Raw genomic sequence first — 57,671 nt, forward strand, 5'->3', positions numbered from 1 at the left:
ATTCTAAACCATGGTACTAGATGAACAAGGTGAGCCCATCATCGGTGCGAACATTGTAGAAAAGGGTACTACCAATGGTACGATTACCGATATTGACGGTAATTACACTCTAACGCTTAACGACTTGAAAAAAGCCGTTCTTCAATTTTCTTTTATTGGTTATAACACTTTGGAAGAAGGTGTTAAAGGACGTAACAAAGTGGACGTTAAATTAGCTCCATCCGTAGTAAATTTGGGTGAGGTTGTTGCGATCGGTTATGGTACGCAGACTCGTAAGGAGATTACCGGATCTGTAGCCAATGTCTCCGAGGAAAACTTCAACAAGGGTGTTAATCGTGATGCTTCAGATTTGCTACAAGGTAAAGTGGCTGGTTTGCAGATTACTTCTGGCTCTGGTGATGTGACTCGTAGCTCTCAGATTCGTTTGCGTGGTACTTCTACCTTGCAAAACGATCAAGGTCCTATGATCGTTATCGATGGTGTTCCCGGTGGTGATATGTCTACGGTTTCTCCTTCAGATATCGAGTCTATTTCCGTATTGAAGGATGCCTCCTCCGCCGCTATCTATGGTTCTCGTGCCGCAGGTGGTGTTATCTTGATTACGACCAAGAGAGGTTCGGGAGCTAAGACTCAGATTAATTATGATGGTTATGTGACAATGGATAAGGTTGCTAACAAACCGGATATGCTGAATGCTTCCGAATGGCGTGATGTGAACAAACAATTGGGTAGTGACATCTCGCAATATGACAAATATAACGCTGATACTGATTGGTTCGGTGCTTTATTACGTACGGGTATTTCTCAGAATCATGCCTTGTCATTGTCTGGAGGTTCTTCCAAAAGTAACTATCGTGCGTCTTATACTTACTTAGACCGTAAGGGTATCGCTCGCGATAACTGGATGAAGCGTCACAGTTTCCGCTTCCAATTCCAGCAACGAGCTATCAATGATCGTTTGCGTATTGGTTTGACGGGAGCTGCTACCTTGACAGATATGCAAGCTACGTTTGCCGACTATTTCATCGCTGCTTACAATAATGTTCCGGTCGTTCCGATTTACAATGAGGATGGCTCTTATTTTACGGGTAACGACAACGCTTATAACCAAGGTAACATGGTGAAAGCCCAAGATGAAAACTACAAATTATTCAAAAATAATTATTTCTATGGACAAGGCGATGTGCAGTTTGAAGTAATTGAGGGCCTGAACGTAAAGGCGAACTTATATAAGAGTCGTTATACTAGCGATTATAGCCAATGGGAAAGCCCCGACAATGCGTTAGGTGGTGGTGCTGGAAACTCTTTGGGTGATAGCTCGAATGGCTATGCCAAGAGACGCAACTTCGTATGGGATCGTGAGTTGATGGAATGGACGGCCGACTATAACAAGTCTTTCGGTGCGGAGGAAAAACATAAACTGAACGCTTTGCTGGGTTATTCTTGGGAAACCAACGGTTATCAGTCGCAAGAATCTTTGGCAACACAGTTCTCTGTAGCATCTATGGGTGCCAACTCTATCCAAGCTGGTAACGATTTGAAGATCGGTAATGTGACTTCCAGCAAGAATGACTATAAATTGATCTCTTTCTTTGCTCGTGCGCACTATAGCTACGATGAGCGATATATGATCACCGCTACGATGCGTCGTGATGGTTCTTCTAAGTTCGGTGCTAATCATAAATGGGGATGGTTCCCGTCTGTATCTGCTGCTTGGGGTATTTCTCAAGAGGCCTTTATGCAGGATATCAGTTGGTTGAACGACTTGAAGTTGCGTGCTGGTTATGGTGTGACGGGTAATCAAGATGGTTTGAAGCCTTATAAGAGCTTGGAGTTGTATCAGCCGTATGGTACTTATTATAACGGTGGTGGTACATCTACCTCTTTCCGTATCACGCAGAACCCGAACCCGGATTTGAAGTGGGAATCAACTGCTATGTTTAATATCGGTGTAGACTTCCAGTTATTTAACGGTCGCTTGGGCGGTACGGTAGAATATTATAGTAAGAAGACTTCCGATATGCTTTATGACTATGCTGTACCGACTCCAACGTATGTGTATAAAAAGATCGCTGCCAACGTTGGTGATATGAGCAATAAGGGTATCGAGGTCATGTTGAACTTAGACGTGATCCGAAACAAGAGCTTTAACTGGAATACTTCTATTAATTTGTCTCACAATAAGAATGAGATCACGAAGTTGTCTAACGACCTGTTTTCAACAAGCCGTGTTTATGTAGGTGATCCGTGGATCCGCGGCGCTTCCGGCGTGACTTCTCATGTGGTAGAGGAAGGCTATCCGGTCGGTCAGTTCTTTATGTTGAAATGTAACGGCATTGATGAAAACGGTAAGTTTATTATGGAAGATGTCAATAAGGATGGACAAATCTCGGACGATGACCGTACATACGTAGGTGATTCCCAGCCGGATTTGACATTTGGATGGAACAATACCTTCACTTGGAAGAATTGGGATGCCAGCTTCTTCTTACGTGGGCAGATCGGTGGCAAGTTGTTGAACAACCCGCGTGCCGCTTATGGTAATAATACCTATGTAGCCGGAGCTAACGCTATGAAAGGTGATGACTTGATGTTACTGAGAGAGAATTCACGTGTAAGCTCATATTATTTGGAGAATGCCTCTTTCGCCCGTTTGGATAATATGTCTATTGGTTATACATTCAATACGAAGAAGATTGATTGGCTAGATAAAGCCCGTATTTATGTAGCTGCTCAGAACTTGTTCGTAATCACAAGCTATTCCGGTTTGGATCCGGAAGTGGAGCTCTTCCGTGGCGAGGCTAGCGATACGGATGCCGGTCTGTCACCGGGTATCGAACCGCGTAACTATATGCCGAAGGCTCGTTCATTTACATTTGGTGTTAACTTATCATTCTAATTTTAAATGCATTCGTTATGAAAAAAAGAAATATAATATCGTTCTTGACTGGCACGGCTCTCCTTTTTTCTATGCCAGCGTGTACGAACTTGGATGAAACGGTATACGATAATGTCCCTGCGGATTCATTCGGTTATACTGATTCGGAGATCAGTGTGTTGGTAGGGACCGTGTATAAGACATTGAAGAATTATCCTGCGGATGGAAATTTTATTGCGCTGGATGTGATGTCGGGATCTGATGCTGTTACTCCTACCCGTAAGGGTGGCGACTGGTATGATGGTGGTCAGTATCGTGAGATCTACATGCACACATGGACTTCGCAGACTTCTGTGATCAAGGGAGCGTGGTCTACGGCTTCTGAGGCTATCGGTACTTGTAATGCCAACTTGAAGGTAGTGGAATCTTCTGATTTCTTATCGGACGAACAGATGTCTCTATATACATCTGAAATCCGAGGTATCCGTGCTTTTTGGATTTACAAGATGATGGACGATTGGGGCAATATTCCATTGGTTACTGATTATGCGGACAAGGAACTTCCGGTTTGCCAACCTCGCCAGGCCGTGTTTGATTGGTTGATTAAAGAAGTGACAGAGATTGCGGAAACTTGTCCGGGTCGTGAAAATGGTTATGCTAAGTTTACGAAAGGTGCAGCTTATACGTTGTTGTCTAAATTATATTTGAATGCGGAAGCTTGGGGTGTAAGTTGTAACAATGCTTACCAGATGGCCGCAGAGTGTTGCGACAAAGTGATGGCGATGGGTTATATATTAGAGCCGGACTTTAAGGCAAACTTCTCCTTGACGAACGAGAGTTCTCGTGAGGCGATCTTGGCCGCTCCGTTCTCAGAGACGGATACGGATAAGGATAATCGTTGGCAATTGATGAACCGTACGTTGCACTACAAAGATCAGTTGGCTCTTTCTAACGGTGTTTCTGCTTGGAATGGTGTTTGTGCGCAGCCGGAATATGTTAAATTGTTCTCTGATGACGATCCTCGTAAGGAAGCTACATTCTTGATCGGCCAGATGTATAATGCCTCGACCGGTGAGCCTATTGAGACAGACCATGGTTTCTTGTTAAACCATACGATCGATGTTACTATGTTGGCTGGTACGGAATATGATGGAACAACTTGGGGAGCGGTAAATCAGCATGATGGCGCACGTTGCCAGAAATGGCCGTACTCAACGACTTTGACAGACGCTATGGGTAATGATTTCCATGTGTTCCGTTATGCGGATGTTCTTTTAATGAAAGCAGAGGCATTGCTTCGTAGTGGTGGTAGTGCGTCTGAGGCCACAAGCTTGGTTAATCAAGTCCGTGAACGTGCGTTTGGTGATTCCAATCACAATTACGCTACTGTTACGCTGGATGATATCCTTCTTGAGCGTCGCCTCGAATTGTCTTGGGAGATGCACAACCGCCAGGATGATATCCGTTTCGGGGCCTATGACAAAGGTATGTGGGCTGCTTCAAATTGTGTGAGAAAGACAGATGATTATTTGAAATTGTTCCCTATATCTCAAGATGCTTATCAATCTAACGATAAATTGACTCAGAATCCGGGTTATCCTGCATTCAAATAAAGACTTTCAGAGCTAGATGAGGTACGGTAGTACTTTGTCTAGCTCACTAAAGTAAGGAAGAATCGTTTATTTCGAGCCAATGTATGTCTTGTCATCAAATTTGAAAGAAAATTTTAGCAATCCATTGCCTTATAGTGATTTCTTGAAAAACGCCCTTTTGATCCTTTTTTGATGTTTCCTTGACACACCTTATTTCCGTGCAGAAACATATCTCCTCTTTATTCTTATTTCCCATCTCAAAATCATGCCCATAGTATAACCGTGACAATCTAACTGGTATAATATAACTTGCTTTTTGGGCTTTAGCCACAGTGTGTCTTTTCTTGAAATAGCTGGTTCTTCTTTAATTTAGTTGAAGAGCTAGTTGAGTAGTAAAATGCGTTCGCGAAATATATCTGGTATACAGTTGATTAAGTCACTCGTAAAAGGCTTTCCAAGTGATTAGTTATTCACTTCCCAAGCCGTAAGCTAACGACTAGGTATAGCCGTTAGTTATTCACTCGACAAGCCGTTAGTTATTCACTTCAACAGCCAAAAATAGTGTGCTTCTCAACGACCAAAGCATCTCCTTTTGAGAGAATGGAACTGTAAGCAAAATATTGAAATGAATGACTTGATCGAGTTTTATCGAACCAAAACAACAGACAGATGCATTCGTTTGTGAACTAAACTTGAATAAATGCATTTGCAAACATTGTGGTTGCTCTTTTTTCTAAATATTAGTGCTTATTGCAAGGAATAGACTAACTTTGCCTACAACAAGTATAAAAGTTATCCAGTATATGAGTCAAGTAAAAGGAATCCCTTACGGATTATCAGATTTCAATCGAATAAGGAATGGTAATTTCTATTTCGTGGATAAAACGATGTACCTTCCGCTTATCGAGAAGATGCCTAGCTATCTTTTCTTGATCCGTCCGAGACGGTTTGGCAAGAGCGTATTCCTAAGCATGATGCGTACGTATTAACGTATTATGATATATTGCGTCAGGATGATTTTGATGCATATTTTGGAGATCTCTGGATTGGTACGCATCCAACCGGTGAAAGGAGTAAGTATCAGGTACTTTATTTCGATTTCTCTAAAGCGGGCTGTTCGATGCCGGGAGCGGACCTGATGACAAGTTTCAATGATTATTGCGGCTTAATCATTAATCAGTTCGCGCATGTGTACGCAGCTTATTATGACGCTGATTTTAAGGAGACCGTCGAGCATATAGAAAGCGCGAAGTCTAAGCTGGCTTACATAGAGGTAAAAGCGAAGGAAAAGGGATATCCCCTGTATCTCATTATAGATGAGTACGACAACTTTACCAATGTGATATTGAGTGAGCATGGGCAGCGAATGTTTCATGACTTGACTCACGCCAGTGGTTTCTACCGGGAGTATTTCAAACAATTCAAGGGAATGTTTGACCGTATATTCATGATGGGGGTAAGCCCTGTGACGCTGGATGATTTGTCGAGTGGATATAATATAGACTGGAATATCTCGGTAGATCCTCGTTTTAATGCCATGATGGGTTTTGATGAAACGGATGTTCGTGAGATGTTCCGTTATTATCAGCAAAACGATATGCTCAAAGGGGATGCTGAGGCTATGATTACGGAAATGAAGCCTTGGTATGATAATTACTGTTTCGCAAGAGAGAGCTTGGGTGACGATCGGATTTTTAACTGTGATATGACTTTGTATTATTTACGTTGGCAAGTTGATTTTCATTGTTCCCCGGGAGAAATGGCCGATAAGAATATCCGAACGGACTATAGTAAGCTGAAGATGCTGGCACGTATTGATCGTGACTCTGTACAGGAGGAAAATCGTATGGGTACCATCGAGGAAATCGCGGCAAAAGGAGAGATCTTGGTGGACTTACATACATCCTTTCCTGCCGAATGGGTAACGGATATAGATAATTTCCGTAGTCTACTTTATTATTACGGTTTGCTTACGATGTGTGGTACTCGAGGCGATCGTTTAAGAATGTGTATTCCTAATAATTGCGTACGTGAGTAATATTTTGGTTTTCTTCGTGAGGTAGGGAGAAGTATAACATAACTCCGCTTTTTTGTATACCTTCGCGCCATGAACAAACAAGCACTGCTTTTTTATCCGTTGTTGGGGGTGGTTCTTTTGGTGCTCTTTGTGGGAGGGCTGGCGTATGGGGCCGTACCGATTCCTTTGGATCACGTGATGGATATTTTGCTGGGGAAGGGATCTGATAAGATCGCATGGCAGAATATCGTGTTGCAATCTCGTTTGCCTCAGGCTATAACCGCATTATTGGCGGGGGCTTCCTTGGCTACCAGCGGGTTGCTATTACAGACATTGTTCCGGAATCCGTTGGCGGGACCTTCCATATTGGGCATTAGTGATGGCGCTAATCTTGGAGTAGCCGCTATCATGCTCTATTTCGGTGGTACGTTGGAGCAGTTCACGGATTGGCCGATCAGCGGATATATGGCGGTAATCCTCGCGGCCTTTGTGGGGGCTTGCGTGATACTGGGACTGATTATCTATTTTTCGGCAAAAGTGAAGAATAATGTCATGCTTCTGATTATCGGAATCATGATTGGCTATCTAGCTTCTTCGGTTATTTCTATCTTGAATTATTATTCATCTACAGACCGGGTACATGCGTTCGTGATGTGGGGGCTTGGTAATTTTTCCGGTGTATCCTTGGAACAATTACCATTCTTTGGAACTTGTGCGTTAATCGGGCTGTTATTAGCGATCTTGCTGATCAAGCCTTTGAATGCCTTATTATTGGGAGAAATGTATGCCGCTAATTTAGGTATCCGGATCAAACGAACACGGATCGCGATTCTTTTGTGTACGGGAGTATTAACGGCTACAACTACTGCTTTTTGCGGCCCCATTTCCTTTGTCGGATTAGCAGTTCCACATATCGCCCGGTTGATGTTAGGCTCTTCCAATCATAAGATGTTGGTGCCAGTTACAATGCTGACAGGTTCCTGCGTTGCTCTTCTATGTAATATGCTGATGGTGGTACCGGGCAGTAATACGATCCTGCCATTGAATGCCGTTACCCCTATGCTTGGGGCGCCTGTTATTATTTACGTAATCGTGAACCGGAAGAATATTCAATATTTTAATTAGTGGTTATGGAAAGGATTCCAGTTATAAGGACAAGAAATCTGAGTATTGGATATGTTTTGAAAGGTGGACACCTAAAGTTGGTGCATGATGCCCTCGACTTGAATTTATATCCGGGCGAGGTGACTTGCCTTCTCGGGTTGAATGGTGCGGGAAAGTCTACCTTATTGCGTACGCTGTGCGGCTTCCAGCCCTCTCTGGGGGGCGAGATCGAATTGAAAGGAAAGCCGTTGGCCTCTTACTCGCAAGGTGATTTTTCCCGGATGGTAGGTGTTGTTCTCACGGAGAAGACAAATGCCGGTGGAATAACGGTTTACGAGTTGGTCTCTTTAGGAAGACATCCCTATACCGGCTTTTTCGGACAATTAAGGCAGGAAGATCGTAGGATTATCGAGGAATCGCTTGCTGCCGCCGGTATCGCTCATAAGGCTTATAATTATGTGTCGGAACTTAGTGATGGCGAGCGTCAGAAAGCCATGATCGCCAAAGCGCTGGCACAGCAATGCCCCATCATATTGTTGGATGAGCCGACGGCCTTTTTAGATGTGACAAGTCGGATAGAGACTATGGTCTTGTTACATACTTTAGCGGTAGAGCAACAAAAAGCGATTCTGCTATCGACGCATGATCTTGATTTGGCGATCCAGCTGGGAGACTGTCTATGGTTACAGGAGAAAAGTCGCCCAATGGCATGTGGAACGCCGGAGGACTTGATTATGGGAGGAGCTTTCGAGACTTTCTTTAGCAAGGAAGGAATCGTGTTTGATCCGAATACCGGGAAATTGAATACGGCAGCTCCAACAAAGCTTATTGGGGTTGAGGGGGATTTTATGACTTCTTATTGGGTTGGGAATGCCTTGATCCGGAATGGCTTTAAGCCCTCGTCGGTTAGCGAGGATTATATAAGTGTTTATTGTAATGCTCCGGATAGCCTGCGTATTCAGTTCCCTGCGGAAGAGGGCACGAGAATCGTAGGAAGTGTGGCGGAGATGATCTCAATCATAATTCATAAATCATAAGTTATATATGTCAAATGAGATTACATGGCGGCTGGAAAATGAGAATATAGGCCGTTTGTTGGTACATTACGCGATTCCCGCCGTTATCGGGACCATGGTTAATGCTCTTTATAATATCGTAGATCGTATATTTATCGGACAAGGAGTGGGTGCGCTAGCTATCTCCGGATTGACTTTGACTTTCCCGATACTACTCTTTATGCAGGCATTTGGAATGTTGATCGGTGCGGGAGCCGCTACAAGGGTCTCCATTCATCTAGGCCGTAAGGCGAATGATCTGGCAGATAACGTATTAGGAAACGCTTTCACTTTGACATTCATTATCGGAGCCTTGACGATTATCCCCAGTATGATTTTCTTGGATGATTTGTTAACGTGGTTCGGAGGAAGCGAGCAGACGATACCTTATGCGAAAGACTATTTATATATCGCTATCCCGGGTAATTTGCTGGCTACATTAAGCTTTAGCTTTAATGCCGTGATGCGTGCTTCCGGATATCCGAAAAAGGCGATGTTCACGATGATGATCGGTGCCGTATTGAACGTGATCCTAGACCCGATCTTTATCTTCTGGCTGGATATGGGGATACAGGGTGCCGCTATCGCTACGGTGATCTCCATGGCCGCCGGTGCCGCTTTCGTGATGAGTCATTTTATCAGCAAGGATAGTATTGTACGTTTCCATACGAAATATTTCCGGTTGAAAGGTTCCATTATTTGGAATATATTTACGATCGGCATGTCTCCATTTTCCATGCAGCTGGCGGGCAGTGTGGTTGTGGTGATCATGAACCATGCGTTGAAAGAGAATGGAGGCGATTTGGCGATTGGTGCCAGCGGTATTATTTCCAGTATCGCCATGCTGCTGGTTATGTTGATTATCGGTATCGCCCAAGGGATGCAACCGATTGTCGGGTTTAATCATGGCGCTGGGCATCATGACCGGGTATTGGCTACCTTGCGGTTGTCTATTATAGTATCGACCTTGATTACAGGGGTAGGATGTATCGTCAGTTTATTATTCCCGAGACTGATCGTTAGCGTATTCTCGACGGATGCCGAATTGGTGTCGATTACGGACAATGGATTACGTCTGACGATGCTGGTCTTTTTCGTTGTCGGTTCCCAGATTACGATCAGCCAGTTTTTTCAAAGTATCGGTGTCGCATGGAAAGCGATGTTTCTGAGTCTAAGTCGGCAGGTTTTATTCTTGATACCGGCTATTCTGCTATTTCCTCCGATCTGGGGATTGGATGGCGTTTGGCTAGCGCAACCTTTTTCCGATTTCATCGCGGCGGTAACCGCATGGGGCTTTTTATGGTATCATGTTAAAAACGTGAAAAATAAGGGTTAAAGATGAACTTATGTCGATGTTAATTGTATTTTTATTGTACATATAAAAGTACTTTTATAGACAAACCTTTAAAAATGAGTTAATATGAAGAAGATTGTATTATTGCTCGCCGTTTTATTATTTGGTGCAGGGTCGATGATGGCACAGCAGGACAAGTCAGCAGAGAAAGCTGCGAAGCAGGCCGAGAAAGAAGCAAAGAAAGCAGAGAAGGCAGCGAAGAAAGCTGCGGAGGAAGCCGAGGCTAACGCATTGTTTGAACAAGCGGTGCAAGCTTTGAAGAATAAGGATTTCGTATTGGAAGCGGATCGTATAGAGTTTAAGCGCGGTAGTTTTGTTTATGTTACTCCGAACACGAACTTCGTTTCGGTGAAGGGTGAGAAGGCTACCATTCAGTTAGCGTTTAATACTCCGGCGGCCGGTCCTAACGGAATAGGAGGTATAACGGTTGATGGAACAACTTCCGGTGTACAGATGAAGACTGACAAAAAAGGAAACGTTATGTACGAGATGAATGTGCAGGGTGTAGCGGTATCCGCTAGGGTTACGTTCCGTATGGCAAAAGGTACGAATAAATGTACTGCCACGGTATCGCCTAACTTTAATAGCAACCGTATATCCTTTACGGGAAATCTCTATCCTTCAAGCGAGTCGAATGTGTTCAAGGGACGTTCTATTTAATGTAGATACAAAGAATCGTGAAGGCGGACTTTCTTTCGGGAAGCCCGCCTTTCTGTTTATAAGAAGGATGAGATTGGACTATTTCCAAGCATCATTTTGTACCAGATAAGCTTGGCCGTTCTCATCGTTTCCTGCGGTCTGGATCTCTGTCTCGGGAAGCGGGAACATCGTCTTAGAAGCGGTTGGAGCGGATACACCATAGAATTTAGTTAGGTATTGCTTCTCATAATTTATATATGCCGTCAATTCCTTGTTCATATAATCACCTCCCCAACGAACCAGATCGAAAAATCGTTGTCCTTCCATCGCAAGTTCCAGCTTACGTTCCATATGAATCGCCTTGATACAAGTTTCCTTGTTGCTGAATGCGGCGTGACTGGATGGATAAGGTTTCACTAAATAATTGGCGGCAGGCGTTCCGTCTTCCAGATAAATGATATTGTCCGGTTTGGCTGCACGTTCACGGATATCGTTTACTTGCTGCATGGCGGCACTTAATTCTCCGTCGTTCGCTAGGCATTCCGCGTATAACAATTTACAATCACGTAAGCATAGATATTGTAAATTCATGGCAGAACCGGGAGCCCAGCCGGATGAATAGGTGGAGCCAGCTAATCCGGCATCCTGTTCCGCTTTGCTATAGACATGCTTTTTCGGTAGGAATACACCACCGCTACTTACATTTCGTATCCAATCATTAGCAGGCAATCCCCAATCTTTATAGGGAATCTCCATACGTCCTACGGCGAAATCTAAACGAGGGTCCACGGCGATTGTTTTATCATTCTTAGAGATGTAATCATAATCGGTAACACGTTCTGTTACGGATTTTTTATTTCTGTACTCTCCATCAAGATAAGGAAGTCCGTTTTCGTCTACTTGGAATGAGTTTACCAGTTCGTAAGAGGGTTGATAAAATCCGCAACATCCACCGGGGCCTGTGTTATGAGGATAATTCAGTAAAAATCCGTAATTCCCGTTATTATTGGCTCCGACAGAGAATTGTACCTCAAAAATAGACTCTTTCCCATTTTCGGTAGTTGCGTTAAAATTTGCGTCCAGATCATCTTGTAAGGCTAATCTCTCTCCTTTAGGGCTTAATCCGTTTGCGATAATATCGGCCAAGATCGGTTTGGCGGCTGTCATATCACCTTGTTGCATTAGTATTTTAGCCTTTAACGCTTTTGCCGCTGTTTTCGTAGGGCGTGCCACTTCGGTCTGTTTTTCGGGTAATCCTTCGATGGCCGCTTCTACATCTGCTAAAATATTAGGATAAATGTCCGTACCGTTATGAACTTTCGGGTCATTTTCTTCAGCGGCGATCGTCTCGTCGATATAGGGCATGCCGGTCGGTCCGAAAATCTTTACCCCTTCGAACATGAATAGGGCACGTAAGAATTTTAGCTCCGCGGTCCGGTAGGCCTTGGTTGTCTCATCCATGTCTGCCGCTTCTTTCATCACATTGAGTGCTAAGTTGCAACGTTGTGCTCCATAATATGCGTCTTTCCACTTATTCTGTAAATAGTCGTTTGTGGCCGTGACGGCATACGTCTCTACGGAATTCAATACAGATTGGTCATTGGATTCGGAGCCTTTATTAGCGTCACCTCCGTATACACCACCGAATACCCAATTGAACATATTGTCATATCCGGTCGGCCGGGTCAAACCGGCATAAGCGTTGACCACCAATAACTCAACCCCTTCAGCATTTGTTAATGCTTCTTGGTCAATACTGCCTTGAGGAGCTTTATATAGAAAATCCTCACCGCAAGAACTCAAGGTAAATAAAGCAACTGCGCTTACTATTAATATTTTATGTCTCATAATAGTCGTTTTTATAGTAAAATGGATTTAGAAAGTAAAATTCACGCCCAATAAGAATCGCATAGTTGTAGGCCAGCCTCCCATATCGACTCCTCTTTTTAAGTCTACACGTCCGGCTCCGTCGGTGTCAGAATCGCTTTGCCGTAAATAGGCGTTGGTAAACTCTGGGTCCAAGCCTGTATATCCGGTGACCGTAAGGATATTCTCGGCTTGTAAATACAGGCGGAGATTCTGGATACCAGCCTTCTTGAGTAATTCCTTAGGCAAGGAATATCCCAATACGAGATTTTTCAGGCGTAAGAAGGAGGCGTCTTCTACGTAATAAGAGCTAGAATAAGCTCCGGAATAGTTATCTTCCGTATTCAGCATAGGAAGGATAGCATTACTGTTATCGCCATTCAATGTCCATGATTGATCTCTGAGGCGTGAGGATTTATTACCGTTGAAAGTCCAGAAATCGGTAAAATATTTTGTGTTATTATATAAGTCATTGCCGATAGAGAAGTTCCAGAACATAGTAAAGTCCCAGTTTTTCCATGTTAACGTGGCGTTGAGGCCTCCGGTTAAGTCCGGATGAGGAGAGCCGATAAAGGTCCGGTCGCTATCATCCAATTTGCCGTCTCCGTTCAAGTCCTCGAAACGGAAGCGGCCGACATAAGCGGCAGCGTCTGCCTCTGTGATATCACTTTGTCCGAATGGCTTGGTTGCCATAACATCGGCTACGGACTCATAAAAACCATTTTGCTTCAACCCCCAGAATTCAGACACGGCATGTCCTTTTGTCGTACGGGTTACGTATCCTTCGATGCGCGTACCGCTAGCCCATAGAGAATAATCGTCAGCTTCCGCGAGTTTCAAGACCTCATTTTTATAATGGGATAAATTCAAGGATAGATCCCATGCCCAGTCTCCTTTTCGGTCACGGTAATTAAACATGAAGTCGAAACCGGTGTTCTTTATATCTCCGAAGTTGATATAAGGGCTTCCGGATTCTCCGGCCATCGAGGTGTAGGCCGCTTGTATCAACATATTGGATGTCTTCTTCGTATACCATTCGAATGAACCGCTGAATTTACCATTCAGGAAGGTTGCGTCCAGACCCAAGTTGACCATCTTGGTCATTTCCCATTTCGTATCAGTGTTACCGTAGGTACTGAGGCGGAATCCGGTTGTCTCGCTATTGTTCGCTCCGGTCATGTCGTAATTTGTATAGGAGGTGCTGGTCGTGAACAAATTGGCGAAATTAGTTGCGACAGGAATCTCTGAGTTACCTGTGACGCCGTAACCGGCTCGTATCTTTAAGTCGTCCAGCCAATCTCGGCTTGGTTCCATAAATGCCTCCTCTGACATACGCCAACCGGCGGAGATAGATGGAAAGACTCCGTAACGATTATTTTCCGAGAAACGGGAAACACCGTCCCGGCGGATAATACCGGTTAATAGATACTTATCCTTATATCCATAGTCTGCACGGGCAAACATACCAAATAGCGCGAATTCTCCATTGTAAGTGGAAGAGTTGGTACGTTGGCTATTGTTCTCGCCCATATCCAAGGTGTATGTATTGGTATTGTCTTCGAATAAATAGTTATATCTACGTGCGTTGAGGGATCTGCCTAAACCGTCCCGAATAGCCTCTGTTCCCAATAAGATGTTCAAGGAATGGATCTCATTGAATGTCCGGCTGAAAGATAACGTGTTGGTCCAAACCCAACGATAATTAAAGTAATTACTTTCGTAAAAGTTATTTTGACCGCCGGACTCGGAGAACTCCGGGTTGTTTTTAGTCATCGAGTAAGAATAGTCATTACGATAATCGATACCGAAGTTTGTTTTGAAAGTCAGTCCAGTCCATAGGTCTGCTTCTCCATATACGTTGCCAAATATACGTTGGGTAGTGGCATAATTATCCTTATTCCTTTCACGAATAGCTACAGGATTCTGGAAATTGCCGGTCCCGGCGAATAAGGAGCCTGCATAATTGCCCGCATAGTCATAAACCGGTACATAAGGAGAGGCCCGATAAGTCCATGAGTAGATGTTGGACTCTGTACCTGAGAAGCTAAGTCCGTTGTTTTTGCTAAAACTATAAGTTAGGTTCTCTCCGAATCGCAACCATGGGCGGACGTTATACGACGAATTAGCACGTGCTTGATAGCGTGTGAAATAAGATTCGATAGCGGTACCTTGCTGGTCGAAATAGTTCATGCTCATGGTGTATTGCCCTTTATCGGTACCTCCAGACAAGGACAGCTGATGATTCTGCATCCAACCGAGTTGACTGATCTCATCCCACCAGTTCGTATCGCCTACGGGCGCATAGACTACGTTGTTCGCTTGATCGTAATCGCTAGGATCGATGGAGGTGCTACCACCGGCGCCGGTTACGGTCATGTAATTGGGTAGATGATTAACCCAAGAGTCGGAAGTACTTCCGAATTGCTGGTGGTAAGGTAATTCTCCATTGGCGCTGGCTCCCGTTAGGTCCAGATTGTTTTTCGAGGCTTGCCATTCAACATCAATACGGTCATAAGCGTTTAAGACGTCATAGCGTTTACCTGTTTTAGAGAAACCGTAATATCCGTCATAGGTTAATCTCGGTTGTCCCGTTTTTGTCCCTTTCTTGGTCGTGATCAAAATGACGCCATTCGCTGCTTGCGCTCCGTAGATCGCAGCGGAAGAGGCGTCTTTCAATACTTGCATACTCTCGATGTCATTGGGATTGATAGAGCTTAGGTCTTGGTCACGAGTGGATACGCCATCGATAACATACAAAGGTCCGTTGTCATTGATGGAATTAATACCTCGGATGCGTACCATCGTGGCTGAACCGGGAGCACCGGAGGTACCGATGTTTACGCCCGCCGCTTTACCTTGCAACTGTTGTGTGGCGGAAGAACCGGAAGACGCCAATAGCTCTTCAGTATCGATAACCGCTACGGAACCTGTGATGTCCTTTTTCTGTTGGGTACCGTAACCGACAACGACTACCTCGTCTAGATTTTGGGTGTCTTCCTTTAAGGTAATGTTCATGACGTTCCCGCTTGCAGGTGTTTGTTGAGTTACGTACCCGATGTAAGAGATGACCAGAATGGCATTCGGCTCTACTTCTAATACGTATTTACCATCCAGATCGGTGATCGTTCCGTTCGTGGTACCCTTTACGACTACGTTAACACCTAATAGGGGCTCTCCTTTAGCGTCGGTGATCGTACCCGTTATTTTCCGGGATTGTTGCGTAACGGAGGTTTCCGCTTTTAATACGGAACTTTGCGGTATGATAGCACCGCCTGCCAATAAAAAGCATAAGGCCAATCCTAGCCTGCTTTTAAAGATCGCATGTCTGTGTTTCATAATAAATAGGTTAATAAAGTCTAGTAAACTGAGGCAATATTAAGGTTTGTTTAGACGAAGACCAATAAAAATCAATGAATGCCTTTATCTATTCGGTGAAAAAGCCTTTTTAATCGGCGAACAACTTTTGGTGGAATTCTTTTGTTTTTTATCCGTCTGGGCAAAGAAAAAGGACACCGGCAGGTGTCCTTTTCTTTAATGTTTACCTATTCTGCCGGTCTGTATGATGAACCGGTTTGTTAGGGCTTTCACAAGTCCTAACGGTGCAAATGTAAATTAAGGAGAGAAGTATAAAAAATAGAATCAGTGAACTGGCGGAATTATTCGATGAACAGGGTTTTTTGTTCGGTAAACTTTCCGTAAGTTCGCGAAATAAAAATTTAACATCTTATAATCATGCAACTATCCATAGATCAAAAAGACATCGATAAATTCCTGATGATAGGCGATAAAGTATTGATTAAGCCTAAGAATCCACAGAGCCAGACGAAGACCGGATTGTATCTGCCTCCCTCGGTTCAACAAGGGGAGAAGATACAAGCGGGTTATATCATAAAGACGGGGCCCGGATATCCGTTGCCTTCTCAATCTGAGGAGCATGAGGTCTGGGAGAAAAAGAAAGGGGAGGAGGTGCAATACTTGCCGCTTCAAGCCCGTGAAGGTGATTTGGCTGTCTATTTGCAGAATGCCGCTTACGAGATCAATTTTAATGACGAGAAGTTCTTGATTGTCCCTCATTCCGCTATTTTGATGTTAGTGCGTGATGAAGGTTTGTTTGAATAAAGCCTTTTGTTAAGGAAAATAGGGCTATATTCACTTTTTTATCTTATTTTTGCCAGCAAAACAAGACAAACTATCAACAGTAGCGATTATAATGAATAAGATTGTAAGTAAAGAACATTTCTCAGCCAACGTGGTGAAGCTGGAAGTCGAGGCTCCTTTGATCGCCCGCTCCCGCAAGGCCGGTCACTTCGTGATCGTGAAGGTTGGCGAAAAAGGCGAACGTATACCTCTTACCATTGCCGGGGCGGATACCGAGAAAGGTACCATCACCTTGGTGATCCAAGCGGTAGGCGGCTCATCCCGTAAAATCTGTGAATTGAATGAGGGTGACTATATCACGGATGTGGTGGGTCCGTTAGGGCAGGCTACCCATATCGAGAAGGTTGGAACGGTTGTTTGTGCCGGTGGTGGCGTAGGTGTCGCTCCGTTGTTGCCGATCGTGGAGGCTTTCCATAAGGCAGGAAATCGTGTGATCGTCGTATTGGCGGCCCGTACCAAGGACTTGGTGATCCTTGAGGAGCAGATGCGCCAAAACTCGGATGAGGTAATTATCATGACCGATGACGGATCGTATGGTATGAAAGGCTTGGTGACGAATGGCGTGGAGAGCGTGATCAACCGGGAGAGGGTGGATTTATGCGTTACGATCGGTCCGGCTATTATGATGAAATTCGTTTCCGCTCTTACAAAGAAATACGAGATTCCTACCGTAGCTTCCTTGAATACGATCATGGTGGACGGAACGGGTATGTGTGGTGCTTGCCGTATTACGGTAGGCGGGAAGACCAAGTTCGTTTGTGTGGACGGACCGGAGTTCGATGCTCATCAAGTGGATTTTGATGAGATGATCATGCGCCTCGGCGCTTATAAGGATATAGAGAAGAAATAACGAAACCACGTAATTGAATCATGACAACAGAAGAATTAATCGCTGCTCGTCGTGCCGAACCTTGGCGGGAGGCGCTTCGCAAAAGCAAGAAAAATAAAGAACGTGCGGATATCCCCCGTGTGAAGATGAACGAGTTGGACCCGGAATACCGGAGTCGTACCCGTTTGGAGGAAGTTAACTTAGGCTTGACAAAAGAACAGGCTATGCAAGAGGCCGAGCGCTGTCTGGATTGTCCGAATCCTACTTGTATGCAGGGATGTCCGGTAAATATCAATATACCTACTTTTATCAAGAATATCGAGCGTGGGGAATTCTTGGAGGCCGCTAAGACCTTGAAAGAGACAAGTGCCCTGCCCGCTGTTTGCGGTCGTGTCTGTCCGCAGGAGAAACAATGTGAGAGCAAGTGTATCCATTTGAAAATGGGTAAGGAAGCGGTTGCCATTGGCTACTTGGAACGTTTCGCCGCTGATTACGAACGTGAGAGCGGTAATATCTCGGTTCCGGAGATTGCGGAGAAGAACGGTATCAAGATTGCCGTGGTAGGTTCCGGTCCTGCCGGATTGTCTTTTGCCGGAGATATGGCGAAGCGTGGATATGATGTGACTGTGTTCGAGGCATTGCATGAGATCGGTGGTGTATTGAAATATGGTATCCCGGAGTTCCGCCTACCGAATAAGATCGTGGACGTGGAGATTGATGGCCTTCGTAAGATGGGCGTACAGTTTGAGAAAGATTGTATCGTGGGTAAGACGATCAGTTATGATGATTTGCATGCGGATGGCTTTAAGGGCGTGTTCGTGGCAAGTGGCGCCGGTCTGCCTAACTTTATGAACATTCCGGGTGAGAACTTTGTGGGCGTGATGTCGTCCAACGAGTATTTGACCCGTGTAAACTTAATGGATGCGGCGAATCCGGAAAGTGATACGCCGGTGCTACAAGGGAAGAAGGTGGCCGTGATCGGAGGTGGCAATACAGCTATGGACTCTGTCCGTACTGCTCGCCGTCTGGGCGCTGAGCGTGCTATGATTGTCTACCGTCGTAGCGAGGAGGAGATGCCCGCTCGTTTGGAAGAGGTGAAACATGCGAAGGAAGAAGGTGTAGAGTTCTTGACGCTTCATAATCCGATTGAATATATAGGAGATGAAAGAGGTCGTGTTAAGCAGATGCGCTTGCAGAAGATGGAGCTAGGTGAGGCGGATGCCTCTGGTCGCCGTCGTCCGGTACCTATCGAGGGAGCTATCGAAACAATCGATGTGGATGAGGTGATCGTTAGCGTCGGTGTATCTCCGAATCCATTAATACCCCGTGCCTTTGGAGGCTTGGAGGTGAGCAAGAAGGGTACGATCGTAGTGGAGGAAGACAGTATGCGCTCCGCTTTAGGCGATGTGTATGCCGGTGGTGACATCGTTCGTGGTGGAGCTACCGTGATTCTGGCGATGGGAGACGGTCGTAAGGCTGCCGCCGCTATGGATGCGGACTTAAGAGGATAAGTATAATATCTATTAGTTCTATAAGGAAAGACGGGTTGTTTGGACGATCCGTCTTTTTTCTTTTATCGTGATACGGAGATTTATGTTTATTATCTATAAGACTAATTCTTGAAATAATCTCTCAAATGTCTGTTCTAGATCGTTGGAAAAACCGGGATGTGGACGCGAGGTTTGGATAGAGGCACTTCTTATGGCGGTAAGCCAACGAAAGCGCTCCGGAATATCTAGGCTGGCTATAGGACCTCCATCCTTTGCGCCGGAACATATCTTATCGAAAACGTGGAGATTCGTACACAAAGATTCCTTATCTATATCTGATGTGAACAGACGAAGTTTCTCCTCGTTTACATGATAGCGAGCCTTGATGAATTTAGGCCGTTTACAGAACATGATAAGGCCTACATTGATAAACTCCTCCCGTTCGATTTTCGGTACGATACGGATTACGGCATATTCATATAAGTGTTTGTCTTGCATGTCGAGCTTCATTTATAAACGTGTCAGAATGGGCGATTCGGTCAATTAAGAACCGGATATATACATCACGTATCTCTTGAGGCGTACCGGGACTATCGTTCCAATGCAACCAATCGTCGGGTACTAGACCTACGATCTCACGAATTTTCTCTTCCGTTAAGATACGTTTGAAATCTTTGTTTACTTCCTCCAGCAGCGTCGCTTGTGGCAATAATACATGATCCTTGATATGGATGAAAGGGCCGATCGCATGTTTTTGCCAATTTACCCATGAGAAATGGAAAAATAAGGAAGCTCCATGATCGATGAGCCAAAGTTCCTTATTCCATATCAACATATTCGTATTCCGGACCGTGCGGTCTATATTTGTCAAAAGAGCATCGAGCCATACGACTTGTGAGGCGAGTTTGGGATCTACACGATTGACTACCGGATCGAAAGTCAAGGCTCCCGATAAAAAATGTAATCCCAGATTGAGCCCTTGACTTGCTTGTAGTAAGTCTTGTATCTCCTCGTCACCTTCCGACCGCCCGAAAGCCTCGTCAAGATTCAGGAAGACCAATTCCGGTACATGGAAACCCAAGCAACGAGCGATCTCACCTCCGATCAACTCGGCTATCAAGGCTTTTGTCCCATGTCCGGCTCCCCGGAACTTAACGACATATTTAAACTCATCGTCTGCCTCCGCTAAAGCAGGCAATGATCCGCCTTCCCGCAGAGGCATGATATATCGGGTAACATTCGCAGTACGTAATTCCATAACCCTCACTTTAATTGAAGATAAAGATACGATTATATTTTAGAAATAAAAAGCCCCGCTATTCTTTCGAACAGCGAGGCCTTTTGGAAGCGAGCGGAAGACGGGACTCGAACCCGCGACCCTAACCTTGGCAAGGTTATGCTCTACCAACTGAGCTACTTCCGCAATTGAATTAGATCGTACTCGAAGCGGGACTTGAACCCGCACAGCCGCAATGGCCAAAGGATTTTAAGTCCTTCGTGTCTACCGATTCCACCATTCGAGCATCCACCTCTTCTCTAAGAGTTGAGCGGAAGACGGGACTCGAACCCGCGACCCTAACCTTGGCAAGGTTATGCTCTACCAACTGAGCTACTTCCGCATTGTTTGTTTCTCTTTTGCGAGTGCAAAGGTAGTACAAATATTTATACTACCAAACATTTCCGGTGAAAAATTTAATTATGGATGTAAATTTTATTACCGTTTGTATCGACGACATATTGTTTGAGGGCTTGTTTCTCCTCAGCGCAAGGTCCTTCCACCGGATTGCCGATACCGTTTAAAAGTTCAAATTTACTACCGCATTTCGGACAAATGGCGTATACGGCAGATTCGTCCACATCTACGATGACATTAGCGGATGCCTCATGAGGACAAGCGGCATCGAACGCAAAGAATGCACCGGTTCCGTTACTGGACAATCCATGATAAACCAATACGCCTCCAAACCCTGTTTGCTCGCCAGCTTGGTCTACATCTTTAGAGGTGTAGATCTTATAAGCCTGTATTGCATTCAACGCTTTATCTTGATAAGTCAGATCTAGTTCCAGATAGACCGCACGATAGGGAATGCGAGTCTCTATCGTATCTGCGCAAGATAATAGCGTAAACAAGATCAAAAGTGGAAATATCCGTCTTATCTTATCCATGGATCAATTTCTTTTCAGCCTCGTTCATCCGTTCGAAAGAGAAAGAACCTATCACGCTACGCATCATGGTGGCGATTGGTTCGTTACATAGATTACCGATACTGCCTTCGTGTGTATGGTTAACGCTCTTCGAAGGAACGAATTTACCGGCCTCGATATCCAAACCTACTTGCTTATAAGCGTCACGGAAAGGCATTCCGGCCAAGACACGGCGGTTCACTTCTTCCACGCTAAACAATAGAGAATATTTATCATCGTCCAATATATGCTCGTTCACTTTCACCTCACGCATCATATGAGTTACCATGCGTAAGCAATCCTTCAGCTCGTCGAAAGCCGGTAGGAAGACTTCCTTGATGATCTGGAGATCCCGGAAGTAACCGGAAGGAAGATTATTGCTGATCAAGATGATTTGCTGAGGCAAGCCTTGAAGCTTATTGCATTTGGCACGTGTCAACTCAAATACATCCGGATTCTTCTTATGCGGCATGATACTGGAGCCGGTCGTGAACTGATCCGGCAGTTTGATGAAGCCAAAGTTCTGGCTATTGAACATACAAGCGTCGAACGCTAACTTGGAGAGCGTAGCGGCGATACCCGCCATAGCGAAAGCCACGGTGCGTTCCATCTTGCCACGTCCCATCTGGGCGTATACCACATTGTAGTCCAGCGAGTCGAAACCTAATAAATCCGTAGTCATCTGGCGGTTTAGCGGGAAGGATGAACCATATCCGGCGGCGGAACCCAGCGGGTTACGGTTGCAAATACGGTATGCGGCTTGCATAAGTTGCAAATCATCTACCAAGCTCTCCGCGTAAGCGCCGAACCAAAGTCCGAACGAAGAGGGCATAGCTACCTGTAGATGCGTATATCCGGGAAGCAGTACATCCTTGTACCGGTTACTCTGGGAGATCAAAACGTCGAACAAGCCGGAAACCAACTCAACCAATTCTTGTATTTGCGAACGGGTGAAAAGTTTCAGATCCAATAGAACCTGATCATTGCGGGAACGCCCGCTATGGATCTTCTTGCCCATATCGCCCAAACGGCGTGTAAGCATGAGTTCCACCTGCGAGTGCACATCCTCGATGCCTTCCTCGATGATGAATTCTCCACGATCCGCTACGGCGTATATATTCCGTAATTCTGCTAATAAGACGTTTAGTTCCTCTTTGGTCAATAAACCGATACTTTCCAGCATCGTGATATGCGCCATAGAGCCTAATACGTCATATTTAGCGAGGTAAAGATCCATCTCACGGTCCTTACCTACCGTGAAGATATCTACTTCATGATCTACCTGTACATTTTTTTCCCAAAGTTTCTGAGCCATAATGAAAAAGGAATTAATAAGGCAAGGAGGCGATAACGGTCGAGATTTTATCCACAGCCTCTTGCAAAGGTTTCGATACCATTGGTTTCAAGAACGGATTCAGATCGGCACGAACCGTGATTTTTAACCGTGTGTCGTCCTCGGCCACCTGTTTCAATTGTATCCACAAGAAAAGGGGAACAGGAGAGTTGGTCGTCGTGAACTTGATTAATTTATTCGGCTCTCTTTCTACGATCTGGAAGGTAATCTTACCAACGGGATCGACAGCGAAACTACAGGTATCGCTGTCGAACTCAAAATTTTTTATTTTATCTTGCGGGATGCGATCCTTGATACGTTCCAAGTTGGAAAGATCGGACAACATCGTGAAGATACGTTCATCATTGTGTGGGATCTGTTTGACCTCACTCACAAATTCTTCAGTCATTGAGTGTCTTTTTGTTTATTACTTATTTCGGGTCCCAGTTAGCCGGATCTTTACGCCATTCCTGAAGAACCGCGATCTCAGACTCATCGATGTAATGCGTACGGACAGCTTCTTCCAAGACTGCGTCGTAGTTACTCAATGTAGTCAATGTTACTTTAGCGTCTTTGAAAGCGGCTTCCGCTACAGGGAATCCATAGGTAAAGATAGCTACCATACCCGCGACATCGCAACCAAAGTTACGTACGGCCTGTACGGCTTTCAAGCTACTACCTCCGGTAGATACCAAATCCTCGATGATCACTACTTTAGAACCCGGTTTCAATTCTCCTTCGATAAGGTTTTCCAATCCATGATCTTTTGGCGTAGAGCGGATGTATACGAATGGCAATCCTAATAAATCGGCTACTAAAGCACCTTGAGCGATCGCGCCTGTAGCAACACCGGCAATGGCATCTACGTTCTCGAATTTTTCACTAATCACACGAGCCAACTCCAATTTAATGAAGCTACGAACGACCGGATAAGAAAGAGTCTTTCGGTTGTCATTGTAGATCGGAGATTTCCAGCCGGATGCCCAAGTAAACGGATTGGCCGGTTGCAACTTTACGGCTTTAATCTTTAATAATTTTTCTGCTACTAAACTTTCCAGTGTTTTCATACAATCCTATATTTATATCAGTCTGCAAAAATAGATAAACTGAATGACATTACCTTGAATATCGTACGTTAATTTTTTATTAATATTTATGCGACAGACAGGGCTAAAATGCTGATGCGTATGCCCGGAATCCCTGATAAAGCCTTTGCGCAAGCGGAAATCGTGGCTCCGGTTGTGATCACGTCGTCTATGAGCAGGATATGTTTGTTTTTTAAGCTTTCCGGATGAATGACATTAAAAATAGAACATACATTTAACCAACGGTCGTAAATGGCCTTACGAGTTTGGGTACTTGTGTGGGTGGTGCGGGCTAGACTTCGCGTATCGATGGGGATATCCCATATGGAACGGATGCCGGAGGCGATCCATTCGGACTGGTTGTAACCTCTTTGCCGTTTTTTGCGGGGATGCAGGGGAACGGGGATAAGGAGGTCTACGGTACATATCGGGCTGTGATCCGCTTGGAGCTCTCTCGCTATCTGTCATCCGAGTAGATAGCCCAGCTCTTTATTATCATGGTATTTGAGCGAGTGTATCAGGCTTTGTACTTTTCCGCCTTTCTCGTATCGTAGATAAGCGGTGGCGTATTCGATCCGGTTCTTTCCGATAAAAAGTTGCTCGACGGGGTTGTTCACCAGTTGATGATATCCCGTGTGCGGCAGGTCGCATAGGCATTTCAGGCAAATTTGTTCTTCTCCCTCGACGAGTGGTCGTTTACATATTTTACATAAGTTTGGGAAAAACAGGTTGAGCAGATTATTCCATGTCGTCGGCATAATCCTCGCAGTCTGTTCCTTTGAATAATTGGCTTAGGCAATCCAACGTGATCCGGCTTTCGAAACCTCGTCCGGAGGCGAAACGGAGTAACTTGTTGAATAGGTCCCGCTCGTCTTTTCCTTTGGTCGATTTCTTTTTGCTTTTTAGTAAATCGAGTAAGATGGAGCGGTATTCTCCCTCGTCAATGGCGGCGAGCGATTCTTCCCGGATCGGGGAGGGGATGTTTTTCTTATAAAGCTCGTAGCCTATTTTTACCCGTCCCCATTTATTGAACCGTAGCTTATCGTTCACGAAGAAACGGGTGTAACGGGATTCGTCGATAAACCGCTCTTTCAGCAAGCGGGCGATGATACGCTCGGAGGCGTCGGGAGGAAGTCCGGCGGCATCGATCTTTTTCTGTACGTCTTGTATGCAGCGTTCGGCGGTGGAGCAATAGGCGGCTGCCCGGTGCAACATCTCGGGTTCGGTTATCTCTTTCATATTTTTGCTTTTACGATCCGGTCTTTTCCGTATAAATCTTGTATTAATTCGACTTCGGTGTAATTCTCTTGACGTAGCATCGCTACGGTCTCTTTTCCGCAAAGGGCGTTGATCTCGAAGTAAAGATGCCCGCCTTCCACCAAATGCCTTTGTCCGAAGCGGGCGATGGCCCGGTAAAAGAGAAGCGGATCGTCATCGGGAACGAACAAGGCCAGGTGAGGCTCGTTCTCCAAAACGTTCGCTTCCATGGTCGCTTTCTCCTTATTCATTATATAAGGAGGGTTGCTGACGATGCAATTGAAGTTGCCTATAGGAGAAACAGCGGTTTCTTCCGTATGGGATTTTGGTTTCATGTACGTGAAACTTTTGTTTTCCTTACGTGAAACTTTTGTTTCTTCTACGTGAAACTTTAGTTTTCCTTGCATGAAACTGGGATAACCTTCGGAAAGGATATCCAATTCGAGGAAAGATACGGAAACTTGATTCAGTCGGGCGTTCTCCTCGGCCACGGCGAGCGCTTCGGGTGATATATCCACCGCCGCTACCTCAGCCTTCGGAAGATGTTTCGCCAAGGAAATAGCGATACAGCCGCTTCCCGTACCAATATCTAATATACGAGGGGCTTGGCCTCGGTAGTCCGTGATGATCCGCTCGACCAACTCGGCGGTTTCCGGGCGGGGAATCAATACGTCCGGCGTCACCTTAAACTCTATCCCGTAAAAATCCGCTATGCCTAATAAGTATTGTATGGGCTTGTATAAACGCAGTCCTTCTACAATCTCCTTGATTTTAAATTTCTCCGTATCAGATAATTCTTTACCTTTGCCTAACAGGAGTTGATGGGTAGAAAGACCGCAAACACGTTCCATGATGAGCCGGACGAGCGCTTGGGCTTCGCCGGGAGGATAAATATCTTTGAGGGAATTTCGGATGTAGGCGATGGTCTCAGTCATATCTTACTCTTGTTTTATCGCGAAAGTAGTGTAAAAACCGTTTATATGCAAAGATTATGGTAGAGGTTGAAGAGAAATACATGGCTCGTTGCATCGAGTTGGCTAAAGGAGGGAGGGGAAATGTCAGTCCGAATCCGATGGTTGGTGCGGTGGTTGTGCATAAGGGCCGTATTATCGGTGAGGGATTTCACAGGAAATGTGGGGAGGCGCATGCCGAGGTGAATGCTATCGCTTCCGTGAAAGACGAGTCTTTGTTGAAAGACAGTACGATTTATGTGAGTCTGGAGCCTTGCTCTCATTATGGGAAGACGCCTCCTTGCGCCGAGTTGATTATCCGGAAAGGGATTCCACGGGTGGTGGTCGGTTGCTTGGATCCTTTTCCCGAGGTGTCGGGGCGAGGCGTGCGGATGTTGCGTGAGGCTGGTGTCGAGGTCGTCACAGGCGTGATGGAGGAAGAAGCCCGTGCGTTGAACAAGGCGTTTATGACGCTACAAACGAAAGGCCGTCCTTATATTATCTTGAAATGGGCGCAGAGCGAGGATGGGTTTATCGATCGTTTGCGTACGGACGTGTCGGAGCCGGTCACGGTTTTGTCTTCTCCGGAGACTTCACGCTTGGTGCATAAACTTCGCTCGGAGGTGGCGGCTATCATGGTCGGTACACGGACCGCTTTATTGGATAATCCTTCATTGAACGTGCGCCATTGGTCCGGTAATTCTCCGGTTAGGGTCGTATTGGATCGCCGGCTCGTTATTCCCGATTCTTATCGGTTGCTGAATGGTTTCTCACGTACATTAATATTTACGGAGAAGGAAGTGGAAAACCGAGAGAACATGGAGTATATCCGGATAGATTTCGAGGGCCCGGTGATCCGGCAAGTGCTAGATCATCTTGCTGCCCGGAAGTTGGATTCCTTATTGGTGGAAGGTGGGGCCCAGTTGATTAATTCTTTCGTGGAAGCGGATGTGTGGGACGAGGCGAGGGTGGAAACAGCTCCGGTTCGCCTGTATCAAGGGGTGCATGCGCCGATGCTTGGAAAGGAGGCTGTTAGCGGCATCTCTAGACGTTCTGTTATGAGCATTAAAAATCATAACTATGAAATTTTAAATCATAACGATGAGTTCGAAAAATCATAACTATGAATTTTAAGGCTCATATAATCAACTAAAATATTATAAATATTAGCAGGTATTAGGGTGAAAGCAAAAAATGTTTCTACTTTTGTGCCTTTATATGCGACAAACTTATGTTTTTGATGAAAAATAAATTAGTACTATTTATAACAGGTTGTTTTGCGTTAGTGCTGTCTTCTTGTTTGAAGTCAGATGAAATCGTTGGTGTAGAAGCTATTAAGAATTGCCAGATACATACTTTTTCATTAAGTCATGATTCTGTGTCGGGGTTGGATACTGTGAAGTTTACGATAGACCAGCTAACGGGACGGATTTTTAATATAGACTCTTTACCTTTTGGTACGAAGATCGAGAAAGTGGTTTGTAAGATTGGGTTCGCTAATTCTTCAGTGATAGGTGGCGTGGAGGCTAGTCCCGAGGCTTATCCCGATTCCACTTATTATTTAAGTAGTTTGTCGGATTCCATCGATTTCTCCGCTCCGGTAAAGTTCGTGGTTCATGCGTATGACCAAGTCACGACAAAAGTCTATATGGCGCAGGTGAATATCCATCAAGTGGTTCCGGACTCTATGGTTTGGAGTATGTACGCGAATCCTATGATTGGCATTACCGTGAAGGATCAGAAGGTGGTAACCTACGATTATAATGGATCGGAGAATTACTTTATGTATGTGAAACCCGCCGAGTCCGGTAAACCTTACCAATTATATTACGCTTCGGTAAGTGCGCCTAAGGGCTGGCAGTCATTATCCTTGGCCGGTCTGCCTTCCGATGGGCTTTTGATCTCCCAGATTACTGAGTATAACAATGCTTTATATGTGCCGGCTACAAATGGCACATTATATAGATCCGAGGATGGCTTGACTTGGAGCGCTGTAGAGAACGCCCCTTCCGTGAAATACGTTTTGGGTAGCGTGAAGCAGGGCACGAAACAGCCTTCCGCCTTAGCTACGATCGTGGATCAGGAAGGAAAGCTAGCGTTCTATGCGATGAACGAATCCATGGAGTGGATCGCCGGAGATGCGGTGGCTAGCGGATTCCCTGTTACCGGATTTAGCAATCTCCAATATGCCGCAATGTATCATGAGTACTTGATGACCGCCGGCGGACGTACCGCGGACAACCAAGTGGTTAATACGACTTGGGCGACCATGGATGGTATCTCTTGGGCGTTGATGGCTTCCGGTGACGCAAACTTCACGAAGCGTGAGGGAGCGATGATCACGAATTATGACGATAAGTTTTTCTTGATCGGAGGTATCGACGCTTCGAACAAGGCATTGAAAGATATGTATCAATCGATAGATTATGGTATTTCTTGGTCGTTGATCGACTCGATGGTGGTGTTACCGACCGACTATGCGGCGAGAGGCTTTTCCTCAATTATTGTGGATAAAGAGAATTTCGTGAACATTTTCGGAGGAAAGACCAGCACTGGTTCCAATGACTTGAACCAACTTTGGAGAGGCCGTATCAATCGTTTGATCCCGAAGGAATAGAAAAGTTCGATAGGAGATGTATAATTTTATGAGGCTTTTAGCGTTAGAAAAAGAAGTGTGGTATATATAACAGCAAGGCTTATGACTTCAACTTTTTTTCAGCGGCTTCTCATAATCATCCTATTAGCGGGTACGGTCCCTACGCTTTGGGCGCAGGAATATAAGTACGAGATCGGTGGTATGGCTGGTGGCGCCTTTTATATGGGCGACGCCAACAAGAATACGATATTTAAAGGAATGAATCCGGCGGTGGGAGCCGTGTTCCGGTATAACATCAACTTTCGTTGGGCCTTGAAAGCCAACTTGATGTGGGGACAGGTTTCCGGTAAGACCGAAGGTATGGAGAACGTTTTTCCGAATAATGCCCCAACCTCTTTCAACCGTAGTATCATGGAGTTGGGGGGACAGGCAGAGTTCAATTTTTTCCCGTATAGCGATAAGTTCGACTATGCGGGGGCGAAGCGTTTCTCTCCTTATGTCTTGGTGGGCATAGGGCTGACGGTGGCTCCGGGTGGCGGGAAGACTTTCGCCAGCCCGAATATTCCTTTAGGCGTGGGCATGAAATATAAGATCAAGAACCGCCTTAATTTAGGGTGCGAGTTCTCGTTTCGTAAGTTATTTGGCGATGGCCTAGAGGGAAAGGACATGTTGGACGATCCGTATGGTGTTAAGGGTAGCGCTCTTAAGAATAAAGATTGGTACTCTTTCTTGTTGTTGTCTGTTACATGGGATTTCGGCCCGAGGTGTCGTACTTGTAACAATGCGAAAAATATAAGTGAATATTAGTAAGATAAAAAATGTCGTTGATTGAGAAAATAGACAAGAATCGCTTGCCACGGCACGTGGCAATTATTATGGACGGGAACGGACGTTGGGCCAAGGCGAAGGGGAAAGACCGTAGCTTCGGGCATCAGGAAGGCGTTGTTTCGGTCCGTAAGATTATGGATGCGGTCACTCAACTCGGATTGAAATATCTGACGTTGTACACTTTCTCTACCGAGAACTGGAATCGTCCGGAAGAAGAGGTCCAAGCGCTGATGAGCTTGCTGGTCTCTGCCATTCACCGGGAGACTCCGGACATGATGAAGAAAAACGTTCGCCTTACCGCCATAGGCGATCTTTCCCGTTTGCGTGAGGATGCTTATAATACATTGCAAGAATGTATCGATACGACTTCGGCGAATACGGGAACCACACTTGTTCTGGCGCTTAGTTATTCTTCCCGGTGGGAGATCACCAGAGCGGCTAGGCAACTCGCCCAAGAGGTCTTGGAACAGAAAATAAACCCCAATGATATAACCGAGGCTATGGTCTCGGACCACTTGACGACCAAAAATATCCCCGATCCCGATCTTTTGATACGGACCGGAGGAGAGAAACGCATCAGTAACTTCTTGCTATGGCAGTTGTCATATGCTGAATTCTTCTTTACGGATGTGTTTTGGCCGGATTTCAGAGAAGAAGAGTTGTATGAGGCTATATTGTATTACCAGCAACGTGAGCGTCGTTTCGGTAAGACAAGTGAGCAATTAATCTTATAAACAATAGCTGTTATATGTACAAAAGAATAGTGCTGTTTTTTATTTGCTTGGGTTTCGCTTGCGGTGCGTTTGCCCAAGAAATAGACACTACCCAAGTTGAGGCGCCGGCAGAAGTGCCGGTCATTTCGTACTCGTTAGCTCCGAAGAAATACAAGATTGCGGATATAAAGATTACGGGTATCAAGAATTATGATGATTTTGTGTTGATCGGCTTCTCGGGCTTGTCGGTAGGCGATGAGATTACCGTACCGGGAGAGGAGATCACTACAGCAGTGAAGCGTTTTTGGAAACATGGCTTGTTTTCGGATGTGAAGATTTTGGCAACGAAGATCGAGGGCGACCAGATTTGGCTGGAGATCCAGCTGAAGCAGCGTCCGCGTATCTCGCAAGTCAATTACCACGGGATCAAGAAAGGCGAGCGTGAGGACTTGGAGGCGAAGCTGGGTTTGAAGAAAGGTTTTCAGGTGACACCGAACGTCATGGACCGTGCCAAGATCGTGATCCAGAAGTTCTTCGATGGCAAAGGCTTTAAGAACGTGGATGTCGAGATCGAGCAAAAGGACGATCCCGCGAATGAAGGCGAGGTGATCGTGGATATCAATATCGATAAGAATGAAAAGACCAAGATCCATCGTATCTATTTTGAGGGTAACGAAAAACTGACTGCCCGGGAGTTGAAGAAGGCGATGAAGAAGACGAACGAGAAGTTCAGCTTGCCGAACGACTGGAAAACCAGTATCATGGAGATGTTCAGCACGAAGAAGTTCACGACTGAGGAATATGAGAACGATAAGAAAAATATAATCGCTAAATATAACGAGCATGGTTATCGCGACGCCGTATTATTGTCCGATAGCGTGGCGAACTTTAACGAGAAGAAGGTAGATATCTTCTTGAAAGTGGATGAAGGTGAGAAATACTATTTGAAAGATATTCGCTTCGTGGGTAATACGCAATATTCTACGGACTATTTGATGGCCGTGTTGGGTATGAAACCGGGCGAGGTGTATAATCAAAAGAAATTGAACGAACGTTTGAGTACGGATGATGATGCCGTTTCGAATGTCTATTTTAATAACGGTTATTTGTTCTTCAACGCCGATCCGGTAGAGGTGGATGTAGCGAATGACTCTATCTCGTTAGAGATCCGTATCCAAGAGGGTCCGCAGGCGACGATCAACCGTATTATCATTAATGGTAATGACCGTTTGTATGAGGATATCGTTCGCCGTGAGTTGCGTACCAAGCCGGGTATGTTGTTCAGCCGTGATGACTTGATGCGTTCCGTTCGTGAGTTGGCCCAGATGGGACACTTTGACCCAGAAAACATGAATCCGGTGCCGCTGCCTGATCCTGAGAATGGAACCGTGGATATTGAGTATAACTTGGTTTCCAAGGCGAATGACCAGATCGAGTTCTCCGCAGGTTGGGGACAGACGGGTGTGATCGGTAAGTTAAGTTTGAAGTTTACGAACTTCTCTATGAAGAACTTCTTGAACCCGAAAACCTATAAGGGCATCATCCCGCAAGGTGAGGGACAGACATTGACTTTGAGCGGCCAGACGAATGGGCGTTATTATCAGGCTTACAGCATCTCCTTCATGGATCCTTGGTTCGGCGGTAAACGACCGAATACATTGTCTGTCAGCGCTTATTTCTCAAAGCAAACCGATATCAGTAGCAATTACTTGACCAATTCCGGTTATGGTTATGGCTATCCGGGCTATGGCTATGGTTATCCCGGTTATTATGGGGGCGGTTATGGCTATGGTAGCAACTATTACGGCAACTATGGTTACAATAATAGTTATGAGTATGCTTACGACCCGGATAAGTCTATCATGATGTTCGGTTTAGCGGCCGGTTATGGTAAACGCTTGAATTGGCCGGATGACTACTTCCAGTTCATGGCGACGTTGAACTATCAGCTGTATATGATGCATGATTGGGACTATTTCTTGGTTAATAACGGAAATTGCCATAATATCAACTTGGAGTTGATGTTGCAACGTAATTCTATCGATAACCCGTTGTATACTCGTAAGGGTTCACAATTCATGTTGTCTGTAGCTGCTACGCCTCCTTACTCTTTATTCGATGGTAAGGATTATGCGTCGATGTCAAGCTCAGACCCGGATAAGTATAAATTCATCGAGTATCATAAATGGAAGTTCAAAGCGAAGATCTTCTCTCCGTTGGCTCCGTTGACCGTGAAACGTACGCCGGTATTGATGACCCGTGTTGAGTATGGCTTCTTAGGTACTTATAATAAAAATAAGAAGTCTCCGTTCGAGACCTTCTATATGGGTGGTGACGGTATGAGTGGTTACTCCAGTACCTATGCTCAGGAAACGATCGGTTTGAGAGGTTATGAGAATGGTAGTATCGCCGGTAATGGTGGTTACAACTCTTATGGATACGCTTATTCTCGTTTGGCTATGGAGTTGAGATATCCGTTCTTGCTGGAGCCTTCCTCTACGATCTACGGATTGGTATTTGTGGAGGCTGGTAACGCTTGGACTGATTTGAAGAATTTTAATCCGTTTAACTTGAAACGCTCCGCCGGTGTCGGTGTCCGTATATTCTTGCCGATGATCGGTTTGATGGGACTCGACTGGGCTTATGGTTTCGACGAGCCGAATTATGGATCTAATGGTAAACGTAGCGGTAGTAACCTGCACTTTATCATCGGACAGGAATTCTAAAATATAGATCGGGTATAGCTTCGTATGTAGAGACGGGGCGTGTTCCGTATGTGGAGACGGGGCACGCCCCGTCTCTACATTTAAATAAATACTTTTAACGAATATTGGTAGGCTGTAAGTAAACCCTCTGTTATATTTGCAGTCATAAAGTAGAACTATAAATAAAGAGAGTATGAAAAAGATTATCACATTGAGCTGTCTGATGTTGCTTTGTTCTTTTGCCGGCATGGCACAGAAGTTCGCTTTAATCGACATGGAATATATATTGAAGAATATTCCGGCTTACGAAATGACCAATGAGCAGTTGAGCCAAGTTTCCAAGAAATGGCAAAATGAGGTGGAAGCGATTCAGCAAGAAGCTCAGAATATGTATAAGAATTATCAGAGCGATCTGGTATTCCTCTCCGCCGAGATGAAAACGAAACGTGAGGAAGAGATCGTGAAGAAAGAGCAAGAGGCGCAAGATCTGAAACGTAAATATTTCGGTCCTGAGGGTGAGTTATATAAGAAACGCGAGAGTTTGATGAAACCGATTCAAGACGAGGTGTATAATGCGGTGAAAGAAATCTCGGAAGACAAGGGATATCAAATTGTTTGGGATCGAGCTTCAGCTATGAGCATTATTTTCGCTTCTCCGAAGATCGATATCAGTAATGAAGTGCTGATTAAGTTAGGATATTCAAAATAAATGCTTACATTTGTGCGCTTTATGCATGAAAAGTGTGAAAGCTTGATTAATAACAAAGTAATTATATAGTAAAAATGAAGAAACTTATTGTTTTATTGTTGATGATTCTCCCGTTGGGAGCTATCGCTCAGGAAGTTAAAATTGCGTTTGTAAAAACTCAAGAGGTGTTTATGGCTATGCCGGAGGTATCTGGTATGGAAAAACAAATGGCAGACTTGAATGAGAAATATAGAGTTGAATTGAAGCAAATGCAAGATGAATACCAAAAGAAATATTCAGACTTCGTAGCGCAGCAAGATTCATTGACAGAAAATATCAAGTTGAGAAGAATGCAAGAGATTCAAGATATCCAAGAACGTATGGATAACTTCGTTCAGGTAGCTCAGCAAGACGTACAAAAGAAACAACAAGAATTGTTGCAACCGATCCAACAGAAGTTGCACGAGGCTATCCAGAAGGTAGGCGAGGAGAAGGGATATACGTATATCATCGATCCGGCAGCTTTGCTTTATACGGGTACTAACGCGGTAGACGCAACTCCGTTTGTTCGTACGAAACTCGGTTTGTAATTAGCAAGAAAATTTATTCTATAGAATAAAAGAGGGGGTGTTTTCCGAAAGGATTGCACCCTTTGTACTTTATAAAAGAAGGTTTCTGATATGTTTCCACAAACTCCCGGTCCGATCGGTCTTTTTGATTCAGGTTATGGCGGACTTACGATTTTCGATAAGATTCATCAGTTGATGCCCGGTTATGATTACGTTTATCTGGGCGATAACGCACGTTCTCCTTATGGAACCCGTTCGTTCGAGGTTGTTTATCAATTTACCCGTCAGGCGGTATCACGCTTGTTTGAGTCGGGTTGCCAATTGGTGATCTTGGCTTGTAATACGGCATCCGCGAAAGCGCTTCGTACGATCCAACAAAAAGACTTGCCTACATGGGATCCCAATCGTCGTGTATTAGGAGTCATCCGTCCTACAGTTGAGTTAGTGGATACGATCAGCCGTACCAAACATATCGGTATCGTAGGTACGAGCGGTACGATTACGTCCAATTCTTATACGATAGAGATCGGCAGGATGTACCCACATATCCAAGTGACAGGCGAGGCTTGCCCCATGTGGGTCCCTTTGGTGGAGAATAATGAGTTTAATTCCCCGGGAGCGGATTATTTCGTGAAAAAGCATATCGACCATCTATTATCCGTAGATCCGCAAATCGATACGCTTATCTTGGGATGTACTCACTATCCCCTTTTGATGGATAAGATCCGTGCTTTTCTTCCTTCCGGCATCACTCTATTCTCGCAAGGCGAGCATGTAGCGGAGAGTTTGCGAGATTATTTAGGGCGTCACCCGGAAATGGATCGTAAACTCACGAAGGGAGGAAGTTGCCGTTTTCTTACCACGGAGTCGGCAGAGAAGTTTTCTGAGGCGGCCTCTATCTTCATGAATACTCCGGTCTCGGTTTCCCAGATCGAGCTATAACGCCCCTAGGCCCTATGAGGGAGATGTATATGAACGCTATTTATACTTCCCTCCTTCCTTATGAATACTTGAAAGATATCGGATGAATTCATTTGAATATCTAGTATAATTCTACAGATCACGCCGTGGTCTGTAGAGTTCACGGCGTGGTTTGTATAGTTCACGTTGTGGTCTGTACAGACCATGACGTGAATTAGAAAATAAAACAAGGAGCGAGAATGTATAGGTATAGAAAGAAATAGGTATAATACCTTATCCTTGCCTAAATTCTTGCCGGATGTCTGCCTTCTACAGAAAAGTCAGACCTTCCCTTATTGGATGCTCTTTCCAAAAGGAGCCAAGGCTAAAGCTGCCATCTTAAAATGTTGCATGCCGAAAGGGATGCCGATGATCGTGATACATAGCAAAAGGCCGAATCCTAGATGCGTAAGGCAAATCCAAAAGCCTCCGACGAATATCCAGATAATGTTCATGATAAGTGACAGGCATCCTCCGGAATTCCCCTCGTCTACGACACGGCTGCCAAAAGGCCATAAAGCCAGTATCGCTAATTTTAAGGTCTGGAGGCCAAAAGGTATACCAATGATCGTTATCATTAGTATTAGGCTGGATATCAGATATTCTACACTTGTTATAATCCCTCCGAAGAGTAACCATATTATATTCCCCAAGAATTTCATACGCTAGTTATTTAAATGGTTGATACTATCTTTCTCATATATAACAGATGCTTTACTAACTGTGGCTACATGAAAGCTATCTATTTCCGCCAAGATTTGCCGCTTAACGAGAGCGAAACTATCCCTGTAGGCCGGTTTCACCGGTTCAGAAGGGGGAGCTTCCATTTTTAGCGGATCGATAGGTTGCCCGTTCTTATGGACACGGAAGTCTAGGTGCGGCCCGGTAGAGAGTCCGGTGGAGCCTACATAAGCGATCTCTTGGCCTTGTTGCACATGGCTGCCTACTTGGATTCCTTTGGCGAAGCGGCTTAAGTGCATATAACTCGTGGTGTATACGGAGTTATGTTTCACTTTCAGGAAATTGCCCCCGCCGTTTTGATATCCCTTGGCGATAACCGTACCAGCTCCGATGCTGCGTACCGGTGTACCGGCCGGTGCCGCATAATCAACCCCATGATGCGCCCGGTATCGTTTGAGGATCGGGTGAAAACGGGCGTTCGTAAAACGGGATGTGATCCGGAAAAAGTCTAATGGCGCTTTCAAGAACGCTTTGCGAAGGCTGTTCCCTTCCTCATCGAAGTATTCGAAGATACTGTCTTGGGTGAAAGGAATCGCTACAAACTCTTTGCCTTGATGCGTAAAGATCGCCCCCTCGATAGAGGCGATGCTCAAGGCGGTGGTATCGTCGATGTAAGCCTCATTGTATAGAACCTTGAAAGAGTCTCCATCCTTGATGTCAAAGAAATCGATTTGCCAAGCGTACACGTCCGATATCTTGATCGCCAGATACGGATCACCTCCGTTGGCCTTGATCACGTTCCATAGGGAAGAGTTTAATACTCCTTCCGTATATTTTTTCTTGAGGGTGATCGGCTTATTAAATTCATAGGCGTTGATCGTATCTCCGGTCAAGTCGATTACGGCATAATCGGTCAGCGACTTGGCGAAGGCGATATATCGGATCGTCTCTAAGGAATCTACCGTGGAAAATGTGTAATAATGCATGCCGGCTCGCAGTTTCGTCGGATCGAGGACATGGGTGGATGCCCTGCTGATACTGTCTGCTTTCAAGGCCGTGAAGCCCAGCCCGGAGAAGATGGAGGCGGGATTATCCCCGTTTTTCATCAAATACTCTTTTACGTCCAAGGAATCGATACAGATGCCGTATTGATACAGATGTTGTGAGCTATCCACCCACTGCGTATCCATGTCCGCGTCTTCCGTGGGCTGTTGGGGCTGTTTGCAGGAGAAACAACTCATCAACATGGCTAATACGATACATATAGGTAGTTTCTTGTCCATTTGTCTTCGTTTGTTCATCAAAAATTATTCAACCGGATACAAACTTACGGAAAATAATAGAAATAGCGAAACCTATTTAGCGTAAAGCTTTGTACCTTCGCGGACTCGTAAAAAGGTGTTTAGGTAGAAAGCAGATCAATGGACATGTATAGACTATTCCGTGCCCCGAGAGGGCTGAGAGGCAAATTATTTAAATTAACAGGGCCTATCTTTCTGGAAACCTTGCTGATGTTGACTTTAGGCGTGGTGGATACGCTTATGTTGAGCCATCATTCCGATAATGCGGTGGCAGCGGTAGGTGTGGTTAATCAATTGCTGAACATGGTATTTCTGCTGTTCAATATTACCACGACCGGAACGTCTGTCATGTGCGCCCTTTATTTCGGGGCGAAGGATCATAAAAGTTTTATTCAGGTATTAGGGACGTCTTTGCTGTTTAACGCGGGAATCGGTTGCTTGATCAGCTTGATGCTTTTCTTGTTCGGTAGAGAGATGTTGGTCCTGATGGATATCCGTCCGGATCTGATGCCGGACGCTGAGACTTATATGCACATTGTCGGAGGGTTCGGCTTCTTCCAAGCGGTTAGTTTCACGATATCGGCGGTGCTCCGTGCGGCGAACAAGCCGAATTATGCGATGCAGGTGACCTTGCTGATCAATGTATTGAATGTGTTTGGAAATTATGCGTTGATATTTGGCCATTTCGGTTTCCCTGCCCTCGGTGTACAAGGAGCGGCTATCTCTACCTCTGTTTGCCGGGGAGTGGCGATGACACTTTTGTTTATCATGCTGTTCAAGCGGTTGGTGCCTCGTATCCCTTTGGCTTATTTCCGTCCGTTCCCGTTTCAGAAGTTGAAAGATGTGTTGAAGATCGGTTTACCTTCGGCAGCGGAACAAATCTCGTATGATGCCTCGCAGGTGACGATTGTCTACTTTATCAATATGCTGGGTAATGAGTACTTGACAGCTCGTGTTTATGTGATGAATATCGTGATAATCGGCTATATCTTTTCTTTGTCGATCGCGCAAGCTACTTCTATTTGTACCGGCAATTTGGTGGGCGCGAGGAAGAAGCAAGCCGCTTATTTATTGAGTTGGTATGCTTGGAGGAGGTCGTTGCTGATTACGTTAGTCGCTAGTACCGGGGTTTATCTGCTGGGACGTCCTTTATTGGGGATATTTACTGAGAATCAAGCAATCATAACGATCGCGATGGGAGCCTTGCTGGTAGATGTACTCTTGGAGCAAGGGCGGGCCACGGTACTGCTGTTCTTATTCTGCTTGCGTTCGGTAGGCGACGTCGTGGTCCCGGTAATTATCGAGTTATTCTGTATGTGGTTCTTTGCCGTGTTCTGCGGGTATATGTTCGGTATCGTGTTCGGATTAGGCTTAGCGGGGATGTGGTTCGCTTTTGCTTTGGACGAGTGTTCCCGGGGTGCGGTACTCTGTTTGCGGTGGCGAACGCAGAAGTGGAAAAAGAGGATGTTAATCAAGAGTCCTGTTAATATAAGCTAAAACAGGGTGCTCTTGGGAACATTTCGCCTTCTATTTGCGTCTTACTAATTACAATAGATATTTTATAAAAGATTATGATGAAGATGAAAAAGGTATTGTTTTATGCGTTTTTGCTTCCCGCTTTCGTTGGGATGATGTTTTCTTGTTCAGACGTCAAGACAGATGTGAAGAAGTTGGAAGGTAAATGGAATGTGGTAGAAGTGAAAGGCGAGAAAGTCTTGGAAGAAGGCCTGCCGCAGATGGACTTCAATATGGCTGAGAAGAAATTACATGGAAATACAGGCTGTAATTTATTCAATACGACGATCACGTTAGATCCGGAAGATGTATCTTCTATTACGATCGCTCCGGGCGCTACGACGATGATGGCTTGTCCGAATATGGATTTGGAGACGAGCGTGCTTCAATCGATGGATCAGGTTCGTTCCGTGAAGGCCGGAAAAGATGAGAATGAGATGTTGTTGGTAGACCAAGATGGTAATGTATTATTAGTATTGGAGAGAAATTAATGAGAAAAGGTCTTTTTTATATTTGCCTGCTTTTGGTAGGCGTCGGTTTGTTCGCCGGCTGTAAATCCAAGAAAGCTGTGGTAGCTTCTTTCTCGGATCTGGATGGTGAATGGGGTGTCGTGGAGATGAACGGTAAGACGTTGAATCCCGAGGAGACTCATCAGGTTTTGGTGTTCGACGTGGCTCGTCAAGGGCTTTCGGGAAATGCCGGTTGCAATCGGTTGATGGGGAAGATCGAATATAATGATGCTTATAAAAATATCATTAAGTTCCCACAGGTAGCGACTACCCGAATGGCTTGCCCGGATATGAGCGGCGAACGTGAGTTGCTGGAAGCGCTTAATAAGGTGGTGCGCTTTGAGGCACAGGGTGAGGCGGCTCCTGTTTCGGAAATCGCTTTGTTCGGGACCAATAATGATAAGTTGTTGGTGATCAAAAAGCAAAAATAAAATCACCCAGTTGTAGAGACTGGGGCGTGCCCCGTCTCTACAACTGGGTATTAATATTTGAAACTATAACGGAATCCTGCTTTAAACCAAATACCCGGTTGGGGGATATTTCCCAGATCATAATAAGTGGAATTGAGCAGATTATTTAACTCCGCATATAGATTTAACCGCTGATATTCCCAATTTACTTTCATATCTACTAAGCAATAAGGAGCGTAAGGTTCCTCATAAGCCGGCTTAAGATTCTCGTATTTAGTATAACTACCTGCCCGGTCTTGCCAACGGACATACCAAGTGGCCGAAAAACCTTTCCAGATAGAATGGCTTAATTGAGCCGTGAACTTGTGCTTCAGATAATCTAACGCATAATTCGATATATACCCCTCACTATCCTTGTCTTGATGGATAAACGCATATCCCAGTTCTATTTTCCGGATAAAGAACCGTTCGTTGCCCAGTTCCCTCGGTAATAAACTCAGGTTAGTCTCGAAACCAAGGTTATCGACTTTTGTCAGATTTTGGCTTTCCCAGATATCTTCCGGTTTCTCTTTCACCCAATCGATCATGTTCTTGCCTTTTCGGTAAAAGCCGGCTATATGAGCCCGGAGGAAGTAAGTGTTGTATTTCAGTCCGACCTCGAATGCCTCGCTTTCCTCCGGTTTTAGGTCCGGATTTCCTTTATTCGTCTTACCCTCATAATAAAGATCGGTGAAAGTCGGCATACGCAATGCCCGGTTCCAGCTCCCATACAGACGGAAATTGTCCCCGATACGGTAACTGGCATCTATTCCCGGATAGAAATGAATCCCTTCGTTTAAGGCCGAATTATAGTTTGCCAAGACCCCGACTGACAACGTGAAGCGGCGTAATAATACGTTATGCTCAAGAAAGTAGCTGATGTTACTTCGGTTATCGCTTTTTAGATATTGCCCCTCTTTCTCGAAAGGAACATCCTGCGGTTCCTTCATCGGCTTGCCTAATACGTTACTCCTTACTCCCTCGTTTCGGAATTCCACGCCCATACTGGTTCTTCCTAGTTTCCACTGTGTCGTGGCGTTGAGGTTGGCTCCGAATACTTCCGTCTCATGGTAATTATGCCCGGTATACCAATCGGCGGGATCGCTACGGAACAACTCGTACCGGTCGAAATGTCGGGTCCAGTATACCTTGGGGGTGAACTTGATTTTGCCATGTGTTTCTCCTCCGGCGGAGAGGAAGAAGCGGCGAGTCTTGTCGTATTGGTTGGGATAGGAAGCGGAGTAGAAGCTATTCGCTCCATAACCTTTGTCGTTGTATCCGGCTTGGAATTGGAAATCGGCCTCCTCGCTTTTAAGTTCCGATTGCCAAAAAAGATTTAATTGTTTGAAGTCTGTATTGTCTATATACCCTCCGGACGAGGCATACCCTGTGGAAAGGCGCTGTCCGAAATGAGTGGTCGCGTGATTGATGGCAGCTTCCAGTTTCCAGAGCTTATGCATTCCAGCGTAATTGTCGGTCGAGATCCTGTTCTCTTTTCCTGTTTTCGTGATGATATTGATCGCTCCGGCGAAAGCGCTGGCCCCGAATATACGGGAAGAAGGGCCGGATACCACCTCGATGCGCTCTATGTCCGAGAGATTCACCGGGAGGTCAAAACTATAATGGCCGGTTTGTGGGTTGGAGAGGTTGACCCCGTTTAAGAGAACCGCTATTTGGTCGAACGTCCCTCCCCGGATGGAGATATCGGCTTGGGTGCCTCCTTCTCCTCGTTGCCGGACGTCTATTCCCGCGGCATATTCTAAAAGATCTTGGATACTGGTGACAGGTGCCGCCGCGATCTCACGGGCGGGAATGACTGTCACGATCTTGGTCGCTTGATTCCGTGCGATAGGCGCACGGGAGGCGGTAACTTCTACCTCTTCCAGCTCTACGGAAGCTTCCTCGCCGGTCCGGTTAGGCTCGATTACCTTTTGGGCTTGCGCCGTGTCGGGCAGGGCGAATAGTAGCGTACTTGCTGTTACGACTCCAATGTTAATGACTTTGTGCATACTCCGGAACGCGGCGTAACGTTTCCGGTCGAATCGGCGGAAACGTACGGCGACTTGGGTATGCGATTCCCAATAATTCATTCGTTCTTATTTTTTATTTTGAGTAGGATAGTCGGGATAAAGTAAATACTTTTTACGCATGGCCTTGTATTGATCTAGCTCGGGTTTCCAACTTTCCCGGATCTCTTTCTCGGATAAGCCCCTTACGATCTGGTAGCGGAGCTGCTTCGTGCCTGCCAATAAATCGAACCAGTTCGGACGGGAGAAGAAAAAGGCTTGATCCTTTCCCGCTTTATTGTAGAAGTCGAGGAAGAATCGCAAGGTTAATCCTCCTTCGAACGGATATTCCCGCAGATCGATGCCGTAACATACTTTATCCTTTTGCAAGGGATTGGTATCGAATCCGGGCAAGGAGGTCGGGGTAAAAGTGAAATTCCCGTATTTAGGATCCGGGAAACCTAGTACTTGAAACGGATAATAGGTTCCTCTTCCCACGCTAACGTTCGTAGCCTCAAAAAAGCAAAGCGACGGATACAGGCGGATAGACTGGTCATTCGGGAGGTTCGGAGAGGGCTTGACCGGCAACCAATAGGGATCTCCGTGTTTCCAATTCTCCATCTTTACGATCTTTAACCGACAGGTATCGGGCGTACTTTTCAGCCAGCCTTCCTTATTGATCATCCATGCCAATTCTCCTACGGTCAAGCCGTGCAAGATCGGGAGCGGATCGACACCGACGAAAGACTCGAATCCTTTCTGGCGGATCGGTCCGTCTACGAAGTCATTCGGGTTCGGGCGGTCCAACACGATAAACTCTTTGTTGTTTTCGGCGCAGGCTTCCATCACGTAATGCATCGTGCTGATATAGGTATAGAAACGGGCACCTACATCTTGTATATCGAAAACAATCACGTCGAGGTCATCCAGTTGCTCGGCGGACGGTTTCTTGTTTTTCCCATAAATAGAGATGATGGGGATGCCTGTTTTCAAGTCCCGGCTGTCTTTTATCTCCTCTCCGGCATCACCGGTTCCCCGGAATCCATGTTCCGGAGCGAACACCTTCTTAACGTCTACGCCTTCCGCTACTAGCGCATCTAATAAATGAATCTGCCGCTTTTCCAAAATGGAAGTCTGGTTGACCACTAATCCTACCCGCTTGCCCTTCAGTAAACGAGTGACGACATCCATCCGCTCGGCACCTAGCTTTAACGGGGCGTTTTGTGAATAGACCGTTGGCGTCAGGCTAAAAAGTATGACTAGAAATATAAAGATCTGTTTCATTACATATATAATAACTGTATACTAACCGCAAAAGTACGAAATGTTTTTCACAGAAAGTTTATACTTTTGAGGCGAATAACAGACAATACTAAGAATATGAATGTAAAAACACTTTTTTATGCGGTAGCCTTCTTGAGTTTATCATGGGCGTCTTTAACCTATGCGCAAGATGTCCTACCGGAATATACGCAAGCACGCCGTTTCGCCCCGTCGAATGCGGAACAGTTACTTTTCTCTTATACCCTTACCCCCAATTATTTTAATAATAGTGACAAATTCTGGTACGAGTATAAGACGAGTGAGGGGACAAACTGGTATCTGGTGGACCCCGATTCGAGAAATAAACGATTATTATTCGATCGGGATGAGTTGGCGGCACAGATAAGCGAGATCGTGAGAGAGCCTTTTACCGGACAACAACTTCCTATCGAAGATTTACGCTTAAAGGAAGATGATCGCACGTTTACTTTCTCGATAAAGGGTACGAACGGGAACTATTTTTTCTCGTATGATTATCCGTCCTCCCGGTTGACTCGGATTACGAAAGACGAGATTCCTGCTAAAATCCGTTGGGCGAATATATCGCCGGATAAAAAGCGGGTCGTCTTCGCGAAAGATTTGAACCTGTATGTCATGAGTTATGAGGATTATGAGAAGGCCGTGAAGAATCCGGAGGATAAGACGATATCTGAGATCGCCTTGACTACGGATGGCGAAAAAGATTTTGGCTTTGGTATGCCCCGGACCTTCTTGAATACCGATACTTTATGTGACCATAAGCGGAAATATGTAATGGGGAACTGGTCTCCCGATGGTCGTTATTTCGCCGCAACTTTGTCGGATCAACGTGCAGTGCAAGATTTATGGGTGATTAACTCGATCGCCAAACCTCGTCCTACACTTGAGACCTATAAATATCAGATGCCGGGAGAGGCGGGTTCTCCAATCGTTCATTTATATCTCTTTGATTTGGAAAATGCCGGAAAGCGGAAAGAAATCCGGGTGGATTGTTTTAAAGATCAAATAATCAATCTAGCCTCCAAGCCGGATAAGGAGCGTATGGGACTCACTCGGAACTCGATCTGGTTGGGAGATAACCAGACCTTCTATTTGACCCGTGTCAGCCGGGATATGAAACGGGTGGATATCTGTTCGTATACGATCGGGGAGGATTCGGTAAAAGCGATCATTGAGGAACGTCTAAATACTTCTATGGAAACCCGCCCGCTAGCGATGACCGATAATGGTAAGGAATTGATCCATTGGAGCGAACGGGATGGTTGGGCGCATCTGTATCTATATGATGCGCAAGGAAATTTGAAAAACCGTATCACCAAAGGACCTTGGCATGTGGACGCAATCGTAGACGTGGACAGTAAGAATCGAGTCGTTTACTTCAAGGCGAATGCCCGGGAAAAGGGAGATACGACTCCTTATTACGAGCATTTGTACCGGGTGAATCTGGATGGTTCGGGCTTAAAGCTGATTACTCCGGGCGATTATTTCCACCTGGTCTCTATGGATAAATCCATGCGATATATCGTGGATAACTATTCTCGTGTCAATACGATCCCGGCTACGGCATTGTATGATAACCAAGGTAACCGATTGATGACCTTGGAGGAGAGTGACTTCTCCCAATTATTCATGGCAGGTTATAAATTCCCTGAGCCTTTTTCGGTAAAGGCGGCCGACGGGGTGACCGATTTGTATGGTGTCATGTATAAGCCTTTTGATTTTGATTCCACGAAAGTATATCCGGTCATTAACTATGTATACCCCGGACCGCAACAGGAGGGAACTTTCTTTCGCTACATCCCGATGAATCCTCGTACGGATCGTTTGGCGCAAGCCGGATTTGTCGTGGTGTGCATGGGACATAGGGGAGGGCATCCCAGTCGCTCCAAGTGGTATCATAATTATGGATATGGAAATTTGCGTGATTATCCGATGGCGGATCATAAAGTAGCTATCGAGCAGTTGTGCGCTCGTTATAAATTCATGGATATCAACCGGGTCGGCATACACGGACACTCCGGTGGCGGTTTCATGTCTACAGCGGCTATGCTCCTTTATCCGGATTTCTTTAAGGTGGCGGTATCTTGTGCCGGCAATCATGACAATAACATTTATAACCGGTGGTGGGGAGAGAAACATCATGGGGTAAAGGAGATCACGGATGATATGGGAAATATCTCGTTCGATATTCGCATCCCGACCAATCAGGAATTGGCGAGGAATTTGAAAGGCCATCTGTTATTGATCCATGGCGATATCGATAATAATGTGCATCCGGCGAATACCATTGTTGTCGTGGACGAGTTGATCAAGGCAGGCAAACGCTTTGATATGTTGATCGTACCGGGAAAACGCCATCATTTTGATGACTATAATGAATATTATTATTGGCGGATGGTCGATTACTTCTCTGAGTATTTGAGAGGCGAACGGGAAACAGGTGCGGATATAAAAGATTTGAAACTGGGCAATTGGTTTCAGGGGTATCAGTGATGAGAAGTAGTATATGTGAGAGAGATTGTTTATTTTTGTCTCGCAAAAAAATAAATAGGATGAAACCTCTTGATATAATAAAGAAATATTATCCGGAAAGTTCGGATGCCTACCGGATTTTGGTGACTCATAGCCGCAGCGTGGCGGATAAGGCATTAGCATTGGCCCGTTTGCATCCGGAGATGAATCTGGATCTGACTTTTATTGAGGAAGCGGCGATGTTGCATGACATAGGGATCTTTTTGTGTAACGCTCCAGATATCGATTGCCATGGGGAGGCCGATTATATCTGTCATGGCTATCTGGGAGCCGATTTAATGCGGAAAGAGGGGTATCCTCGCCACGCCTTAGTTTGCGAGAGGCATACGGGAACGGGGCTTTCGCTTGCCATGATCGAGGAGCGGAACCTGCCTGTTCCACATCGGGATATGCGTCCCGTGTCATTGGAAGAACAATTGATCTGTTTCGCTGATAAATTCTTTAGCAAGACTAAATTGACGAAAGAGAAACCGGCTGATAAGATAAAACAGAGCTTATCCAAGTATGGAAATGAGACAGTTGAGCAGTTTGAACACTGGTGTAAACTCTTTTTAGGGGAATAAAAGCATAAGGGCTCGTTTATTTATTATACATTTGTACGCTGTAACACACTGCAAAGAACGAAGTAATGTTTTTGATATATAGAGTCCTAATCATTCTATTCGTTTTCCTCTTGGGAGGCTTGGGCGTGCAGGCGCAGGAGATTGTCGCTCCTGCCGATAGCTTGGCGCAGACTGATTCTCTCTTGGTGGCTCCTACGGATAGTACAACGTTAGCGGGAGATTCGATTCCAGAAAAGCAGACCGGGCTAGATGCTCCGGTCAGTTATCAAGCGACCGATTCTATCGTGATGACGGCTGGCAACTGGGCATATCTTTACGGGGAAGGCGATGTCAAATACCAGAATATCGAGCTGCAGTCCGAATTGATTGAGATGAATATGGATAGTAGCATCGTGTTCGCTAAGTTTGGACTCGACTCTATCGGGCAGGAGTTTGGCTATCCGTTGTTTAAGGAGGGCGATCAGCAGTATGAGTCGAAGACGATGCGGTATAATTTTGGTACCAAGAAAGGATATATCACGGACGTGATTACCCAGCAGGGCGAAGGGTATGTTACCGCCGGGCGAACGAAAAAGATGGAAGGGGATATCTTGAACATGGTGGGTGGTAAGTATACGACCTGCGACGAGCATGAGCATCCTCACTTTTACATCCAGATGACGAAAGCGAAGGTGCGCCCGAAAAAGAATATCGTAACGGGTCCGGTCTATCTGGTCTTGGAGGACGTGCCGTTGTATCCGATCGGGTTACCTTTCTGTTTCTTCCCGTTCTCGAGTACGTATTCATCCGGTATTATTATGCCGACTTTCGGAGACGAGTCTACCAGAGGTTTCTTCTTGCGTGACGGTGGATATTATTTCGCCTTGAGCGATTATATGGACTTGGCTTTGTTGGGAGAGATTTATACCAAGGGATCTTGGGGATTGTCGGCCAAGTCGGCTTACCGCAAACGTTATAAATTCTCGGGCAGTTTTAATGCTTCTTATTTGGTGACGAAATTGGGAGATAAGGGCTTGCCAGACTATAATTTATCCAAGGACTTCAAGGTTAACTGGACGCATACGCAAGACCCTAAGGCGAATCCTTATCTGTCTTTCTCGGCGAGCGTAAACTTCTCGACCTCTTCGTATGACCGTAATAATCAGAACAGTTTATACCCGAATGCGAATGGATATGCCGATGTGAACCAGAATACGAAGAGTTCATCCATCAACGTAACGAAACGTTTCCCGAATAACCCGTTCACGATCTCCGGTACGATGAGTATAAACCAGACGACCCGTGATTCTTCTATCGCCGTGACCTTGCCTAGCATGACGGTTACGATGAGTCGTATCTTCCCTTTCAAGCGGAAACATCCGGTCGGGAAGGAGCGTTGGTACGAGAAGATCTCCATGAGTTATTCCGGTACGTTTAGTAATAGTATAACGACAAAAGAAAACTTATTATTCAAATCGAATTTGATCAAAGATTGGCAGAATGCTATGCAGCACTCGATTCCGGTAAGCGCTACATTCTCCGTGCTCAAGTACTTGAATATTTCTCCCTCTTTCAATTATAAGGAACGTTGGTACACCAGCAAGATCGAACAGGAATATGATACGCAGAAACAGGCTTTGGTAGCCCGCGACACTACGTATGGTTTTTATCGTATTTACGATTTTAACGCTTCTATCTCTGCGTCTACTACCTTGTATGGTTTTTATAAACCGTTGCCATTCTTGGGTAATAAGGTTGAGATGATCCGTCACCGCTTCGAGCCGTCTATTACGGTAAGCGCCCAGCCGGACTTCGCTTCTTCTCGTTTTGGTTTTTATGAGACTTATGTATATCAAGACGCGAATGGTGAGGATCGTGAATATACGTATTCTCCGTTCGCTCATAATATGTATGGCGTTCCGGGAACGGGAAAACAAGGAAATATCAGTTTTGACGTAAATAACAATATCGAGATGAAGGTGCGTTCGGATAAGGACTCTACTGGATTCAAGAAAATTAGTCTGATCGATAAGCTGTCGTTAGGCATGAGTTATAATATGGCGGCGGATTCATTTAAGTGGAGTGACTTGAGTGTCGGTTTACGTTTGAAATTATCCAAGAGTTATACGTTGAACTTGAATGGTCAGTTCGATACCTATACGTACGATGAGAATGGGCATCGTGTCGATATTCCCCGTTGGAAAGCAGGCAAGGGTATTGGCCGTTTGAGAGGGACTAGCACCAGTTTTTCTTATACATTTAATAATGATACGTTCAAGAAGTTGTTTGGAGGAGGTGATAGCTCATCGGATAAATCCGGGAATCAATCGGCTTCCACGGATCCGAATGCAGATCCGGATGGATTGAACCCGGATGGAGAAGGAGAGGGCGAGAATAAGGAAAGTGGTGGCCGTCTGTTGGGCAAAAAGAAAGAGACCGGTGAGACAGATGCCGATGGCTATTTAATTTCCAAGATTCCTTGGAGCCTCTCGTTTAGTTATGGTTTGAGCTTGCGGTATGGTGATTTTAATCGTTCTAAACTGGAGTATGATTACGCCTTGACTCACTCTTTGAGCTTTAACGGAAATATCCAGCCGACAAAGAACTGGCGTTTTAACTTTAACGCTACTTATGATTTTGACGCTAAGAAGATCTCTTATATGACTTGTAACGTAACTCGTAACTTGCACTGCTGGCAAATGACGGCTAGTTTCGTTCCGGTCGGTCCTTATAAATCCTATACATTCAGTATCGCTGTAAGCTCTGCTTTATTGAAAGATTTGAAGTATGATAAGAGAAGTAATTATAGGGATGGACAGCAGTGGTATTAATAATTGAAAATTGAGAATTGAGAATTGAAAATTAAAGTTACACAATCCAATAATTCTCAATTCTCAATTTTTAATTCTCGCCCCATTTGATGGGGGTTTGCCCAGTTGCGATTAAATAATCATTGGCTTTGCTGAAATGCTTGTTTCCGAAGAATCCCCGGTAAGCGGAAAGTGGGGACGGATGAGCTGATTTAAGAACCAGATTACGGGATGAATCGATGAAAGCACCTTTCCTTTGTGCGTAGGAACCCCATAATATGTAAACGATATGGCTTCTTTCAGCCGCCAGACGATGAATAACAGCATCAGTAAAGGTCTCCCAACCTCTATTTTGATGGGAACCGGCTTGATGCGCTCGTACTGTGAGAGTGGCATTTAGCAATAATACGCCTTGATCTGCCCAACGAATCAAATTGCCAGTTGTTGGAACCGGATGCCCTAGATCATCTTGTATTTCTTTGAATATATTGATGAGGGAAGGGGGGAAAGGTACCCCATCCTGCACGGAGAAACAAAGTCCGTGCGCCTGTCCCGGCTCGTGATAAGGATCTTGGCCGAGGATAACGACCTTCACTTTATCGAACGGGCAGTGCTCAAAAGCGTTGAACATATAAGGACCGGGAGGATAAACAGTACCTTGGCGGTATTCTTGTTTAACGAAATCGGTCAATTGCTTGAAATAATCTTTTTCAAACTCGTCGGCTAACCGTTTTTTCCAGCTTTCTTCAATCTTTACATCCATAATATAATAGTTGGCTGTTAACTAAATAAGCATCATTCCAGCCGCACGTGCTTCCTTGCGCATCTCCTCCGGCCAGATACTTGCCTGTATCTCTCCGATATGGGCCTTACGAAGATAGAACATACACAACCGGCTTTGTCCGATACCACCGCCGATACTTTGCGGAAGTTCACCGCTCAAGAGGCGTTTGTGGAAATATAGTTCCTTTTTCTCCCCGGCTTTGCAAATATCCAACTGGCGTAGCAAGGCTTCCTTATTGACGCGGATACCCATAGAGGATAGTTCCATAGAACGGTTTAGTACATCATCCCAAACCAATAAATCCCCGTTCAATCCGGTTTGTCCGTTCTCGGCGATCGTAGACCAATCATCGTAGTCCGGAGCACGTCCGTCATGCTTCTCCCCATTGCTTAGCGAGCATCCGATACCGATAATGAATACGGCCCCGTATTCCTTGGTGATAGCGTCTTCCCGCTCTTTCGGTGTAAAGGTAGGATATTTTTGTAACAAATCCTCGGAATGGATGAAATGAATCTGTTGGGGGAGCGTCGGGCGGATTTGAGGAAACATCTCGTAAACTAAATATTCGGTACGGACCATAGCGGCATATATGCGACGGACGATTTCCTTGAGGAAATCGATATTATGTTCGCTTTCGCTCATTACACGTTCCCAGTCCCATTGGTCCACGTATAAAGAGTGTAAATTACCTAGCTCCTCGTCTGAGCGGATGGCGTTCATGTCGGTGTAAATACCGTAACCTTCTTCAATGTGATAATCGGCGAGTGTCAGTCGTTTCCATTTGGCGAGTGAGTGTACGATCTCTGCTTTAGAGTCGTTTAAATCCTTGATAGGAAAAGTGACGGCTCGCTCGGTCCCGTTAAGATCATCATTGATACCCATGCCCTTAAGTACGAATAAAGGTGCGGTTACGCGCCTTAGGCGTAGCTCGGATGAGAGGTTTTGCTGGAAAAAGTCCTTGATCTTCTTGATTCCCATTTCAGTCTGGGATAAGTTAAGTAAGGCTTTATACCCTGCGGGTTTAATAAGATAGCTCATATACTTGTTGTACTTTGTGTTTGTGAAATATGTGCGGCAAAGATAATGATTAATGGCAAAATAACAAGAATATGATCGTTTTTATTTGCAAAATGGCAGAATATACAAAAGACTTATATGCAAAATATCAGAAGTGAAATATTTCTATCCTGTACTTGTTTAAATAAGATATTATATGTACTTTTGCGCAGTCTTTGGCTCGGTAGCTTAGTTGAATAGAGCGTCAGATTCCGGTTCTGAAGGTCGTGGGTTTGAGTCCCACCCGGGTCACGAAGGAAAGGAAGTCTCTTTGATTGAAAAATCAAGGGGGCTTTTTTAGTTTAGCCCCGATTATAAACGGATATTTACTGAACTAACCTTAACTTGATTTTGTTTTATAATCAGAAAGACAGAATGATAAGATTAAAAACAGAAGAGTATGTCAGTAATTTACAAATTTCTTTTTCCAATGAAGCCGGATGGAACGGCTATTTCATTACTATTGTTGGCGCTTCGTTTGCTTTTCGGTGGATTACTATTATCTCATGGGATGCAAAAGTGGACAAATTTCGATAGTATGTCGGCCTCATTTCCTGATCCGTTAGGTGTAGGGCATTCAATATCTTTGGGCCTTGCGATATTTGGGGAGCTTGCTTGCTCCATCGGTTTTATATTCGGGGCCCTTTATCGGCTTGCGATGATCCCCATGATTTTTACCATGGGAATGGCTTTTTTCGTCATCCATGGGAATGACCCATTTTCTTTGAAAGAGTTAGCATTCATTTATTTGGTGGTTTTTATCCTGATGTATATAACGGGACCCGGAAAATTCTCGTTAGATCGTCTGATAGCTGTTCCTCTGTCTCGAAAGCAGAAGTAAGCGTGAATGTGCGGTTGAGAATAAATAAAAAAGTCTGTTAATCATTAGATTAACAGATTCTATTTTCTGTGGGCGTTGACGGATTCGAACCGCCGACCCTCTGCTTGTAAGGCAGATGCTCTGAACCAGCTGAGCTAAACGCCCTTTAAACTTATTTTTCGTTCGCTTTATCTCTCTAAAGCGCTGCAAAGATACGGCTTTTTTTATTACCACCAAACTTTTTGACGAAAAAATGTGGATGAATATGAATTTTGTTTGGATGTGGCTGCGTAAGTGTCTGATGGTCCTAAAAACGGGGCATTTAGTTAAAAATAACGATTGCTTACCTTATTATTCAATGGAAAAGACTTAACTTTGCGACTCTATATTAATAATGTATATGGTATTATCGACACTGACTGCTATTTCGCCCGTGGATGGGCGATACAGGAATAAGGCTGAGAATCTGGCGGCTTATTTTTCAGAATACGCACTTATCAAGTATAGGGTGCGAGTTGAGATCGAGTATTTTATTACTCTATCTGAGTTTCTTCCGCAATTGAGCGAGTTAAATGCGGCGGAAGTAAAAAAGGGGCTCCGGAAGATTTATCAGGAGTTTACGGAGGAGGACGCTTTACGAGTGAAGGAGATCGAGAGCGTGACAAACCACGATGTGAAAGCGGTGGAGTACTTTATTAAGGAAAAAACAAATCATTTCCTTGCGGAGAAATACCACGAGTTTATTCATTTTGGATTGACTTCTCAGGATATTAATAACACATCTGTGCCTTTATCGATCAAGGACGCTTTGCAAGAGGTTTATTATCCGGGTTTGGAAGAGGTGATCGGTGCCTTGAAAAAATACGCCGAGGAATGGATGGATATCCCGATGTTGGCTAAGACACATGGGCAACCGGCATCTCCGACTCGTTTGGGTAAGGAGGTGATGGTTTTTGTTTACCGTTTGGAGCAACAGTTGGCATTATTAAAGGCCGTTCCTATCTCCGCTAAATTCGGTGGCGCTACAGGAAACTTCAATGCGCATCATGTAGCGTATCCGGAATATGATTGGAGGGCATTCGGTAACAAGTTCGTTAGTGAGGTGTTAGGCTTGAAGCGTGAGGAGTGGACTACCCAGATCTCTAATTATGATAATCTGGCAGCGATCTTCGATGGCTTGAAGCGTATCAATACGATCTTGATCGACTTGAATCGTGACTTCTGGCAATATATCTCCATGGAGTATTTCAAGCAAAAGATCAAGGCGGGTGAGATCGGTTCGTCTGCTATGCCACATAAGGTGAACCCGATTGATTTCGAGAACGCTGAGGGTAATCTAGGGATCGCTAACGCTATTTTAGAGCATTTGGCTACGAAATTGCCGGTATCTCGTTTACAAAGAGACTTGACGGATTCTACCGTGTTGAGAAACGTAGGCGTGCCTTTGGCACATATAGAAATTGCCTTCAAGAGCTTAACAAAAGGCTTGGGTAAATTGTTATTGAACGAGAGCGCCCTAAGTAGGGATTTGAATAATTGCTGGGCTGTGGTAGCCGAGGGTATCCAGACGGTCTTACGCCGTGAGGGTTATCCGAAGCCTTACGAGGCATTAAAAGCTTTGACACGTACGAACCAGACTGTTACGGAGCAATCTATCAAGGAGTTTATCGAAACCTTGAATGTTAGCGACCGGATTAAAGATGAATTAAGGGCTATAACGCCTCATAATTATACAGGAATTTAGTGATAATACAGGTAGCCGTGAGGCTACCAAGTTTTTAACCATTGTTTAATTTATAACAAATGAGTACAGAAGAAAGAGATGAATCTCAACCGCGTCCAAAAAAAGTGATACCAAGTATCAGACGGGAAAACACAGACCAAGAAGGTGAAAGAAGACCTTACAATCAGGGGTATAATAGACCTGAGGGTAGCTATGAACGTAGACCGTATCGGTCTTATGGAGAAAATAACCGTCCTTCATACGGGGATCGTCCGAGCCGTCCGCGTTCTTACGATAATAACCGTGAAGGCGGGTATGGCAACAACCGTGAGGGGGGCTATGGTAATAGTCGTCCATCTTATGGCAACAATCGCGAAGGTGGGTATGGAAATAATCGCCCGTCTTATGGCAACAACCGTGAAGGTGGCTACAACAGCGGCCGCTCGTCTTATGGAAATAACCGCCCGTCGTATGGGAATGGGGGAGGACAATACAATCGTCCGTCTCGTCCGAATTATGATGGCCCGGCAAAGGCTTATTCCGCTAGTCCTTCCGGAGAGGGAATGTCTGCGGATGGTATGAAGAAAAGAAGACCTAGAGTAGGTGATACCCGGGTTGATTACAATGATTCACGTTCAAGCGGCGGGGACGGTTACGCACCCAGACGTTCGTATGGTAACGATAACTCTTATGGCGGTAATCGTCAAGGGGGTGGTGGATATGGAAATAATCGCCGTCCTTCTTACAATAATAATCGCCGTCCCAGTGGAGGAGGGGGGTTCCAAAGACAGCAGGGTTACAACATGCGTCCGAAACAGATCAAGTATAAGGAAGTCTTGGCGGACCCGAACGAACCGATCCGCTTGAACAAATTCTTGTCTAACGCTGGTGTTTGCTCTCGTCGTGAGGCGGATGAGTTTATCCAGAAAGGGGCTGTTAAGGTTAATGATGTCGTGGTAACGGAATTGGGTACTAAGATTACTCGTCAAGATGTTGTTACATTTAACGAGAAGCCGGTTCAGATCGAGAGCAAGGTGTATATCGTATTGAACAAGCCGAAGAATTGCGTAACTACTTCTGATGATCCCCAAGAGCGCTTGACGGTGATGGATTTGGTGAAGAACGCTTGCCAAGAACGTATTTATCCGGTAGGCCGCTTGGACCGTAATACGACAGGTGTCTTGTTATTGACGAACGATGGTGATTTAGCTTCTAAATTGACTCACCCATCTTTCAAGAAGAAGAAGATCTACCATGTGTGGTTGGATAAGAACGTGGCTATCGAGGATATGGAGAAAATCGCCAACGGCCTTGAGCTTGAGGATGGAGAGATCCATGCGGACGCTATCAGCTATGCTAGCGAGGACGATAAGAGCCAAGTGGGTATCGAGATCCATTCCGGCCGTAACCGTATCGTGCGCCGTATTTTCGAATCGTTGGGATATCATGTGACGAAATTGGATCGTGTTTATTTCGCCGGTTTGACTAAGAAGAACTTAGGCCGCGGTAAATGGCGTTACTTAAATGAAAGGGAAGTGAACGCTCTTAGGATGGGAGCTTTCGAATAACAAAAAACGATACAGATGGAAACAATTAAACGAACAAAAATTGTAGACGTGCTGAAAAGCGACGCTTTCGGTACTACCGTGAATGTGAAAGGATGGGTACGTACCCGCCGTGGTAGCAAACAGGTGAATTTTATCGCCTTGAATGACGGTTCTACAATTAATAATGTTCAGATCGTTGTGGATGTAGATAAATTGGGTGATGAGTTCTTGAAACCGATTACCACGGGAGCTAGTATCAGCGTAAATGGTATCTTGACACAATCCCAAGGTAAGGGGCAAAATGTAGAGATACAGGCTACCGAGATTGAGATCTTCGGTACGGCTGATCCAGCTACTTATCCATTGCAGAAAAAAGGACACTCCATGGAGTTTTTGCGTGAGATCGCTCATTTGCGTCCTCGTACGAATACATTTGGAGCGGTATTCCGTATTCGTCATAATATGGCTTACGCTATCCATAAGTTTTTCCATGATAGAGGCTTTTTCTATTTCCATACGCCGATCATCACGGCTTCCGACTGTGAGGGTGCCGGACAGATGTTCCAAGTTACTACCAAGAATTTGTACGACTTGAAAAAGGATGAGAACGGCTCTATCATTTATGAGGACGATTTCTTCGGCAAGCAGGCTAGCTTGACGGTTTCCGGACAGTTGGAGGGTGAGTTGGCAGCTACAGCCTTGGGACAGATTTATACGTTTGGCCCTACGTTCCGTGCGGAGAACTCAAATACGCCTCGTCATTTGGCGGAATTCTGGATGATTGAGCCGGAAGTCGCTTTTAATGATATCACGGACAACATGGAGTTGGCCGAGGAGTTCATTAAATATTGCGTACAATGGGCGTTGGATAACTGTATGGAGGATATCAAGTTCTTGAACGATATGTTCGATAAGGAATTGATCGCTCGTCTGGAAGGGGTCTTGAAAGACTCATTCGTTCGCTTGCCGTACACTGAAGGAATCAAGATATTGGAAGAGGCTGTCGCTAAAGGACATAAATTTGAGTTCCCTGTTTATTGGGGGGTAGATTTGGCTTCCGAGCATGAACGTTTCTTGGTGGAGGATCACTTCAAACGTCCGGTAATTTTAACGGATTACCCGAAAGAGATCAAGGCTTTCTATATGAAGCAAAACGAGGATGGAAAGACGGTGCGTGCCATGGACGTATTGTTCCCGAAGATCGGAGAGATCATCGGCGGTTCCGAGCGTGAGGCCGACTATGATAAGCTAATGACTCGTATTGATGAGTTGGGCATCCCGATGAAGGATATGTGGTGGTACTTAGATACTCGCCGTTTTGGTACGGTGCCTCACTCTGGTTTCGGTTTGGGCTTTGAGCGTCTTTTGTTGTTCGTTACGGGTATGGGAAATATCCGTGACGTAATACCTTTCCCGCGTACACCGAATAACGCTGAGTTCTAATAGCGCTTAGTGATCATGATAAAAAGGGTTCGTAACCGGTTTCAACCGGATTACGGACCCTTTTCTTATATAGCTTCCTTTGTTTAATCGTCGTCCAGATCAATAGGAATTTGCCTTTTGAATGCCTCCTTAAAGGATATAAGCGATTCGGTGCGAGCCAAGCCCAATGGTTGAAGCTTGTTGTGGATGATGCTTAGCAAATGCTGGTTGTTCTTTGCGTATATTTTTATAAACAGGTCGTATTGCCCCGTTGTATAATGGCATTCCACGACTTCCGGTATCTGCAACAGCGCTTCGGTAACGCTTGGAAATTGTCCGGGAGACTTTAGGAATAACCCCATATATGCGCAAGTTTCATACCCAACTTTTGTGTTATCCACGATGAATTCTGAACCTTTGATAACCCCTAAATTAGTCAGCTTTTGTATGCGTTGATGAATAGCCGCTCCGGATACGTTACATTCCCTCGCTACTTCCAAAAATGGCATACGCGCATTGCCGATGATTAGTTTAAGTATCTTCTCGTCCAGTTCATCTAGTTGATGATGTGCCATATATTCAGTATATTTGTATTACTGTTAGATTATATCTTTCATATTTAATACAAATATAATGATAATCTTATAATCATCTAAAGATTATGGTAGATTATTTTGATTTTGTAAGCATTCTTTATTCAATTATTAAGTATTTTTTTTATGAGCGAAGATCATGTAATAATTAGTAAGCCTGTCCGGGAGATAGCCGATCCTTTATTGGATCTAGTAGAGAAAACATATACTAGTTCTTTCCCCGAGGAAGAACGTCGTGATTTCTCTTTGGTACGTAAGCTTTTGGAGGAAGATAGCCGTTTCGAGATGTATGCCTTGCTACGGGATGGTATTTATGTGGGTTTCATTACGGGATGGCAATTTGAGGGCTTTGTTTATGCGGAGCATTTCGCAATCGACGAGTCCGCTCGTAACGGAGGAATCGGAGCGAAAGCAATGACAAGTTTTTTAGCTCTCCACGAAGATCCGGTTGTCTTAGAGGTAGAGATGCCGACAGAGGAGATGAGTAAACGTAGAATCGGTTTTTATGAACGTCTGGGGTTTGTCTTGGATCACCATGTATATTTCCAACCTCCCTATCGTAAGGGAGAGGCATTTTTAGAAATGCGTTTGATGACTCATGGGAAACTTGATCTTGAGCAATCTTTTGAGCGAGTTAAGACCATTATTCACCAAAACGTTTATGGAGTGGAATAAAAAAGGGGCGGGAAATAAATCCCGCCCCTTTTTATAATGCTATATCTGAATAATTATTACTCTACACGTTGTGCTGCGGAATAACTAATCTTCAATGCGTATGCCTCACGAAGAGCCTGCTTGATATCGGTGATCGTTCCCATCTTGGTCTCTTTATCAGCCTTAATAGAAACTGTCATAAACGGCTGGTCCTCTTCTTTCATACTGGACTTTTCTTGTGCGATATAATCCTGAATTTCCGAAGTCTCTGCAAAAGCGTCATTCAACTGGATACGAGTCTCAGAACCCATCTTCGCTCTCAAATCTCTAGTCGGCTTACCTACATAGATAAATGTAACCAAAGATTTCTTCTCCAATTTTTGAAGCTCTGTAGCTTGTGGAGCATGGAACTCTACTTTCAATGTTACCTCACGCATAGATGTTACCATCATGATGAAGAACAAGAAAGCGAACACCAAGTCAGGTAATGATGATGTATTCAATTCGGGCATTTCACGACCGCCCGCTTTACTAAACTTTCCCATTACTTTTTACCTCCATAATTTTTAGGTTCA

At 45.0% G+C, this 57,671-nt stretch carries 47 protein-coding genes, 5 tRNA genes and 2 pseudogenes (1 of these 54 only partly in view); 30 read left to right on the forward strand and 24 right to left on the reverse strand.

The genetic code is table 11. The features are described 5' to 3' along the window. The first annotated feature begins 10 nt into the window (after positions 1-10). The 7 genes and pseudogenes from DW205_RS11255 (at position 11) to DW205_RS11290 (ending at position 10,660) form a co-directional block, all read left to right on the forward strand. Positions 11-2,899, forward strand: a complete 2,889-nt coding sequence (locus DW205_RS11255; protein WP_081031939.1) for a TonB-dependent receptor — start codon at positions 11-13, stop codon at positions 2,897-2,899. A 17-nt stretch (positions 2,900-2,916) separates the two neighbouring features. Further along, complete coding sequence (locus tag DW205_RS11260; RefSeq protein ID WP_005867843.1) at positions 2,917-4,491, forward strand: RagB/SusD family nutrient uptake outer membrane protein; 1,575 nt, start codon at positions 2,917-2,919, stop codon at positions 4,489-4,491. A 782-nt stretch (positions 4,492-5,273) separates the two neighbouring features. Continuing rightward, positions 5,274-6,505, forward strand: a pseudogene (locus tag DW205_RS11270) (AAA family ATPase); the annotation flags it as partial. Positions 6,506-6,577: 72 nt separating this feature from the next. Next, positions 6,578-7,612 carry an iron ABC transporter permease gene (locus DW205_RS11275; RefSeq protein ID WP_005867847.1) on the forward strand — a complete coding sequence of 345 codons (1,035 nt, stop codon included), beginning with the start codon at positions 6,578-6,580 and terminating at the stop codon, positions 7,610-7,612. Positions 7,613-7,617: 5 nt separating this feature from the next. Next, a complete protein-coding gene (locus DW205_RS11280; RefSeq protein WP_005867848.1) occupies positions 7,618-8,628 on the forward strand; it encodes an ABC transporter ATP-binding protein in 1,011 nt (336 codons plus the stop codon). Between the two features lie 7 nt (positions 8,629-8,635). Continuing rightward, positions 8,636-9,982, forward strand: a complete 1,347-nt coding sequence (locus DW205_RS11285) for an MATE family efflux transporter (protein WP_005867849.1) — start codon at positions 8,636-8,638, stop codon at positions 9,980-9,982. An 84-nt stretch (positions 9,983-10,066) separates the two neighbouring features. Beyond that, entirely contained in the window at positions 10,067-10,660 is a 594-nt protein-coding gene (locus DW205_RS11290) for a DUF4251 domain-containing protein (RefSeq protein WP_005859017.1), read from the forward strand. 78 nt (positions 10,661-10,738) lie between these two features. Here the strand turns inward: DW205_RS11290 and DW205_RS11295 are convergent, their stop codons facing one another. Beyond that, positions 10,739-12,487 carry a RagB/SusD family nutrient uptake outer membrane protein gene (locus DW205_RS11295; RefSeq protein ID WP_005867851.1) on the reverse strand — a complete coding sequence of 583 codons (1,749 nt, stop codon included), beginning with the start codon at positions 12,485-12,487 and terminating at the stop codon, positions 10,739-10,741. Positions 12,488-12,514: 27 nt separating this feature from the next. Next, positions 12,515-15,841: a TonB-dependent receptor gene (locus DW205_RS11300; protein WP_121961356.1), complete on the reverse strand. Its 3,327-nt coding sequence runs from the start codon at positions 15,839-15,841 to the stop codon at positions 12,515-12,517. Between the two features lie 396 nt (positions 15,842-16,237). Between DW205_RS11300 and DW205_RS11305 the strand changes: the two genes are divergently transcribed. The 3 genes from DW205_RS11305 to gltA all read left to right on the forward strand — a co-directional run bounded on the left by DW205_RS11305 (position 16,238) and on the right by gltA (position 19,003). Beyond that, positions 16,238-16,624, forward strand: a complete 387-nt coding sequence (locus tag DW205_RS11305; RefSeq protein WP_005859009.1) for a co-chaperone GroES family protein — start codon at positions 16,238-16,240, stop codon at positions 16,622-16,624. Positions 16,625-16,715: 91 nt separating this feature from the next. After that, complete coding sequence (locus tag DW205_RS11310) at positions 16,716-17,513, forward strand: sulfide/dihydroorotate dehydrogenase-like FAD/NAD-binding protein (RefSeq protein ID WP_005867880.1); 798 nt, start codon at positions 16,716-16,718, stop codon at positions 17,511-17,513. Between the two features lie 20 nt (positions 17,514-17,533). Next, complete coding sequence (gltA, locus tag DW205_RS11315; RefSeq protein ID WP_005867881.1) at positions 17,534-19,003, forward strand: NADPH-dependent glutamate synthase; 1,470 nt, start codon at positions 17,534-17,536, stop codon at positions 19,001-19,003. Positions 19,004-19,096: 93 nt separating this feature from the next. Here the strand turns inward: gltA and DW205_RS11320 are convergent, their stop codons facing one another. From DW205_RS11320 to DW205_RS11375, 12 genes and pseudogenes are all read right to left on the reverse strand, one after another. Continuing rightward, positions 19,097-19,480 (reverse strand): DUF3037 domain-containing protein, encoded by a 384-nt coding sequence (locus DW205_RS11320; RefSeq protein WP_005867882.1) that lies wholly within the window; start codon positions 19,478-19,480, stop codon positions 19,097-19,099. After that, a complete protein-coding gene (locus tag DW205_RS11325) occupies positions 19,458-20,240 on the reverse strand; it encodes a HipA family kinase (RefSeq protein ID WP_005859001.1) in 783 nt (260 codons plus the stop codon). The genes DW205_RS11320 and DW205_RS11325 overlap by 23 nt, the downstream gene beginning before the upstream one ends. A gap of 92 nt (positions 20,241-20,332) precedes the next feature. Then, positions 20,333-20,405: transfer RNA gene (locus tag DW205_RS11330), tRNA-Gly, on the reverse strand. Between the two features lie 15 nt (positions 20,406-20,420). Continuing rightward, positions 20,421-20,505: transfer RNA gene (locus DW205_RS11335), tRNA-Leu, on the reverse strand. 23 nt (positions 20,506-20,528) lie between these two features. Continuing rightward, positions 20,529-20,601: transfer RNA gene (locus DW205_RS11340), tRNA-Gly, on the reverse strand. Between the two features lie 73 nt (positions 20,602-20,674). Further along, a complete protein-coding gene (locus DW205_RS11345) occupies positions 20,675-21,148 on the reverse strand; it encodes a (2Fe-2S)-binding protein (protein WP_005867883.1) in 474 nt (157 codons plus the stop codon). Further along, a complete protein-coding gene (argH, locus tag DW205_RS11350) occupies positions 21,141-22,481 on the reverse strand; it encodes an argininosuccinate lyase (RefSeq protein ID WP_005867884.1) in 1,341 nt (446 codons plus the stop codon). The genes DW205_RS11345 and argH overlap by 8 nt, the downstream gene beginning before the upstream one ends. 13 nt (positions 22,482-22,494) lie before the next feature. Then, a complete protein-coding gene (locus DW205_RS11355) occupies positions 22,495-22,908 on the reverse strand; it encodes a polyketide cyclase (protein WP_005858994.1) in 414 nt (137 codons plus the stop codon). A gap of 22 nt (positions 22,909-22,930) precedes the next feature. Further along, positions 22,931-23,566 (reverse strand): orotate phosphoribosyltransferase, encoded by a 636-nt coding sequence (gene pyrE, locus DW205_RS11360; RefSeq protein ID WP_005858992.1) that lies wholly within the window; start codon positions 23,564-23,566, stop codon positions 22,931-22,933. 86 nt (positions 23,567-23,652) lie between these two features. Next, positions 23,653-24,342 (reverse strand): annotated as a pseudogene (locus DW205_RS11365) (ComF family protein). Next, positions 24,323-24,823, reverse strand: a complete 501-nt coding sequence (locus tag DW205_RS11370) for a regulatory protein RecX (RefSeq protein ID WP_005867888.1) — start codon at positions 24,821-24,823, stop codon at positions 24,323-24,325. The pseudogene DW205_RS11365 and the gene DW205_RS11370 overlap by 20 nt, the downstream one beginning before the upstream one ends. Continuing rightward, entirely contained in the window at positions 24,820-25,776 is a 957-nt protein-coding gene (locus tag DW205_RS11375; RefSeq protein ID WP_005867890.1) for a HemK/PrmC family methyltransferase, read from the reverse strand. Before DW205_RS11375 ends, DW205_RS11370 begins: the two co-directional genes overlap by 4 nt. A 56-nt stretch (positions 25,777-25,832) precedes the next feature. Between DW205_RS11375 and ribD the strand changes: the two genes are divergently transcribed. The 8 genes from ribD (at position 25,833) to murI (ending at position 34,832) form a co-directional block, all read left to right on the forward strand. Next, the gene (ribD, locus tag DW205_RS11380; protein WP_005867892.1) at positions 25,833-26,912 is read left to right on the forward strand and encodes a bifunctional diaminohydroxyphosphoribosylaminopyrimidine deaminase/5-amino-6-(5-phosphoribosylamino)uracil reductase RibD; all 1,080 of its coding nucleotides are present in this window, start codon (positions 25,833-25,835) and stop codon (positions 26,910-26,912) included. A gap of 119 nt (positions 26,913-27,031) precedes the next feature. Continuing rightward, positions 27,032-28,408 (forward strand): DUF6242 domain-containing protein, encoded by a 1,377-nt coding sequence (locus DW205_RS11385; RefSeq protein ID WP_005867894.1) that lies wholly within the window; start codon positions 27,032-27,034, stop codon positions 28,406-28,408. Positions 28,409-28,489: 81 nt separating this feature from the next. Further along, positions 28,490-29,194: a DUF6089 family protein gene (locus DW205_RS11390; protein ID WP_005867895.1), complete on the forward strand. Its 705-nt coding sequence runs from the start codon at positions 28,490-28,492 to the stop codon at positions 29,192-29,194. An 11-nt stretch (positions 29,195-29,205) separates the two neighbouring features. Beyond that, positions 29,206-29,949 (forward strand): isoprenyl transferase, encoded by a 744-nt coding sequence (locus tag DW205_RS11395; RefSeq protein ID WP_005858978.1) that lies wholly within the window; start codon positions 29,206-29,208, stop codon positions 29,947-29,949. Between the two features lie 14 nt (positions 29,950-29,963). After that, entirely contained in the window at positions 29,964-32,654 is a 2,691-nt protein-coding gene (gene bamA, locus DW205_RS11400) for an outer membrane protein assembly factor BamA (RefSeq protein ID WP_005867898.1), read from the forward strand. A 172-nt stretch (positions 32,655-32,826) separates the two neighbouring features. Then, the gene (locus tag DW205_RS11405) at positions 32,827-33,342 is read left to right on the forward strand and encodes an OmpH family outer membrane protein (RefSeq protein WP_005858974.1); all 516 of its coding nucleotides are present in this window, start codon (positions 32,827-32,829) and stop codon (positions 33,340-33,342) included. 74 nt (positions 33,343-33,416) lie between these two features. Then, entirely contained in the window at positions 33,417-33,911 is a 495-nt protein-coding gene (locus DW205_RS11410) for an OmpH family outer membrane protein (protein WP_005858972.1), read from the forward strand. A gap of 90 nt (positions 33,912-34,001) precedes the next feature. Next, on the forward strand, positions 34,002-34,832 hold the full coding sequence (gene murI / locus DW205_RS11415; protein ID WP_005867900.1) for a glutamate racemase: 831 nt from the start codon (positions 34,002-34,004) through the stop codon (positions 34,830-34,832). Between the two features lie 311 nt (positions 34,833-35,143). On the opposite strand, the gene DW205_RS11420 is transcribed toward murI, so the two are convergent. After that, positions 35,144-35,512, reverse strand: a complete 369-nt coding sequence (locus DW205_RS11420; protein WP_005867901.1) for a YccF domain-containing protein — start codon at positions 35,510-35,512, stop codon at positions 35,144-35,146. Positions 35,513-35,515: 3 nt separating this feature from the next. Next, positions 35,516-36,832, reverse strand: a complete 1,317-nt coding sequence (locus tag DW205_RS11425) for a M23 family metallopeptidase (protein ID WP_005867902.1) — start codon at positions 36,830-36,832, stop codon at positions 35,516-35,518. Between the two features lie 126 nt (positions 36,833-36,958). Here DW205_RS11425 and DW205_RS11430 point away from each other — a divergent pair, with 126 nt between their 5' ends. The 3 genes from DW205_RS11430 (at position 36,959) to DW205_RS11440 (ending at position 39,287) form a co-directional block, all read left to right on the forward strand. Continuing rightward, entirely contained in the window at positions 36,959-38,329 is a 1,371-nt protein-coding gene (locus DW205_RS11430) for an MATE family efflux transporter (protein ID WP_034530183.1), read from the forward strand. Between the two features lie 83 nt (positions 38,330-38,412). Continuing rightward, positions 38,413-38,838, forward strand: a complete 426-nt coding sequence (locus DW205_RS11435) for an META domain-containing protein (RefSeq protein ID WP_005858961.1) — start codon at positions 38,413-38,415, stop codon at positions 38,836-38,838. Continuing rightward, on the forward strand, positions 38,838-39,287 hold the full coding sequence (locus DW205_RS11440) for an META domain-containing protein (RefSeq protein WP_005867904.1): 450 nt from the start codon (positions 38,838-38,840) through the stop codon (positions 39,285-39,287). Before DW205_RS11435 ends, DW205_RS11440 begins: the two co-directional genes overlap by 1 nt. Positions 39,288-39,337: 50 nt before the next feature. On the opposite strand, the gene DW205_RS11445 is transcribed toward DW205_RS11440, so the two are convergent. Further along, positions 39,338-41,395 carry a TonB-dependent siderophore receptor gene (locus DW205_RS11445; RefSeq protein ID WP_005867905.1) on the reverse strand — a complete coding sequence of 686 codons (2,058 nt, stop codon included), beginning with the start codon at positions 41,393-41,395 and terminating at the stop codon, positions 39,338-39,340. A gap of 6 nt (positions 41,396-41,401) precedes the next feature. Beyond that, positions 41,402-42,595, reverse strand: coding sequence for an exo-beta-N-acetylmuramidase NamZ domain-containing protein (locus tag DW205_RS11450; protein ID WP_005867906.1), 1,194 nt, complete (start codon positions 42,593-42,595; stop codon positions 41,402-41,404). Between the two features lie 96 nt (positions 42,596-42,691). Between DW205_RS11450 and DW205_RS11455 the strand changes: the two genes are divergently transcribed. The 3 genes from DW205_RS11455 (at position 42,692) to DW205_RS11465 (ending at position 48,518) form a co-directional block, all read left to right on the forward strand. Continuing rightward, positions 42,692-45,106: a DPP IV N-terminal domain-containing protein gene (locus DW205_RS11455; RefSeq protein WP_005867907.1), complete on the forward strand. Its 2,415-nt coding sequence runs from the start codon at positions 42,692-42,694 to the stop codon at positions 45,104-45,106. 59 nt (positions 45,107-45,165) lie between these two features. Then, complete coding sequence (locus DW205_RS11460; RefSeq protein WP_005867908.1) at positions 45,166-45,708, forward strand: HDIG domain-containing metalloprotein; 543 nt, start codon at positions 45,166-45,168, stop codon at positions 45,706-45,708. A 65-nt stretch (positions 45,709-45,773) separates the two neighbouring features. Continuing rightward, entirely contained in the window at positions 45,774-48,518 is a 2,745-nt protein-coding gene (locus tag DW205_RS11465) for a putative LPS assembly protein LptD (RefSeq protein WP_005867909.1), read from the forward strand. Between the two features lie 70 nt (positions 48,519-48,588). On the opposite strand, the gene DW205_RS11470 is transcribed toward DW205_RS11465, so the two are convergent. After that, positions 48,589-49,260 carry a uracil-DNA glycosylase gene (locus DW205_RS11470; protein ID WP_005867913.1) on the reverse strand — a complete coding sequence of 224 codons (672 nt, stop codon included), beginning with the start codon at positions 49,258-49,260 and terminating at the stop codon, positions 48,589-48,591. 21 nt (positions 49,261-49,281) lie between these two features. Next, on the reverse strand, positions 49,282-50,319 hold the full coding sequence (asnA, locus tag DW205_RS11475) for an aspartate--ammonia ligase (protein WP_005867916.1): 1,038 nt from the start codon (positions 50,317-50,319) through the stop codon (positions 49,282-49,284). A gap of 196 nt (positions 50,320-50,515) precedes the next feature. Between asnA and DW205_RS11480 the strand changes: the two genes are divergently transcribed. After that, positions 50,516-50,589, forward strand: a tRNA-Arg gene (locus DW205_RS11480). A gap of 148 nt (positions 50,590-50,737) precedes the next feature. Beyond that, the gene (locus DW205_RS11485; RefSeq protein WP_005867918.1) at positions 50,738-51,178 is read left to right on the forward strand and encodes a DoxX family protein; all 441 of its coding nucleotides are present in this window, start codon (positions 50,738-50,740) and stop codon (positions 51,176-51,178) included. Positions 51,179-51,247: 69 nt separating this feature from the next. Here DW205_RS11485 and DW205_RS11490 read toward each other — a convergent pair. Then, positions 51,248-51,322: transfer RNA gene (locus DW205_RS11490), tRNA-Val, on the reverse strand. Between the two features lie 235 nt (positions 51,323-51,557). Between DW205_RS11490 and purB the strand changes: the two genes are divergently transcribed. From purB to asnS, 3 genes are read left to right on the forward strand one after another with little or no spacing between them, the layout of a single operon-like run. Beyond that, positions 51,558-52,901, forward strand: coding sequence for an adenylosuccinate lyase (gene purB, locus DW205_RS11495; protein WP_005867921.1), 1,344 nt, complete (start codon positions 51,558-51,560; stop codon positions 52,899-52,901). Positions 52,902-52,960: 59 nt separating this feature from the next. Continuing rightward, positions 52,961-54,448: a pseudouridine synthase gene (locus DW205_RS11500; protein WP_005867923.1), complete on the forward strand. Its 1,488-nt coding sequence runs from the start codon at positions 52,961-52,963 to the stop codon at positions 54,446-54,448. A 15-nt stretch (positions 54,449-54,463) separates the two neighbouring features. Next, on the forward strand, positions 54,464-55,870 hold the full coding sequence (gene asnS, locus DW205_RS11505; protein ID WP_005867925.1) for an asparagine--tRNA ligase: 1,407 nt from the start codon (positions 54,464-54,466) through the stop codon (positions 55,868-55,870). An 83-nt stretch (positions 55,871-55,953) separates the two neighbouring features. Here asnS and DW205_RS11510 read toward each other — a convergent pair whose 3' ends face one another. Continuing rightward, positions 55,954-56,424, reverse strand: a complete 471-nt coding sequence (locus DW205_RS11510) for an Lrp/AsnC family transcriptional regulator (protein WP_005858930.1) — start codon at positions 56,422-56,424, stop codon at positions 55,954-55,956. Positions 56,425-56,568: 144 nt separating this feature from the next. On the opposite strand from DW205_RS11510, the gene DW205_RS11515 reads away from it, so the two are divergent. Further along, positions 56,569-57,117: a GNAT family N-acetyltransferase gene (locus tag DW205_RS11515; RefSeq protein WP_005867926.1), complete on the forward strand. Its 549-nt coding sequence runs from the start codon at positions 56,569-56,571 to the stop codon at positions 57,115-57,117. A 56-nt stretch (positions 57,118-57,173) separates the two neighbouring features. On the opposite strand, the gene DW205_RS11520 is transcribed toward DW205_RS11515, so the two are convergent. Both DW205_RS11520 and DW205_RS11525 read right to left on the reverse strand, forming a co-directional pair. Then, entirely contained in the window at positions 57,174-57,641 is a 468-nt protein-coding gene (locus tag DW205_RS11520) for a biopolymer transporter ExbD (protein ID WP_005867927.1), read from the reverse strand. Further along, positions 57,641-57,671 carry the final stretch of a biopolymer transporter ExbD gene (locus DW205_RS11525; RefSeq protein WP_005858924.1) on the reverse strand. Its footprint extends 560 nt past the window's final position, so 31 of the gene's 591 nt are visible here — the last part of the coding sequence; the start codon falls outside the window, past its right edge — the gene reads right to left on this strand; it ends in the stop codon at positions 57,641-57,643. Before DW205_RS11525 ends, DW205_RS11520 begins: the two co-directional genes overlap by 1 nt.

Origin of the sequence: Parabacteroides sp. AM17-47, assembly GCF_003434625.1 — a bacterium.
Taxonomy (GTDB): Bacteria; Bacteroidota; Bacteroidia; order Bacteroidales; family Tannerellaceae; genus Parabacteroides; species Parabacteroides distasonis.

Coding starts and splice junctions, on each gene's coding strand:
- pyrE (WP_005858992.1), bottom strand. CDS start 23,566: ATGAAAACACTGGAAAGTTTAGTAGCAGAAAAATTATTAAAGATTAAA.
- DW205_RS11455 (WP_005867907.1), top strand. CDS start 42,692: ATGAATGTAAAAACACTTTTTTATGCGGTAGCCTTCTTGAGTTTATCA.
- DW205_RS11445 (WP_005867905.1), bottom strand. CDS start 41,395: ATGAATTATTGGGAATCGCATACCCAAGTCGCCGTACGTTTCCGCCGA.
- DW205_RS11285 (WP_005867849.1), top strand. CDS start 8,636: ATGTCAAATGAGATTACATGGCGGCTGGAAAATGAGAATATAGGCCGT.
- DW205_RS11385 (WP_005867894.1), top strand. CDS start 27,032: ATGAAAAATAAATTAGTACTATTTATAACAGGTTGTTTTGCGTTAGTG.
- DW205_RS11410 (WP_005858972.1), top strand. CDS start 33,417: ATGAAGAAACTTATTGTTTTATTGTTGATGATTCTCCCGTTGGGAGCT.
- DW205_RS11450 (WP_005867906.1), bottom strand. CDS start 42,595: ATGAAACAGATCTTTATATTTCTAGTCATACTTTTTAGCCTGACGCCA.
- DW205_RS11520 (WP_005867927.1), bottom strand. CDS start 57,641: ATGGGAAAGTTTAGTAAAGCGGGCGGTCGTGAAATGCCCGAATTGAAT.
- DW205_RS11465 (WP_005867909.1), top strand. CDS start 45,774: ATGTTTTTGATATATAGAGTCCTAATCATTCTATTCGTTTTCCTCTTG.
- DW205_RS11290 (WP_005859017.1), top strand. CDS start 10,067: ATGAAGAAGATTGTATTATTGCTCGCCGTTTTATTATTTGGTGCAGGG.
- DW205_RS11275 (WP_005867847.1), top strand. CDS start 6,578: ATGAACAAACAAGCACTGCTTTTTTATCCGTTGTTGGGGGTGGTTCTT.
- gltA (WP_005867881.1), top strand. CDS start 17,534: ATGACAACAGAAGAATTAATCGCTGCTCGTCGTGCCGAACCTTGGCGG.
- asnA (WP_005867916.1), bottom strand. CDS start 50,319: ATGAGCTATCTTATTAAACCCGCAGGGTATAAAGCCTTACTTAACTTA.
- DW205_RS11295 (WP_005867851.1), bottom strand. CDS start 12,487: ATGAGACATAAAATATTAATAGTAAGCGCAGTTGCTTTATTTACCTTG.
- ribD (WP_005867892.1), top strand. CDS start 25,833: ATGGTAGAGGTTGAAGAGAAATACATGGCTCGTTGCATCGAGTTGGCT.
- DW205_RS11310 (WP_005867880.1), top strand. CDS start 16,716: ATGAATAAGATTGTAAGTAAAGAACATTTCTCAGCCAACGTGGTGAAG.
- DW205_RS11355 (WP_005858994.1), bottom strand. CDS start 22,908: ATGACTGAAGAATTTGTGAGTGAGGTCAAACAGATCCCACACAATGAT.
- DW205_RS11405 (WP_005858974.1), top strand. CDS start 32,827: ATGAAAAAGATTATCACATTGAGCTGTCTGATGTTGCTTTGTTCTTTT.
- DW205_RS11320 (WP_005867882.1), bottom strand. CDS start 19,480: ATGCAAGACAAACACTTATATGAATATGCCGTAATCCGTATCGTACCG.
- DW205_RS11440 (WP_005867904.1), top strand. CDS start 38,838: ATGAGAAAAGGTCTTTTTTATATTTGCCTGCTTTTGGTAGGCGTCGGT.
- DW205_RS11500 (WP_005867923.1), top strand. CDS start 52,961: ATGAGTACAGAAGAAAGAGATGAATCTCAACCGCGTCCAAAAAAAGTG.
- murI (WP_005867900.1), top strand. CDS start 34,002: ATGTTTCCACAAACTCCCGGTCCGATCGGTCTTTTTGATTCAGGTTAT.
- DW205_RS11280 (WP_005867848.1), top strand. CDS start 7,618: ATGGAAAGGATTCCAGTTATAAGGACAAGAAATCTGAGTATTGGATAT.
- DW205_RS11370 (WP_005867888.1), bottom strand. CDS start 24,823: ATGAAAGAGATAACCGAACCCGAGATGTTGCACCGGGCAGCCGCCTAT.
- DW205_RS11510 (WP_005858930.1), bottom strand. CDS start 56,424: ATGGCACATCATCAACTAGATGAACTGGACGAGAAGATACTTAAACTA.
- DW205_RS11425 (WP_005867902.1), bottom strand. CDS start 36,832: ATGAACAAACGAAGACAAATGGACAAGAAACTACCTATATGTATCGTA.
- DW205_RS11375 (WP_005867890.1), bottom strand. CDS start 25,776: ATGACTGAGACCATCGCCTACATCCGAAATTCCCTCAAAGATATTTAT.
- DW205_RS11470 (WP_005867913.1), bottom strand. CDS start 49,260: ATGGATGTAAAGATTGAAGAAAGCTGGAAAAAACGGTTAGCCGACGAG.
- bamA (WP_005867898.1), top strand. CDS start 29,964: ATGTACAAAAGAATAGTGCTGTTTTTTATTTGCTTGGGTTTCGCTTGC.
- DW205_RS11255 (WP_081031939.1), top strand. CDS start 11: ATGGTACTAGATGAACAAGGTGAGCCCATCATCGGTGCGAACATTGTA.
- DW205_RS11325 (WP_005859001.1), bottom strand. CDS start 20,240: ATGGAATTACGTACTGCGAATGTTACCCGATATATCATGCCTCTGCGG.
- DW205_RS11390 (WP_005867895.1), top strand. CDS start 28,490: ATGACTTCAACTTTTTTTCAGCGGCTTCTCATAATCATCCTATTAGCG.
- DW205_RS11430 (WP_034530183.1), top strand. CDS start 36,959: ATGTATAGACTATTCCGTGCCCCGAGAGGGCTGAGAGGCAAATTATTT.
- DW205_RS11395 (WP_005858978.1), top strand. CDS start 29,206: ATGTCGTTGATTGAGAAAATAGACAAGAATCGCTTGCCACGGCACGTG.
- DW205_RS11420 (WP_005867901.1), bottom strand. CDS start 35,512: ATGAAATTCTTGGGGAATATAATATGGTTACTCTTCGGAGGGATTATA.
- argH (WP_005867884.1), bottom strand. CDS start 22,481: ATGGCTCAGAAACTTTGGGAAAAAAATGTACAGGTAGATCATGAAGTA.
- DW205_RS11260 (WP_005867843.1), top strand. CDS start 2,917: ATGAAAAAAAGAAATATAATATCGTTCTTGACTGGCACGGCTCTCCTT.
- DW205_RS11460 (WP_005867908.1), top strand. CDS start 45,166: ATGAAACCTCTTGATATAATAAAGAAATATTATCCGGAAAGTTCGGAT.
- DW205_RS11515 (WP_005867926.1), top strand. CDS start 56,569: ATGAGCGAAGATCATGTAATAATTAGTAAGCCTGTCCGGGAGATAGCC.
- DW205_RS11305 (WP_005859009.1), top strand. CDS start 16,238: ATGCAACTATCCATAGATCAAAAAGACATCGATAAATTCCTGATGATA.
- asnS (WP_005867925.1), top strand. CDS start 54,464: ATGGAAACAATTAAACGAACAAAAATTGTAGACGTGCTGAAAAGCGAC.
- purB (WP_005867921.1), top strand. CDS start 51,558: ATGGTATTATCGACACTGACTGCTATTTCGCCCGTGGATGGGCGATAC.
- DW205_RS11300 (WP_121961356.1), bottom strand. CDS start 15,841: ATGAAACACAGACATGCGATCTTTAAAAGCAGGCTAGGATTGGCCTTA.
- DW205_RS11485 (WP_005867918.1), top strand. CDS start 50,738: ATGTCAGTAATTTACAAATTTCTTTTTCCAATGAAGCCGGATGGAACG.
- DW205_RS11345 (WP_005867883.1), bottom strand. CDS start 21,148: ATGGATAAGATAAGACGGATATTTCCACTTTTGATCTTGTTTACGCTA.
- DW205_RS11435 (WP_005858961.1), top strand. CDS start 38,413: ATGAAAAAGGTATTGTTTTATGCGTTTTTGCTTCCCGCTTTCGTTGGG.